Here is a 54,061-nt window from a genome sequence, read left to right as displayed (position 1 = left end):
AAACATAAAGATTTCTTACAAACCAGAAAAGAACCTTATGCTATTTATTTAGCCATAAATACAAACATAAAAAGTTATAATAATATTTGTCCTAGCGAGCAATATTTTTGGAAATTTAATGATATGAATGAGCTTGAATGCTATAATCCAAAATTTGGCATATATCTTGGTAAAATTGTTTTTGATAAAAAAGGCAACAAACTCATCCCAAAATACATAGCCACTAAATTTGAAAATTTAGAAGAAGAAGTTAAAAAGATAAAAAATCCCTTATGGCTTGCTAATAAAAATCCTAATTATATTAAACCTAAATTTTATGATGGTATGGATGGGGGTTATTATTTTGAAAGTCCAAATAATTTAGAGTATCAATGTAAAATAGAAAAAGACACTCAAATTTTAAGCCAAGAACAAATCATTTCCTATGTGAAAGAACTTTATAGTAAAAACACAATGATAATAAAAAATTATATTGATGCAATCAATAAAAACCATGGCATAAAACCTTTCGTATTTAGTGATGAAATTTATGATCAATTAGGAGAAGTTGGCATTCTTACAAAAGAACAAGCTAATAATTTTAAAGATAAAAGTTATATTAAAAAAAATCCAATATTGCTTGCTATGCTTGATTATTTAGCAAAACAAAATAAAAAAGATGAAGATTATTTAATCACTTTTGATGATGAGTATTTTTATGCTGATTTGGTTTGGAGTTTAAAAGATTTCTTATTAGAGCTTTCTTATGGTTTGTTTCAAGATGAAACCAAGCTTCTTTTTAATCCTGCAGCTTATATGGATGACACAAAAATAGATTATAAAAATTTAAACGAAGAAATAAATAAGCGTTATGAAAAAATATTGCTTGATATGGGATTTGAAGGAGAAAATGGTTATTTTAATGATTATTATGATTATGGCTTTGGCAATAATGGTATTTTTAAATTTAGCATATATGATTATTTTGCTTATGATGAAATAGGAGTGCGCCCAATTCAACAAAGCCCATATGTTCCTCCTAGAAGCCCTTTTTATAGCCCTAATTTTGTCTATTCTGATGGAAATTATCACGGAGATGCAAAGCTTATCCCTTCTGCTTTAGGAAAGTATTATTTTGAGCTTTCCTATCAGAAAGGAGTTTATATAGAACTTTTACGCCCTTATTATCCAAGCATAAAAGATTTACCAGAAGGTTGGGACAATAAAATGCTAGAAAAAGCTAATTTAAAATAAATATGAGCATCCATGAAAAAACCTTTTTACAAACTTAAAAGATTTTATATACCTTGTGGTGTGCTTATAGCTTTGATTATTTTTATAAGCTTAACTTATCATTTTTTACAACGCCCTTTAGAGCTTATCTTTTGGGATAGATATGATATATCGAAATTATCTATTAATAACAAAGAGAAAAATTTTAAAACAATGAAAACTGTGAATTACTCCTACTTTCGCTAACGCTTAGAAGTAGGAGGTTCCTAACTAAAGCCAAGTATTCTTAGCTAGCTCGAAAGGCTTTTTGTTTATAGCTTACACCTAAATTTTCATATAAAATATTAAAACTTATACAAAAATCTTTCATAAATTGTTTCAGAAGTTAAAGAGTTTGTTTGGTATAATTGCATTAAGGGTTTTGCCACAAGGCTGCAACCCTGTGGCATAATCACACCCTAGAAAGGGGGTGAACTATTATGACACGACTCATACTTATAATTATACTAATTTGTATAATTACTGTCAAGGCTTATTAGCCTTGCCCCTTTGGGGGTGAATTTCTCCTTGTGGCTTACCCAACAAACTTTTTAACTAAACTTCTCTCCTTTCTATTGAATTTCTATATTTGAAAAATTTTATTATTTAAAAAGTATATGTTAAAGTATATGTTATTTGTATTATTAATTTTTAAAGTATGTTATTTTAGGTATTTTAACTATAAATCACACTACGACCTCGGGCGCCACTTATTTTTTGCGGGAATAGCTCAGGGGAAGAGCACAACCTTGCCAAGGTTGGGGTCGCGAGTTCGAATCTCGTTTCCCGCTCCATAGAGTAAAAAAATATAAAATTTTTTTTAATTATAAATTCTCGCTTTTCTCTAATACTAAAAAATACTCATTTTCTAGAATTTCAAGTTCTTTTTGCATTACTTCAAGTTCTTGATAAAGCTTGTTAATACCTATTTCTTGATATACATTTGGATCGGATAAATCTTGATTTAATTTAGCTATCTTTTGCTCTAAAAAATCTATTTTTTCAGGATGGTTTTTTAATATCTCATTTTCTTTGTAGCTCAATTTTTTAGAGCTTTTTTCTTTTTGGTTATTATTTTGCTCTTGGGTTTGAAGCTCTAAAGCAAAATTATCCAATTCTTCAATTTCTTTTTCATTTTCAAGATATTCAGTATAAAGAGTGTGTAAAATATTTATATATCCATTTCCCTCAAAAGTATAAAGTTTTGTTGCGATTTTATCAACAAAATATCTATCGTGTGATACTAGCAAAATAGCCCCTTCAAAACTGAGTAAATATTCTTCTAATATATTAATCGTAGCTATATCAAGATCATTAGTTGGCTCATCTAAAATCAAAACATCATATTCTTTAGTAAAAAGCAAGGCTAAAGCAACGCGATTTTTCTCTCCGCCACTTAAAAGAGCTACGCTTTTATCTAAAAATTCCTTAGGAAATAAAAAATTTTTCAAATATCCATAAACATGCATATTTTTACCACGAACTTCAACCCTATCTCCTCCATTGGGACAAAAAATTTCAAGCAAGCTTTTATCAGAATTTACCAAGCTTCTAGCCTGATCAAAATATCCTATCTTAAGCTCTCCGCGTTTTATTTCACCGCTATCTTGTTTTATTTGCCCTATAAGAATTTTTAACAATGTCGATTTTCCACAACCATTTCTTCCTACGATAGCTATGCGTTCACCTTGTAAAACACGCGTTGAAAAATCTTTAAAAAGATTTTTATTGTTTATATTTTTGCTTATATTTTTAAGCTCAAAAAGCATTTTTTTACGATTGATCGTTTTTTCTCCATTAAAATTTAAAGCCGCTCTTGAAATTTCAAGTTTTAAGCGTTTGATTGCTCCGGGATTTTTTTTCGCTTCTTCACGCATTTTAAAAATGCGTTCTTTTCGTCCTTCATTTCTTTTAAGTCTTGCTTTAACCCCTCTTCTAAGCCATTCTTCTTCGCTTTTTAATTGCTTTAAAAGAGTTTCATGGCTCTTAGCAAGGCTTTGCAAAATTTGTGTTTTTTTCTCTAAATAGTTTGCATATCCGCCTTTAAAAATACTAAGTTTACCCTGCTCTACTTCTACACACTTGTGCGCTATAGCGTCAATAAAATATCTATCATGGGAAATAAAAATCACACACATCTTTGAATTTTTTAGCAATTCTTCCAAAAAGCTTGTCATATATACATCTAAATGATTAGTTGGTTCATCAAGCAATAAAATATCAGGATTTTTTAGTAAAAGTATGCAAAGTCCAACGCGGCGTATCTCTCCGCCACTTAGAGTAGATATAATGCGATTTTCATACTCAAGCAAACTAAATTCTTTTAAAACGCGTATTATTTTAGATTCTATATTCCAAGCATCTTTACTATCAATCAAAGTCATAAGTGTATCTATTTTTTTAAGATGATCTTTATTATTAGGATCTTCTTCTAATTTTTTATGCAGTATTTCATATTCTTCTAAGGCATTGTAAATTTCTGCAAGCTCTTGCTTGATAGCTTCTTTTACACTTAAATTTGCATTAAAATCAACGGTTTGTGAAAGCATGGCTATGCTTTTTCCATTTTGTCTTATTACTCTACCGCTATCTAAAGGAAGTGTGCCTAAAAGCGTTTTTAAAAAAGTAGATTTTCCTTCTCCATTTTTCCCTATAATAGCAATCTTTTCTCCCTCGTTTGCACTAAAATTTGCTTCATTTAAAACTATTTTGTCTCCAAATTTTTTTGAAGCTTCAATTAAATCTATAAGAGCCATTTTTTATCCTTGACTGAGTTTAAAGCTAAAACTAGAACCATAGCCTAAAGTGCTAGAAATTTCAAGATAGCTTTTATGTATATTTAAAATTTTCTTTACTAAAAAAAGTCCCAAACCAAAAGAATTATCACTTTTTACATCAATTTTATAAAATTTTTTTGTAATCAATTTTATTTTATCTTCTTCTATGCCTTTTCCAAAATCTTGGACTATTATCTTTTGATCTCTTGCTGTTAAAATGACTTCTTTTTGACTATATTTTAAAGCATTGGAAAGCAAATTTATAATCACTTGCTCGATTAAAAATTCATCAGCCTTAACTTTCGTGCTTTTACCTTGCAATACAACTCTTTCAAAGCCTGGGTTTTTAGTAATTTTTTCACACAGAGAAAAAAGATCAAATTCTTGCATTTGCAAGGCTTCACTATTAAGATTAAAAACAAAATTAAGCTTATGGGTCAAAGCATTAAGTTTAATGCTTTGGCGCGAAATTTTTTCTAGCAATTCCTTTTTTAATTTTTTATCTTCCAATTCCTCGTCTTTTAGCATCTCTAAGCTAAGATCAATCACGCTTAATGGATTTTTAAGCTCATGAGAAATAGCAGAAATCACGCTAGCAAGCTGAGTATTTTTTAAAGTAATTTTATCGCTTTGTTTTTTATTTTTTTGGGTATTCTTTAGAATTTTCTCCTTAGTTTTTAAAAGTTTCTCATTTAGCAAATTAAATTCTTTAAACATTCCTTTTTCTAATATAACAACTTTATGATCCCCTATAGAATCCAAAAAATCCAAAATTTTATTAAAATTTTTCTCTATTCTTCTACCTAACAACAACATTAAAATAAAAACAAACAGCAAGCACACTCCAAAACCGATTGCTATTTTTGTCCAAAAAAGTTCTAAATCTAAAAAACGAGGATAAACAATAATAATATATTTATATCCTTTGTAAATAAAGCTTTTAGTAAGAATTTTTTTTGAATTAAAATTTAAAATTTCTCCTTCTTTAAGATTAGAAAAAAAATTAGGATTTTTTACAGAACTTATTTTCATATCATTGTTTAGGATAATAAAATCAGCCCTAGTATCTTTAGCAAAATCCTTGATATTAGCATCATTTAAATGCTCTAAGAGAGAAAATTTTAAAACATCATCAAGGCTTTTGATTTTTTGTTCATATTGTTTTGTAAGCAAGAAATTAAGATAAGAGTTAGTAAAAGTATAAAAAATAAACCCAAAAATCAAAGCCAATACAACAAAAAAAACTATAAAAATATTTTTAGTTTTTAGCATAATTTATAGCCAACACCCCTAACACTTATAATATGATCTTTTAGTTTTGGAAATTTATTTCTAAGTCTTGTTAGAGCTATATTGATTGTTTTATCACTTGTAGTATCATCTTTCCAAACACTTTCGCTTAAAAATTGTCTAGCAAGCAAGGTATTTGGATTTTCAAAAAAACATTTTAAAAGCTCATAGTCAAGATTTGAGATTTCTAATTTTTGATTTTTATAAAAAAATTCATAATTGGGTAAATCCAAAATAAAATCACCAAAAGATAGTTTTTCTTCTTCTTTTTTATGGCGTTTTAAAATTGCTTTAATGCGAAGCAAAAGCTCATTAAAATCAAAAGGTTTGCAAACATAATCATCACAACCACTTTCAAAGCCTTCGAGCAAATCTTGATGCAAAGCCTTGGCTGTAAGAAAAATAACTGCTTCTTTGTATCCTTGCTCTCTTAAATCTTGAATTTTTTCTAAAGAATCTCCACTTGGCAAATTTCTATCGACTATTAAAAGATCGATTTGCTCATTATCAAGCAAATCTTCAACTCCAAAAAAATCTACTAAAGATATAACTTCATAACCACTAGATTTTAACTTTAAAACAAGCAGCTCGTTTAAATCTATATCATCTTCTATAATTAAAATTTTAAATTTCAACATATTGGACAAATACACACGCCTCTAATTGTTTTAGTTCATCTAATACTTCTTTTTGAACTTTTTCATCAATCAAAACAACAGCCAAAGCATACCCAAAACCATCTCTGCCAAGCCTAAAATCAGCTATGTTGATATTTTTAGCTGCCAAGACAGAACTGATTTTAGCTATAACTCCTGGTATGTCTTTGTTTTTAAAAATAATCATTTTCCCTTTTGGCTTAAAATCAGTTTTAAAGCCATTTAATCCAACTATACGTTGTTCATTTTCATTAAACACTGTTCCTGAAACACTGATATTTGAATTTTCGGTGATAATTTTAACGCTAAGTTTATTATTATAACCACTATTTGGAAGAGTTTCGCAAGATAATTCAACTCCTTTTTCCTTGGCTACAAATTCTGCATTAACATAATTAATTTTTTCTCCTAAAATTCCACCCAAAGCACCAACAGCTGCAAAGGTTAGCATAGAATTTGCATACTCGCCAATAATTCCTTCGGCCTCTAATTTAATACTTTTTATCGGATTTTTATCAATTTGAACAGCTAAAAAAGCCATTTTAGAAACAAGTTCTATATAAGGAGCCGCAAAAGGTGGTAAATCTTCAGTTTTAATTGGTAAATTTAAGGCATTAGGATAAGCTACGCCTCGTGCTGCACTTAGCGCTTGCTCACAAGCTTCTCTTGCGATATTGTCTTGACTTTCTAAAGTATTTGCTCCTAGGTGAGAAGTAACTGAAATATTTTCAAAGTCTAAAAGAGGATGATTAGTCGCAGGTTCTTTATCGAATACATCTATACCAAGCCATGCTATTTTACCACTTTTTAAACCTTCATATAAAGCCTCTTCTGTGTACAATCCTCCGCGAGCACAATTTATTAATCTTATTCCATCTTTCATTTTTGCAATTTCTTGCTTTCCTATCATACCATTGGTTTCTTTGGTTTTTGGTGTGTGAATGGTAATAAAATCACTTTTTTCTAAAATTTCATCCAAATTTTTTGCTTGCTCCATATCTAAATCTGTAATCTTAGAAGCAGAAATATACGGATCGTAGGCTAAAATTTTCATACCAAATGCTTTAGCACGGATAGCCACTCTTGAACCTATATTTCCAAAACCTATAACCCCTAGCGTTTTGTTCATCAATTCAATGCCATACCATTTTTCTCTTTCCCATTTTCTTTCAATTTTTAAAAAATTATGAGCATTGACAAAGCTTCTAGCTGATGTTAAAAGATGTGCCATTGTTAGTTCAACTGCGGCAATAGTATTTGCAGTTGGGACATTCATCACAATCACTCCTCTTTTAGAACACTCTGGAATATCAACATTATCTACGCCCACCCCAGCACGCACAAGCGCTTTTAATTTTTTGGCATGATTTAAGAAATTTACATCTATATCCGTAGAACTTCTAGTAATAGCAACTTCAACATCACTTAGCATTTGCATAAGTTCATCTTTTGGAACTTTTGCAGCTTCTATAAGCTCAATATCTTCAGCTTTTCTTAGAATATCGACACCTTTATCCAAAATAGCATCACATACTATAATCTTTTTTTTCATAGCCAAATTTCCTTTACTTCTGTATTTATTTTATATTTTTTTAATTCTTTGATAATATCATCTATAAGTTTTTCATTACCTGTATCCAAAAAGATTTCTGGACTATCGCCTGATTTAAGAAGAAAATACTTCACATTAAAAGAATTTAAAGTCTGTCTTAAGCAAAACATAGAGTAAATATCATATTTTCCAACTATAAGTTGATAATATTTATTTTTCTCCTTAAGCTCGCTAGTATCCACATTAAAATATAAGGTAAATTTTTCTGCTGCTGGGGTAAAATCTCTTGTAGGCCATTTTGCTAATTCTTCTTGCCATGAAAGATCTTGATTTTGAGCTTGAATGCTTGGCTGCGTATTTGTATCTTTAGCAAATTGTGGAATGAAATTTACATTAGCTTTAAATTGCCAAAGTAATGTAAAAACAACAGCAAGCAAAATGAGTAATAAAATACTCAAAATGCTTATTGTAAAGTATTTTTTCATTAAGTTAGTTGATCTTTAATGATATCACCTAAGGTTACTTTATCATCATTATTGATTTCATTAAGAACTTCTCTTTCTTTCATTCTAATAAGATTTTTAACACTTAGGCGAATTCTATTTTTCTTTTCATCAATAAAAACTATAGCAGCTTCAATATCGTTGCCAATTTTTAAATTTTCAAGCATAGAAGTGCTTATATCTTCTTTATGAATTAAAGCATCAACATTTTTACTTAGCTCTACAAAAACGCCAAAATCTTTAATATCACGGATAGCGCCTTTTACAATATCGCCGACTTTATGAATTTTGGCATATTCTTGAACTGGAGAGCTACTTAATTCTTTTGCGCTTAATGATATTTTTTGGTTTTCTTCATCTATTTTGATAATTTTTACTTTGATTTTATCCCCTTGAGAGAATTTGTCTTTGCATTTATCATTTCTATCCCAAGAAGCATCTTCATTATGCAACAAACCTTCAATACCGCCAAGTCTAACAAACGCACCAAAAGAAGTTACTGAGGTAATTTCTCCCTCAACCACATCTGCAATTTTGTAAGATTTCATAAATTCATCAAAAGGTCTAGAAAGTAAATTTCTTAAAGAAACTCTTAAGCGTCTTTCATTTGGATTGATTTCAATTACTTCAACATCAATTTCTTGGCCTTTATTGATATAATCTTTTGGATTTTTAATATTTTTATCCCAAGAAATTTCACTGATATGTAAAAATCCTTCTATATCATTTCCTAAATCCACAAAAGCACCGTAAGGCTCTATATTTGATACTATTACTTTAATGGTATCACCTACATCAAGAGTATCTTTTATCTCACTCCATGGATCAGGTAAAGCCGCTTTTATAGATAAGGATAAATGTTTGCGTTCTTTATCATACTTTATAACTTTAACTGGAACTTTATCGCCCTCTTTATAAAGTGTTCCAGGATTTACAGGTCCTTTGTAAGAAATTTCGCTGTAATGAACAAGGCCATCAACACCTCCTACATCTACAAACATACCATAGGTGGTAATTTTTTTCACAATACCTTCAATTAAATCTTCTTGTTGTGCTACATTATTGATCAATTCTTTGCGTTTTCTTCTCTCCTCATCTAAAGTTTTTTTACGAGAAACAATGATACTTTGCTCATCTTTGTCGATTTTAATAATTTTAACTTTAAACGTTTTGCCTATAATGTTATTTGTTTCTTTGAAGCCATATTGAGATTTTGGCAAGAAAAATTCAACATCATTTTCATCAACAACTATCAATCCGCCTTTATTTTTTCCAACTACTTTTACGGTAAAAATATCATCTTGATTTTCTTGATAGTTTTTAATAAATTCAATAACTTTTTCTTTTCTCAAAGCTTTTTTATGAGAAAGTAAAGATCTGCCACCACGAGAACCCATAACAGCAACTTTAATACTATCGCCTACATTAAATAATAGCTTAGAATTATCATCTTGTATTTCACTAAGAGCTAAAATACCTTCAGATTTTTTGCCTATATCTACATAAACTTCATCATTTTTAATCTCTACAATCACACCCTCTGTTGTAGTCTCTTCTCTTGATTTATCGAAAGCCTCTAAAAGCAGTCCAAAATCTTCTTCCTCAAGATAATCATCTACGCCGCCTTGAACTTTTTTGTTCACCTCGCTCATTATGGTCCTTTAAAATAATTTTTAGAAATTGATTGATTTTACCTTATTTTTCTTTAATTAGTGTTAAGTTTTTTTATTTTTATTAATTTTTTTTAAATTTTTGACTTTTTTATTCTATATTGAAAACATTTTTTAATTAATTTTAAAATTTTCTATTTTGGCGATAACTTTTTGTATGATCCAATCAGGAGTACTAGCGCCTGCGCTAATACCACAATGTTTTTTATCTAAAAACCATTCTTTTTTTAACTCTTCTTCGGTTTCAATTAGATAACTATCTTCACAATTAGTTTTTGCAATCAAAAAAAGTTGTTTTGTATTGGCTGAGTTTTTACCCCCTACAACAACCATAACATCACTTTTAAGCGAGAGTTCTTTAATAGCATCTTGATTTTTAAAAGTTGCATCACATATAGTATTAAAAACTCTTACTTCTTTGGTTTTAAGTATTAAAAAATTTACTATCTCCATAAAATGTTCAGGCTTCTTAGTTGTTTGGCTTACTACAGCTATTTTATTAGGAAGTTTTATATGTTGAAGCTCTTTTTTATCCAAAACTACATAAGCTTTTGTGCTTACATAACTTTTTACTCCTTTAACTTCGGGATGATTTTCATCTCCAAAAATAACAACTTCATAACCCTCCTTGCTCATTTGCTCGCAAATTTGTTGTGGCTTTGTAACAAAAGGACAAGTGGCATCAAAAATTTCTATATCTTTTTTTCTCAATTCTTCTAAATCTTGCTTTGTAATACCATGAGTTCTTATAATAGCCTTTTTTTCATTGCTTAAAGCTTTTATATTTTCCAAAGTTTTGACATTAAAATTTTTTTGTAAACGAGAAATTTCTTCGTTATTATGAATAAGAGGACCTATAGTTGCGGCATCTTTTATTTGTTCTGCTTTTTTAATAGCTCTTTTAACACCAAAACAAAAACCATAGTTTTTTGCTAATTCAATAATCAATCCTAGCTCCTAAATTTGATAAAATCTCTATAAAATTTGGAAAAGAAGTTTTTATACAATCACTATCATCAATCTCAACTCCACAAAGCAAACCTAAAATAGCAAAACTCATAGCAATACGGTGATCTCCATAGCTTTTAATTTTTGAAGATTTTAGTTCGCATCCACCTTCTATTTCAAAACCATCATCAAGTTCTCTAGCTTCAACACCACAAAGCTTTAGATTTTCAACCATCGCAGTAATTCTATCGCTTTCTTTAACGCGTAATTCTTTAGCATTTATTAAACTAGATTTACCCTTAGCCAAAGCAAAAGCTATAGCCAAAGCAGGCGCTTCATCTATCAACCAAGCGATATTATCTTTAACTTCTATGCCATTAAGCTTGCTAGACTCCACCCTGATCTCACCAATAGTTTCAAAATCATTTTGAGTTATTGTCATTTCAAGTTTGGCGCCCATTTTTTGCAAAATTTTATACGCCTCTATACGAGTAGGATTAAGTAAAATATTTTTTAAAATAATTTGAGATTTAGGCAAAATAATAGCTGCTAAAACAAAATAAAAAGCCGAAGAAGGATCATTAGGAATGATTATATTTTGAGCTTTTAAAGGTTTTTTTAAAGGACTTATTTCAAGACTTAAGCCATCATTACTAACCCTTATTGGAGCTTTCATAGCCTTTAGCATGTTTTCACTATGATTTCGACTAAGAGAAATTTCACTAAAAGTGCATATATTATCAGCTCTAAAAGCAGATAAAATCATAGCTGTTTTAACTTGAGCTGAAGAAATTTCGCTTTTATAGTTAAAAGCTTTTAATTTTTGACCTTCTATACAAAGTGGAGCTAAATTTGCCTCATTTCTTCCATAAATTCTAGCGCCTATTTGAGTAAGTGGTTTGCTTATCCTTCTCATAGGACGATTGTTTAAATACTTATCTCCACTCAAAATAAAAAAACCAGAAATTCCTGCTAAAAATCCTATCATCAAACGCATAGCGGTTCCTGAATTTCCACAGTCTAAAATACAATTTGGAGATAAAATTTCTTTAGGGGGTATAATTTTGACGCAAGAATCTTTTTGTTCAATTTTAGCTCCAAGATTTTTTATAATTTCAAGAGTGTTTAAAGTATCTTGAGCTAAGAGATAATTTTGAGCCTTATTTTCTTCTTGTGTTAAAAGCGAAAATATAGCAAAACGATGAGATATGCTTTTATCTGCTGCTATATTTTCAAGTATAGCATTTATAGAGGTTTGCAATTTGTAAATTTTCATCTTAAATCAAGACCTAAATTTTTAAGAGTATTTAAAATTTTACCCATGCATTCATTTACTTGATTATCTTCTAGAGTTTTATTTATATCTCTAAAAGAAAAACTCATAGTAATGCTATAAAATTCTTTAAGGTTTTCATCACTATAAATATCAACTAAACGAAAATTTTCAAGTATTTCTAAATTCAATTCTTCGATACAATTTTTAATCTGATTGTATTCAAAACCTTTAGGTATTAACACGCTAAGATCTCTAGTGATAGCTGGGAATTTGGAGTAAGGCTTAGCTATTTTAAAATCTTGCTTAATTAAATCTAAATCAAGTTCGCAAATATATGTTTTTGGCAAATCCCTCTCATTTTCTATTTTTAAATGCAAACGGCCTATAAAACCTACTTTAATATCCGATAGATAAATATCTGCTTGTTCATAAGGGCTTAAAATATTATATTTTGATGATTTTAGTTTAAAATCGCCTATAATATTTTTAATGTCTAAAAGAAAATCATAAAATTGCACCGATTCAGGTTTTGCCTTATTAGAAATTTTAGCTTCTTCTTTTAAGCCAGAATGGATAAATGCGATACGATTTAATTCTTGATTATTGACATTGAAAACAACCCCTAGTTCAAAAAGTTTAATAATTTTTTTAGAATTTTTTGCATTTAAACTTGCTGCATTCAATAAATGATTTAAAAGGGTTGTTCTTAAAGTATTAAGTTCTGCTGTAATTGGATTGATTAGTTTTAATTTAACAGAATCAAAACCCAATTTTTTAAGTTCTTCTTCATTGTCTAAAACATAATGTAAGCTTTCAAAATAACCACTAGCTACTGCTCTTTTCCTTAAATTTAAAAACTCAATATAATTTTTATATGTAAAATTTAAACGATTTTTTTCTACAAATTCTAAACCCTTGGAAGCAATATTATCAATACCTATAATTCTTACAACTTCCTCGCAAATATCTGATAAATTTTTAATATCAGGACGATGTAAAGGTGCTTTAACATTTATAAGCCCTTCGCCTGAAAGTATGAGTTCAAAACCTAATTTTTTCAATATTTTTAATACTTCATCTTTGTCAACATTTTGCCCTATTATATCGCCAATACTTTCAATACTTATTGGTATGATTGGTAATTCTTTGTCGGTTAAAATTTGTTGAGAAGAACTATAAATAACAAGATTTGGAATCTGCTCAAAAATACTAAGTAAAAAATCCATTCCTAAATTTAATTTAGGCTCACTTCCCCTAAAACTTCTATAAAGCATTTTTTCATCTTGATCTTTATGATATATTTTAGCATCTGCAATTACCAATGGATCGGTATAATTAGCCTCAATAATAATTATTTTAGAATCATCTTTGCATCTACTTTCATTATTTTGGAAAATTCCGCTAAAGCTTAAAAGTTTATCTTTGTAAGATACTTTTGTTTCTCCATGCATTTGCTTGCTTAAATTGATGGTAAATTCTTCATCTTTTTCAGAAAAACCACTTAAATCATAAGCATTAAAAAGAACACCAGTTGAATGCGTTGCATAATTTAATAAATTTTCTATGGAATTTTTTCCCAAACCTTCAATTTGAGCAAGTCTTAAACTAAGCAATAAATTTGTTTGAATTTCTTCTTTTAGCTCTATAGCTCGATAATTATAAAGTCCGTTAAGTTCTTTCTCAGCTGCTAAGCGCAAAATTCTACCGATACCCAAAACATTTTCACTTTCTTTGAATGGTTTTGGTTCTTTTAAATTTAAATTTAAAGCTGTAGCTAAATCACGAGCAATACCATAAATACTTAAACAATCACCCCTATTAGGAGTAAGTTCTACTTCTATTAGCTCATCATTAAAAATTTCATAAGTATTTAAAGCTCTCCCAAGTTCTAATTTCCCTATACTCTCATCTAAAAGCATAATTCCTTCATTGATTTTTTCAAAACCCAATTCTAAACTAGAACAAAGCATACCACAAGAATCCACTCCTCGTAATTTTGCTTCTTTTATTTCCATACCGTTTGGCATGATAGCACCTTTAGTTGCAACAGCTACAAATTGTCCTACATCAACATTCGCAGCACCGCAGACAATTTGCAAGGTTTCACTTCCGATATCAACTTGACAAATGCTTAATTTATCTGAATTTTCATGTTTAATTTTTTCCTTAACATAGCCTACAACAACTTTATCTGGAGCCTTTAAAACGCCAACCCTATCAACTTCTATACCTATAGAATTTAAAGTTTTAGCTATTTTATCTGAACTTATTTCTTCAAGTTCTAACCAATCATTCAACCAACTTTTAGTAATTATCATCTAAACTGCTCCAATAATCTTAAATCACCTTCAAATAAAGATCTTAAATCTGGAATTTGATGCAAAAGCATTGCAAAACGCTCTACTCCTAATCCAAAAGCATAGCCACTTACATTTTCATAACCAACAAAATTATAAACATTAGGATCAACTATTCCACATCCTAAAACTTCGAGCCAACCTGTATGTTTGCAAACTCTACAACCCTTTCCTTTGCAAAATACACAAGAAATATCAACTTCAGCAGAAGGTTCTGTAAATGGGAAAAAACTTGGACGAAAACGAACTTTCACATCTCCAAACATATAACGCAAAAAATCTTCCAATACACTTTTTAAATTTGCAAAGCTAACCTTTTGCCCTTCTTCCACTACAAGGCCTTCAACTTGATGAAACATAGGAGTATGCGTAATATCAAAATCTCTTCTAAATACAGCACCAGGGGCTATCATCCTAATAGGAGGTTTTTGTGCAAGCATTGTCCGTATTTGCACTGGCGAAGTTTGTGTTCTTAAAAGCCTTTTATCATCAAAATAAAAGGTATCTTGCATATCTCTTGCAGGGTGAGATTTAGGTAAATTCAACGCTTCAAAATTATGAAAGTCATCTTCTATTAAAGGCCCTTTTTCTATGCTAAAATTCAAAGCTATAAAATACTCTATGATTTTATCCATGGTGCTCATAACAGGATGCAAGGCACCTGTTGTAATACTTTCATCAAAATAGTTAAAATTTAAAGCATCTTGTTTCATTCTTTCTTCTAAAGCAAGATTTTCCAAATCTTTAAATTTAGCTAAATAAGCCTCATTAAATATTTCTTTTTGTGCATTTAGTTTAGCAGCAAATTCTTTTTTCGCCTCATCTTCTAACTCTTTAAGCTTTGTAAAGCCTTCTGTTAAAATACCTTTTTTTCCAAGAACGGAAATCCTAATGGCTTCCAAATCATTTAAATTCTCACATTTTTGAATCTGTTCTATAAAATTTTGCAATTTTCTTACCTTAAAATAAAATATTTCAAGTTCTAATTCTATTAAAAACTATTTTAAATTCAGCATAAAAACCAAACTTTAAAGATATAATTGTATCAAACCAACAATAAAAAAGGATAAATAATGCAAGAAAAAACAATTTTTGAACTCATAGTTGAAGGTAAACTTCCATGCAATAAAGTGCTTGAAAGTGACGATTTTCTAGCATTTCATGATATTGCACCCAAAGCACCCATACATATACTTATAATCCCTAAAAAACATTTTAAAGACTTTCAAGAATTTGATCCTGAACTTATGGCCAAAATGACAAGTTTCATACAAGAACTAGCTGTTCTTTTAGGCGTAGATAAAAGTGGATATCGCTTGGTAACAAACTGTGGAAAAAATAGCGGACAAGAAGTTTTTCATTTGCATTTTCATATGCTTGGAGGTTTTGAACTGCCTAAGGAAAAAACAAAAAAAGAAAATCCTCAAGCTTTATTTTAATTTAAATGGTAGAAAAACTACCATTTAAATTATTTTGTCAGAGGTAGCAACATTCCCTCGTATAATTTTTGATAAATTTCATCACCGCATAACTTTTTAGCTAGTTCTAAACCAAAAAGAATTGCCGTAGCTGGACCTGCTGAAGTTATAACATTTTTATTTACAACTACAGCCTTATTAACACGATTTCCATTAAGTCCAACTTCACAACTAGGATAGCAAGCAAACTCGCCCTCTAAAACACCTGCTTCATTTAAGACTATAGGAGAAGCACAGATTGCGGCAACAATTTTATTGTTGCTATGAAGTTGTTTAATGATATTTAAAATAATATTTGAATTCTTAAGATTCATCATACCTTCAAAGCCACCCGCCAAAGCAATGGCATCTAAATTTTCTATATCAACATCCTCTATAGAACAATCTGCTTTTATACTAATGCCATTAGCACCCTTTACTAATAACTCACTATTTAGCGAAGCTATAACAACTTCCAAATCCGGATTTAATTCTCTTGCTCGTTTTAAAACATCTGCAATTCCTATAAATTCAGCTTCTTCAAAACCTTGAGCCAATGGAATTAATACTTTTTTACTCATTTTGTTCTCCTTTTTTATATTTTTTAAATCTTTCTTCTCTTTCTTTGTTTTTTTGCATCATTTGATGATTGAATCCTATGACCAAAACAATCATTAAAAACACAAAAATAACTATTAGAATGAAATCTAAAATTTCCATAAATACAACCTTATTTTTGGGAAATTCTAACACATTTTTTTAAATCTTTAGAGAAAATTCAAAGATATTTCTATAAAATCTTTTTTTAAATAATTTCTCTGAAAAGGTTTACAAATTGAATCAGAAAAATATAAGAATTTTTGTTTTTTTTGTTATTATTATTTTATGGGGCTATTTTTCTTTCCCGATAGAAATATTAAAAATTCAAGATCCTAGTGGAGTTGTAAGCTATGGCTATACAGAAAATGCAAAAGCTTATTTAAAAAGTTATCTTATTACGCTTTTATTAACTGCTTGTGCTGTTATTATCGGAGTGATTATTGGTTTTAGCTTAGCTATTTTACGCTTCTCTAAATTTAAAACACTTAATTTTATTATAGATGAATATATAGACATTATACGAGGAACACCAGTAATTTTACAATTGATGATTTTTGCTTTTGTAATTTTTACTTTTATAGATAACCTTTATGCAGCCATTCTTGCACTAGGACTTAATAGCTCGGCTTATATAGCAGAAATTGTAAGAAGTGGCATTAATAGTGTGGATAAAGGACAAATGGAAGCTGCAAGAGCAATGGGACTTGATTACAAAACTTCAATGAAAGAAATTATTCTTCCTCAGGCTACTAAAAACATTCTACCTGCATTAGCTAATGAATTTATTTCTTTATTTAAGGAAACTTCTGTTGTAGGATTTATTAGTGTTGTTGATATTACCATGCAAAGTCAAAGCTTGCAAGCCGTACTTTACAATCCAAAACCTATTATTTTCACTGGACTTGTTTATTACGTAAGTGTAAAAATTTTTAGTTATTTTGCAAAAAAACTTGAACTTAGGATGAATAAAAATGATTGAAGTTAAAAATTTACAAAAAAAATATGGAGAATTAGAAGTTTTAAAAAATATTAACACTACAATCTCAAAATGCGATGTAATAGCTATCATAGGTCCAAGTGGAGGAGGAAAAAGTACATTTTTACGCTGCATCAATCGCTTAGAAGTAGCTGATAGTGGGGAAATTTTAATCAATAAGCAAAACATACTTGATAAAGAAATTGATATTAATAAGATCAGGCAAAAAGTTAGCATGGTATTTCAGCATTTTAATCTTTTTGCTAATAAAAATGTTATGGAAAATTTATGTTTAACGCCCATTAAAACAGGAATTTTAAGTCAAGAAGAAGCCATAAAAAAAGCAAAAATACTTCTTGCTAAGGTGGGTTTAGCAGACAAAGAAAATATAATGCCCCATAAGCTCTCTGGTGGACAAAAACAACGCATAGCTATTGCTAGAAGCTTGATGATGAATCCTGATGTTATTTTATTTGATGAGCCTACTTCAGCTCTAGATCCTGAAATGATAGGCGAGGTTCTAAGCATTATGAAAGATGTTGCAAAAGAAGGTTTAACTATGCTTGTGGTAACCCATGAAATGGGTTTTGCTAGAAATGTTGCCAATCGTATATTTTTTATGGATAAAGGAAAAATTGCTGTTGATGCAAGCCCTAAAGAAGTATTTGAAAATCCTAGCAATGAAAGATTGAGAGAATTTTTAAACAAGGTTTTAAATCATTCATAAGCCATTAAGGCTTATGAATTTTAATCCCAACATTCAGCGTTTTTAATTCCAAGTTTACTAGCGTTAAATTTAGGATCTATACCAGATTTTTGTTGCGTATTAAAATCTTTTAAAACTTTATTTACTATACCACCTAAAAGCAATAAAGATATAATATTTGTCGTTGCCATGAAAGCCATAGTCAAATCAGCCAAATTCCAAGCAAGTTTTAAATTCATTTGCGAGCCTATAAAAATCATAGCTACAGCTGTAATTCTAAACAAATTCATTACAAATTTGGAATTTGTTAAATATTTAACATTAGCTTGAGCATAATAATAATTTCCTATTAAAGAAGTTATTGCAAAAAGAACAATAGCTATAGTAATAAAATGGATTCCAAAGCTACCATAATACTCACGCATAGCTTCTTGAACTAAAGGCATTCCACCATCGATTTTACTTTCTCCAAGTCCTAAATATGCCATAGAAAAAAGAACTAAAAATCCAGAACTTGTACAAACAACAACATCAATTAAAACTGAAAAGGCTTGTATAACACCTTGTTTAGCTGGATGACTTGTCAAAGCTGCTGCAGCTGCATTAGGTGCCGAGCCCATACCTGCTTCATTTGAAAAAAGTCCTCTTTTAATCCCTATAACTAAAGCAGAACCAGCAAAACCACCAAAAATCGCTTTAAAATCAAAAGCACTTTGTAAAATCATATGAACCACAGAAGGAATTTTATCAAAATTCATTAAAACAGCAATCACGGCAAGTAAAACATAAGCTAAAGCCATAAAAGGAACAATTAAAGAACTAATTTTACCTATTTTAGTATGGTGAGAAAAAAACATCCATGCACCAAAAATAGTTAAAACAATACCAATAATCATTGGCCAAGAACTTGATGCAAAATCTACAGCAGCATTTGGATTAAACATATCATAATAAACTTTAAAAGACGAAGTCATTGTTTGACTTTGAAGTCCGTTAAATCCATAAGCATAAGTAATAATAAGAATAAAAGCAAAAAAAGCTCCAAAAAAATGTGAGCCTAAGGCTTTTTTTATATAATAAGCTGGACCACCTTTAAACCCGCCTGTATCATCTTTTGATTTGTAAACTTGAGCTAAGGTACTTTCAGCAAATGCTGAGGCACCACCAAAAAATGCCATAACCCACATCCAAAATAAAGCACCAGCTCCACCTGTAGCCAATGCCAAAGAAATTCCAGCGATATTTCCTATACCAACTCTAGAAGCAGTTGAGATCATCAATGCTTGAAAAGGTGAAATATGTTCTTTAGTGTGTCCTTCGTTTTTTTCTGTAAGAATTTTAAATACAGAACTCAACATACGAAACTGAACAAAGCGAGTTAAAAAACTATAATAAAGCCCACAAACAATAAGTAAAACTACCATAATAATGTCTGTATTTGGGACAATCTTATTAGCTATAATATCAGACGCTTTATTGGCAAAATCTAGTATAATATCTAAATTCATCCAAACTCCTCAAAAAATAATCTAAATTTTACTTTAACATAATTTTTATAAAAAGGACTTTATGATTTTATTTGTTTTAAGTTATTGTGTAAATTTGAAACTTTTAAGAAACAAAATTGCTAAAATTTTGTCTTAAAGCTTCATAAGAGATTATACCAACGCTTGTAGCTAAATTTAAACTTCTTCCATAAGATTTCATAGGTATAGTTATAGCATTTTCCCAATTTAATTGCATTAATTCCATAGGTAAGCCATAACTCTCACTTCCAAAGAATAAGAAATCATTTTTTTGAAATTCTGCATCAAAATAAGCTTTTTGACTCTTAGTTGTTGCGAAAAAAAAGCGATTTTTATAAATCATATTTTCATTTAAAAATTCTTCAAGATTCTCCCAAATAATAGGCTCTAATTTATCCCAGTAATCAAGTCCTGCTCTTCTAACAGCCTTTTGAGAAATATCAAAAACAGTTGGTTTAACAATATGAAGTTTAAAACCAGCATTAAAACACATTCTACCTATACTACCTGTATTTTGCGGTATTCTAGGGTGAACTAAAACTATATTAAACATGTTTATACTAGAACTCTTTGAATGTTAGGGTTTAATTTTACTAAAATTTCATAGTTAATAGTATGAAAAAAATCAGCCCAAATATCAGCATCTTTAAACACGCAAATTTCCTCACCAGAATTTTCACAAGAAAAACTATCCATTGACATCTTTCCAAGTATTACTTTTCCATTTCCAAGCACTAACTCCCCTTTTCCATTGTAACGGAAAAGACCATCAGCATAACCCAAATCATAAGTTGCTACTTCCATATCCTTTGCAGCAGTAAAAATGCCTCCATATCCTATACTCTGTCCTTTTTGTAAAATCCTTTGACTTAATCTATGAGCATACAAACTTAAAACTCTTTTTAAATTTGATTCCCCATATCCAAATTGAACAAGCCCAACTCTACAATATTCATCTTCAGGAATTTTCCCTCTAAATAATGCTGCAGAATTATGCGAATGAAATAATAAATTTGAAAAATATTTTTTTACTATCTTTTTAGCTTTTTGAAAATTTTCTTTTTGAACAAAAAAACTTCCATCCATTTCATCTGCACTAGCAAAATGTGTAAACATTCCAGTAAGTTTTAAATCACTACTTCGAATAAGATTTATAGCATGCTCTAAATTTTCTACACAAATTCCGTTGCGATGCATGCCTGTATCTATTTTTAGATGTATTTTTATATCTTGCTTGTATTTTTTTACTTGGGAAATATCATTTAAAGCATAAATAAATCGAGAATTTTCATTACCATGAGGACGATGTGATAGTATTAATATATTCTCAAAAAATTCTTCGATTTCTTGAGCTTCTTCTTCACTCTTAACAGCAACAAAAGAAACTCCTAAATTTTTAGCTAATGGAGCTAAAAGCTTAGCTCCATGTCCATATGCATTATCTTTAAAAACACAAATTAATCTTTGAAAACTCCCTATTTTTTTAGCAATATGTCTTAAATTATATTCATAAGCTTTTTGATCAATTTTTATTAAAGACATTTATTGCTCTGCTAAAATTTTCATTTTACCTTTACTATCTATCTTAACGTATAAAATTTTATCGCCTCTAAACTGATAGTTTTTAGTGTAATAATCCTCATAAAATGAAATTCTATACATAGTTTCATTTTCTAAATTCGGATAAGGGCTGATATTAATATCTGAAAATTTAATCTTTTTATCTTCTTTACGAGAAAAAATAGATTTTTTCATGGAAGCAAACTGTTCAAATTTCATTTTATCAAAACGTTTAAATTCTTGCTCATCATAAAAACTTAAATAGGTATTAATGTCACTATTTGTCCAAGCTAGCTTCCATGTAAAAAGATCAGCCAATAAACTAGCTATTTGATCCTTTTTAGCTCTAATTTTTTCTTTTTCTTCTGTCATAACAAAAACTTTTTTGTCTTGCACAACTTGTGCAAATTTCTCCAAATTGTTATTAAATAAAGCAATACACCCTCTTGTTTTAAATTCATCAAGTCTAGAACCATCTAAAGGATAGCCATGGATCCAAATACCACCACCTGTTTTTCCTTGTACTTTATCAAGTAAATTTGGATAAGTTGTAGCAAAAGCAAAGGGACCATAATAAGGATCACCTGGGTTAAACTTACGGCCTAACTCATAAAAACCTACTGGCGTTTTCAAATCTCCTTCTATTTTTTTATCACCCATTAATCCAGTTATTATTTCTTTTTGTTCAAAATCTTTTCTTATTTTTCCATCCTCGTAAGAATAAACACGGAGAATTTTATCTGTTTTATTTGCAAGCACGATAGCAACATTATCATCATAATATCCGAGTGAAATATTTTTATCTCCTATTTCACTTAACCAAAAATCCTTTTGAGTTAATTCTTTTTCAATCGCTACGCCAACAGCATCTAATCCTTGATTGAGATAAATTTTAACAAGATCTGAGGCATGCAACATCAATGAAGAAAGTGTAATTAATAAAGTAAGTCGTTTTAACAATGTTTTTCCTTAGGTATTTCAAAATTTTTTAAGTCAAAAATGTTTGTGATTATAATATTTTTTTTCTTAAAAAATATTAATTATATTAATAATGTGACCTTATTTATGATATTATTTTTAATAAATCATAAAGGCTTGTTTTAAAAGGTTGTCTATGGTGGTAAGAAATTTTTTATAGAAATATCTTTTTAGGCATTTTGTTTTTAGCTTTTTATGTATTATATGATAAAAAGAAAGTATATTTAGCTTAAATACATGCCAAGATCTAGCTTGTGACTTAAATTTACAAGATTGTGTTTTTCTTTTAATAAAAAAAATATTGAAGTTTCAGCCTACCCAAAACCTATAAAAATTTTCAATAAAACTACTATAAAAATTAAAAATTCTCCTCATTATTCTAATTTAAAGATTAAAATTTATAGTTTAAATTCCTAAATTTATATAGTTAATGGTGATATTCTTATAAATTTTATAGATGGAAGTATTACCAATGATTCTAGATTTAGGGTTGAATTTTTAGACAATAATACTCCAACTGGTTTTTTCTTTGATTGTGATGTTACTATGCAAAAAATTTTCAAACAGGTAACACACATTGAAAGATTTTAAAAAATTTATATTCAAATAAAAATATTTTTTGATATAATGAACAAATGTTTAATGTTATAAAAATAAGGATGCAATATGAAAAAAATTCTTCTCTTAGGCGCTCTTTTTGCTGTAAATCTTTGGGCTGTTAATGATATAGAGGTAAAAAATGCCTTTGTAAAACAAACTCCACCTCATGCGCAAAATAGTGCTATTTTTCTTACCATTTTTAATAATACTGATAAAGATATTGCTTTAATAGGTGTCAAAAGCGATATCAGTGAAGCAAGTGAACTGCATACACATATACATAAAGATGGAAAAATGATGATGCAAAAAATTCCTGAAATTATTATAAAAGCTCATTCAAGCACAGAACTTAAATCAGGAAGTTACCATATAATGCTTTTAAAACTAAAAAAACCTATTATTAAAGATACGAAGGTAAAGTTAGATTTAAAATTTAATAATCACAAAACCATAGAGTTAAAAAATATTGATTCTAAAGAATTTTAATTAATGAGAAAAATTATTTTTATCCTAGCTTTTGCTTTTGTTATTGCTACTTTATATATTATTTTTGATTTTTATATAATAAAAGATTCTCAAAAAATAACAAAAGCTGATTTTTCCACCCCATTGACTTGCGATCTTAATGTTAAAGACTGCACATATAGTTTTAATAATAAAGAAGTCTTAATTTCCCTAAATCCCAAACCCTTACAATCTTTAGATGTTACAAATCTAAAGATTGTAAATCTAGGAAATTATAACAACTTAGGAATTAAAATTTATGGATTAAATATGTATATGGGTGAAATTAAGCCTAAAATACATCGATTAAATTTAACAGACTATGAAAGCAAAATAGTTCTTGCTACTTGTGTTTTAGATACTATGCGTTTTAGGGTAGAATTTATGGATAATAATAAACCCATAGGGTTTTATTTTGATTTTGAGCTAAAAAAATGAAAAAAAATATTATTTTGTTTATAGTTATAGTTGCCATTATTTTAGGTGTAATATTTTTTATTAAAAATCATCAAAATTCTTATGATTTTATCTTGAAATCAGATTTAAAAGAGGAAACCACCCTAAAAGATTTTAAAGGAGATAAGCTTATTATCTATTTTGGATACACTTATTGCCCTGATGTTTGTCCGGCAACTCTTAGTTTAGTAGGCAAAGCCTTAAAGCAAATCAATAATCCTAAGACTCACCTTCTTTTTATTTCTTTAGATCTAAATAGAGATAATAACTTAAGTAATACAAACGAATGGTTACGATACTTTTACCCAAAAGCAGATGCTTTAATTGCAAAAGATGAAAAAACTCTTCAAAAAATAACAAAACAATATAATGTTCAATATCAAAAAATAGATCTAAATGATTCTTTTATGGGTTATTCTATAGCACATAGCAATATGCTTTATCTTATTGATGAAAAAGGTCATTTTTATAAAGAAATTAGTGATTTAAATCCACAAGAAATTTTAAGAGAACTTAGAATTTTTCTAAATTCTCAATAATTATACTTAAGCAAAAAGATCAGTTGAGAGGTATCTTTCAGCCGTATCGTTTAGCATAGTTAAAATTCTTTTATCTGGAAATTTCTTTGCTAGCATACTTGCGGCAAATACATTTGCTCCACTTGATATACCCACCATTAAACCACTTTTGGCAAGTTCTTTGGCTGTATTTATAGCATCTTCATTACTTACCGTGATCACTTCATCTATAATTTCTTTATTTAAAATAGCAGGTATAAAATTCGCCCCTATTCCTTGTATTTTATGGCTTCCCGCTTCACCTTTGCTAAGCAATGGAGAATTTAGAGGCTCGACTCCAACAATATGCACTTTTTCTAATTTTTCTTTTAGTATTTCCCCAACTCCACTAATAGTACCGCCAGTTCCAAAACCAGCTACAAAAATATCAAGTTCATTATCCAAATCTCTTAAAATTTCTAAAGCCGTATTCTTACGATGCGCATTTTTATTTGAAATATTTTCAAATTGAGAAACCATAAAAGAATTTGGAGTATTTAACAATATTTCATTTGCTTTATCAACCGCTCCTTTCATTCCTAAATTTGCAGGAGTTAATTCTAACCTAGCGCCAAAGAGTGTTATCATTTTTCTTCTTTCTAAACTCATAGATTCAGGCATTACAGCAATAAATTTAAGTCCCAAATCTGCACAAATCATAGCCAAAGAAATTCCAGTATTCCCACTAGTTGCTTCAACTATTGTAGTATCTTGATTAATTTTTTTACTATCTAAAGCATCTTTAATCATTTCAAAAGCTGCTCTATCTTTTATAGAATGACTAGGATTTAAAAATTCGCATTTAGCAAAAACATTGATACCAAATTTTTTCAAATGTATAATGGGAGTATTTCCTATAAGCTCACTTACTTTTTCATGTACTTTCATAATTTTAATATCCTTTTTTATTTAATAATGATAGTTTTATAAAAGTTTAAAAAAATAAAGTAAATAAAAGATGCAAAATATCCGAATCAATCAAGAAAGAAGGCTAGAATTTATCTAGCCGAAGTTTTATTTTTTCTTTTTGTTGCTTGCTTTTGCAACAGCTTCTTTAAGGTTTTTACCTACCTTAAATTTTGCAACTCTTGTAGCAGGAACTTTAATTGTTTTTCCTGTGCTTGGTACTCTAGCTTCTCTAGCAGCTCTTTCTTGAGTTGAAAAAGTACCAAAACCAATAAAACTGATGCTATCACCTTTAGCTAAAACATCAGTAATAGTAGAAATAACTGCATCAGTAGCAGTAGTAGCGTCTTTTTTTGTTAGCCCAGCTGTTTGAGCAACTAATGAAATGAAATCTGCTTTAGTCATAAAAGCTCCTTTGTTTTAATTGAAACGCCTAATTTTAGCATATTTAAAAAACAATATCAAGTAAAAAACAGCTTTTTTTAAGTTTTTTTCAAAAAACTTTATTATTTTTTCTTATATCTTTCAAATTCTCCGCTATTATCAATTTCATTACCAATTTTCTCGTATAAATCATAATAAAATTTAACAAATTCTTTACACTTAGGCATAATAGGAAGAAAAATATCATCTTCAATTTCACAAAATCTACTTAAAAACTCTTTTGCATCAAGTCTTAAAGCATAGTGTTTTGCCAATTCATGATAATTTTTTAAAGTTAGTTCTTTAAATTTTTCATAATGCCCTAAATCAAAATTTATCTTCAAATTATTATTTTCAAAAATCAATGCTTCACTTTCAAAAAGCAAACTAAGATGAATAAGTCCTTCTGTATAATAAGGTCTAACTTCATCAACCCTTTGCCAAGAAATAAGTCCAATAGCCCTTTTTATAAGTTCATGAAAAACAGGCATTATCAAGTCATCTTGTTCATGATAAAAGAAATTTATAAGTCCACCTGTAGTAGCTTTATATTCTTCTATATTTTTAAAAAAACCACTCTGATTCATTGTTTTTTCAGTATCATTAGCAATAAAAAATATATGACCAAATTCATGGCCTATGGTCGATACTTCATAAACCCTTTTCCAAATTTTTTCCTGATAAAATAAAATATTCCTTCCAAAATCCAAAAATTCTTTATCAAAAACCTCGCTAGAAATTTTCATAAAAGGCTTTGTTTTGGCATTTTCATATACAAAATTTATAAAGGCAAATATTTTTTTACCCGCCTTAGAACTTACAAACTCATCATTTGGAACGACTTGAGCTGAAAATAAACCTTTAAGTTCAGCACCATAAAATATCATTGGAGTGCAAATATAAAGTTGAGTTTTTTCTATATTAGATAAAACTTCTTTTTCCAAGTCACAATCTTCAAGTCCTATATTTTTATAAACATATTCAAAACTTTCCTTAATCTCACTACCAAATTTCAAAACATCAAAATCATTCTCATCTTCTATTCTTATATCCCATTCTAATGCCACCGCATGAGTATAATTATCTTCATAATATTCTAAAGGATGTCCCACTTGTAAAGGTGATTTTACTTTCATCCAAGCAAATTCAGCCTCTTGCCAAGCTTTTATAACTCTATCTTCATCTTTTTCGCAAAACGCTAATTTTAACTTTTCAAAATATTCTATATAAGCTTTTTCCTCTTCGTTGCTAGCAAATATTTTAAGCTGATCAATCATATTTTCAAAAGCAAATTCTAATTTTAAAATTTCATTCTCGAAAAATCTCGCATAAGGAACAAATTTCCATAAATTTCCTATTCTAACTAAAACACCATAACTTCGCTCACAAATTTCTCCTTCTGAAGTTTTTTGATATAAATGATTTTTACGCAAAAATTCCATTGCATCATCTAAATTTGGAAATTGAGTAGATAAAATTTTATTATTTTTTTCTATAATTTCTTTAGTCCAAGAAATTTCAAAAATATTCATAATTAAACCTATATTATGCACTCCTTGTATTATGGACTGATAAAAATTATTTAAAAGCTTTTTCTCTTTTATTTCATTAATTAAATTTTGATGTTCTTTTTCATAAAACTTTCTAATCTCTTCATAGAACTTATGTTTTAACTCTATAATCTTATCTTCCTTAAAGTTGTTTTTTTTCCACTCTTGAACTAAATTTTCTTCCTTTAAATCAACCAAACGCCTAAGTATGGCTAGCATAGTTGTTTTATCTTGTTTTAATTCGCTTAAAGAAATCAAAGATCTAAAATACTCGCCCACATCTTCTTTGTCTAAAAACTCATATAACGCATTATTTCTTTCTTTGTATTTTCTAACCAATTTAGCTATTTCTTTAAAATTATTCATACTTTTATTCTCCTTTTTAACTTTTTTAATTATAATTCATTTTTTAAAATAAGGAGTAAAAATGAGAGATATGGGAGAACCAAAATTAAAAATTGTAGCCATGCCAAGCGATACAAATCCGGCAGGAAATATTTTTGGCGGATGGATACTTTCACAAATCGATTTAGCAGGAGCTATCGCAGCAAGAGAACTTTCTCCTGAACGCGTTGTAACCATCTCTATGGATAAAGTAGTTTTTAAAGAACCTGTTTTTATAGGTGATATAATTTCTTGTTACTCTAAAGTTGTAAATGTGGGCAACACTTCAATCAGCGTTGAAGTAGAAGTCACAGCTCAAAGAGTGGATTCTCAAGGTTGTACTTCTTGCATTAATGTAACTTCGGCTTTAGTAACTTACGTAAGTGTTACAAGAGATGGAAAGAAAAAGCCTATTACTGAAGAACTTAAAAGAATTCATGGCTTTTTAAATGCTTAAAGCTTATTTTGTATGATAAAACTTTATCCTTTAAGCTTATCAGCATTTATTTAAACCGCCACTATTATATTTTTTATCTAGACATTCTTTGAAAAATTCCCCTCTGGTTTTTGGAATTTTTCCTGGATGTTTTTGTTTCATGTGTTCTAAATACTTATCATAACTAGAAAGTCCCACCAAGGGATGAAAAAACCTTTCGGCTTTTTCATAATAATACTTAAATTTTTTGAAATTCATCAATCTTAATATACTTAGTTTCTTTAAGAGGAATTTTAATTTTACCTAAGCAAATTCCTATACAAGAAATTATAACAAGCAAGGTAGCTATCATAAAGAACACACAAAGAATTGCATTAAGTAAATTTCCAACTTTACTTTGAGTGGCTATTGAAATTTCTTTTTTAATTGTAGAAATTTCTTTTTCATCTTTAGTATTATTTAATTTAAATTCTAAATCTTTAATTTTTTGACTTTGTATGCTAACGGCGGCTACATGACTTACCGCATTTGCTACTTTATTGCCTTCTTCATAAGGCATAATTTTTTGAATTCCTCCATACAGAGTTGCCACTAAGACAAATACCGCAGGTACTAAAGTAACCCAAGTATATCTTGCCTTGCCCATTTTTACAAGTATAGTTGTAGCAAGAAGCAAAGCCATACCCGCAAGCATTTGATTACTCACGCCAAAAAGAGGCCAAAGCGTATAAATTCCTCCCTTAGGATCAATGGCACCTTGATAAAGAAAATATCCCCAACCTGCAACACTTAAAGCCGTAGCCAAAAGTCCAGCTGGATAATTATGAATATCTCCTAAAGGTTTATAAACATTACCCAATATATCTTGCACCATAAAACGACAAGCCCTTGTCCCAGCATCCACCGCTGTTAAAATAAATAAAGCTTCAAACAATATAGCAAAATGATACCAAAAAGCCATCAAATCCACGCCGCCAAAAAGTTCATGCAAGATCAAAGCTACACCTATAGCAAAAGTTGGAGCTCCACCTGTTCTTGAAAGTATAGTATGCTCTCCTATATTTGTAGTCAAAGTAGTAATTTCTTCAGGAGTAATGCTAAATCCCCAATTTGAAATGGTTTGCGCTACACTTACAACATCTGTTCCTATCAAAGCAGAGCTTGAATTTATAGCAAAATAAAGACCTGGATGTAAAATACAAGCACAAATTAAAGCCATAATCGCCACAGCACTTTCAGCAAGCATAGAGCCATATCCAACAGCTAAGGCATGAGTTTCGTTTTCAAGCATTTTAGGAGTAGTTCCACTAGAAATCAAAGCATGAAAACCACTGATCGCACCACAAGCAATGGTAATAAATAAAAATGGAAATACTCCACCTGCAAATACTGGACCTGTTCCATCAAAATACTGAGTATTTGCTTTTGGCATTTGCAAATCAGGAGCAACCAAAACAATAGCTACAGCCATTACCACAATAACACCGATTTTCAAAAAAGTTGAAAGATAATCTCTTGGAGCAAGTAAAAACCACACAGGTAAAACAGAAGCAATAAAACCATAAGCCATCATAACAATTGCCAAAGTTGGAGCTTCTAAAGTAAATATTTTAGCCCAATAAGGATCAGCAGCTATAACGCTACCATAATGAATAGCCAAAATTAAAAGCACAAAACCTATTATAGAAGCCTCCCCTACTCTACCTGGACGGATAAAACGCATATAAATTCCCATAAATATTGCTATAGGAATAGTCATTGCGATAGTAAATAAACCCCATGGAGATTCTGCTAAAGCTTTTACAACCACCATAGCTAAAATGGCAATAATAATAAGCATAATGCCAAAAATCGCCACCATAGCAACTCCACCTGTAAATTTACCCATCTCATCCTTAATCATCTCGCCAAGACTTCTACCTTTTCTACGAGTAGATATAAAAAGAACAACAAAATCATGCACAGCACCCGCTAAAACTCCTCCTACTAAAATCCAAAGCATAGAAGGCAAATATCCCATTTGAGCAGCCAAGATAGGTCCTACTAATGGACCTGCTCCTGCAATAGCAGCAAAATGATGTCCAAATAATACAGCCTTATTTGTAGGCACAAAATCACGCCCATCATTTTCTACAAGTGCTGGTGTTGCGCGATTTTTATCAAGTTCTAAAACCTTATAAGCTACAAAATGCCCATAAAATCTATATCCTATCATATAAATACATATAGCAGCAACCACCAAATAAATCGCTGATACACTTTCTCCATTTTGTAAAGCTAAATAACCAAAACAAATAGCGCCTAAAGTTGCAACAAGCAACCATAAAATTTTAGTACTTAACTGAGTCATAATTTCTCCTAAGAAAATAAAATATTTTCAAAGAATAACAGATTTATAGATTAAATTGTATAGAAAGATGTTTAGTTTTTTCACATTTTTAAAAAAATATATGTTTTTTGTTTCTTTAAGTAGCATAAAAATGAAAAGCTTAAAAACAATCTTTAAGCTTTTTTAATCTAAATAAAGAGAGAATTTACACTTTCGTTATGATAAACACGACGTATTACTTCAGCAAAAACAGATGTAACACTTAATACTTTAATATTTGGTAATTGCTCTTTTAAAGGTATAGTATCTGTTACTACAAGCTCATCTAAAGCTCCACTTGCTATTCTCTCATAGGCTTTTCCACTTAAAACTGCATGAGTACAGCAAGCCATAACAGATTTTGCACCTTTTTCTTTTAAAGCTTCTGCAGCTTTAACTATAGTGCCAGCAGTATCAATAATATCATCTACTAGGATAACTTCTTTATCTTTTACATCTCCAATGATGTTCATTACTTCACTTTCATTGGCTTTTTCGCGACGCTTATCAACTATAACTATATCAAGTCCTAAATGCTTTGCAACACTCCTAGCTCTTGCAACACCGCCTATATCTGGACTTCCTATAATAGCATTTTTAAAATGTTTGGCTTTAATATAATCATTAAAAACTATACTTCCATAAAGATTATCTACTGGAATATCAAAAAAACCCTGAATTTGCCCTGCATGCAAATCTATCGTAGCTACGCGATCAATCCCAGCTGCCTGAATCAAATTAGCCACAAGTTTAGCAGTAATTGGCACCCTAGGATTTGCTTTTCTATCTTGTCTCGCATAGCCAAAATATGGGATAATAGCCGTAATCGAATTTGCACTTGAGCGACGCAAAGCATCTGTAAGAATTAAAAGTTCCATTAAATTATCGTTTGTAGGAGCGCAAGTACTTTGAATAATAAAAACATCCTTTCCGCGTACGCTCTCATCAATTTGAACACTAATCTCTCCATCACTAAATCGTTTTACTCCAGCATCACTTAAAGGCAGGGAAAGATATTTAGAAACTTGTCTTGCAAATTCCACATTAGCTGAGCCTGAAAAAATTTTATAACCTCGCATAAAAAACCTTAATCAATAAAATTATGAATTAATACAAAAGATTTTAATAAAAAAAATGTTAAAAACTGCTGTAAATTTAAAAAGCTTATATAAAAATATAAGCTTTTTTAAGAAATGTAAGCTGTCTTTTTAGCATAATATCTTACTAACATAGAAAGTGAAAAACATATTATAAAATAAATTCCCGCAACAACACCTATCATCGCTAAAATTTCTTCAAAACTTCTTAGTTTTGCCAATATAGTTTTTGAATTATAAGTAAGTTCAGCTATACCTAAACCCGCTAAATAAGCTGTATCCTTTACAGTGGTTACAATTTGAGATAATAAAGCAGGTATTATTTTTCTAAAAGTTTGTGGTAAAATAATATAAAAAAGAGTAAAAAATTTACCAAAACCTTGAGAATAAGCTGCTTCAAACTGACCTTTTGGTATAGAATTTAATCCACCTCTAATAATTTCAGCCATAACCGAACTCGTATAAAGTGAAAATCCTATAGTACCCCAAAAAGCTTGAGGAAATTGTCCAAAAAATACAGGTAGAACAAAACAAGCTGCAAGCATCCATAATAATAAAGGAGTATTTCTAAAAATATCTATATAGCAAGCTGCTAAAAATTTACTTAATCTATCCCCATAATTTTTAGTTATAGCTAAAAAAGTTCCAAAAATAATCGAAATAATACAAGTTGCTAAGGCTATTTTTAATGTCAGAAATAAACCTTGCATTAAAAATTCAATATTTTGTGCATTAAAAACATTTTCCATTAACAACCCTTTATCTCGTTAAATGTGCTTTTTTTAATTTATTTTCATAAGCCTTTGCAAAATAAGCCAAAGGATAACAAATTATAAAATATAAAACCGCTGCAAATATATAAGCTGGCGCATAATTTCCATAATCAGCTGCGTAACTATCAGCAGAATGCATTAACTCAGCTCCACCTACAATAAGCAATACAGAGGTATTTTTGATTAAATTTACCATTTGATTTGTCATCGGTGGTAAAATAATTCTAATGGTTTGAGGTACTATGATATAACGCATTTGCTGAATATAAGTAAACCCTTGAGAAGCAGAAGCTTCAAACTGACCTCTTGGCACAGCCAAAATTCCACTTCTAACCACCTCGCTTACATAAGCTCCGTGATAAGCCCCAACACCCAATACACCAATAGTAAATATATCAAGTCTTATACCTAAAACAGGCAAGGCATAAAACAAAAAGAAAATTTGTATTACCAAAGGAACATTTTGAAAAAGCTCTACGTAAATTCTAGTGTAGGCTCTGATAATTTTAAATCTACTTGTAGCCATAACTCCGCCTATAGTTCCAAAAATTGTAGCTATAAGCAAAGCAAGAATGCTTACTTCTAAAGTATAAATAAAACCATTAATAAAAGCATCTTTATTATCCAAAGCATCTAAAAATTTCCATACCGCAAAAGGGCTTATACTATTTTCATCATATAAACCCCAAGAAGTAAGAATTTGTCTTAAATGTTCAACAAAACCTACACTTTCATTCATATTATAAACCCCATTTTTTCGCTAAAGCATCAATTTCACTTTTATGTTCTTTTACAAAATCATCAACATATTTTGCAAAAGCTGGATCATCTTTTTTGGTTACAATACCATAACTTTGTGGTTCAAAACTATCTGGTAAAATTTCACTTTTATCATCCACATAACCTAACAATATTGATTTGTCTACAGAAAACGCATCAACTCTTTTAGCATCTAAAGCAGCTTTTATACTTGGATAATCAGGAAATTCACTAAATTTAACATCGACACCAATTTTTTTAGCAGCTTCACCTATAGCTTTTTTTGTAGTTGCAGCTTGAGCTACTCCAATATTTGCACCTTTCATATCAGCTAAAGATTTATAATTTTTTTCTTTTAAAACTAAAAGCCCTATAGCATCTTGATAATAAGGCTCTGAGAAATTATAAATTCTTTTTCTCTCTGGAGTAATAGTAAAAGTTGCTATCACTGCATCTACACTACCATTATCAAGCAAAGGGCCTCTTGTTTTAGCATTAACTGCGACTAGTTTTATTTTTTTATCATCACCTAATATACTTTTAGCTAGCAATTTGGCAACATCTACTTCAAAACCTTTAATTTCACCTGTTGCTTGATCAAGTAAAGCATAATGTGGAACATCATTTTTAACACCAACTATTAATTGTCCTTTAGATTTAATAGACTCAAGTTTACCTTCTGCTGCATTAGCATTGCTAAATGCAACACAAGCACCTAGAGCAAAAACTGCCAACTTTAATAAAGATTTTCTAAAAACCATTTTTTCTCCTTTCAATTTTGGTTAATTTTTAAGAATTTTCCCTAAAAAGAGTCGCGCTCTTTCGGTTTTTGGATTTGAGAAAAATTCACTAGGAATATTTTCTTCCACAATAGCGCCATCTTCCATAAAAATAATCCTATCTGCTACTTCTTTTGCAAAACCCATTTCGTGTGTAACAACCACCATGGTAGTATTGCTTTGGCGTGAAATTTCTTTCATTACATCTAAAACCTCTTGTATGGTTTCTGGATCAAGGGCTGAAGTAGGTTCATCAAATAAAATATAGGGTTTTTTAGTACAAAGTGATCTTGCTATAGCAACGCGTTGTTGTTGTCCGCCTGAAAGGGTTGCTGGATAAACATTTGCTTTATCCACTAAACCTACGACTTTTAAATACTTAAAAGCTGTTTCTTCAGCTTCTTTTTTAGATTTTTTTTGAAGTTTCATTGGAGCTAAGGTTAAATTTTGCAAAACCGTCATATGTGGATATAAATTAAAATGCTGAAAAACCATTGCACAATATTTTCGACAAATTTCAATTTTATTTTTATGATTTAAAACAAGATTGTTAACTACTACCTCGCCTGAACTAACTTCTTCAAGCCCATTCATGCAACGGATAGTTGTACTTTTTCCACTTCCACTTGGACCTATAATAACAAGCTTCTCACCTTCTTTAACAGAAAGATTGATATTCTTTAGAACATGATGAGTTCCGTAGTATTTATTTACATTTTTTAATTCAATCAAGTTTTTTCCTTTATTTCTAACTAAATATAAAATTAATTAAAATTATTTTATCATTAAATAAAGAAAACTACTTCAAAATGTAACTTATTTTTACCAATAAATTTCCAAAGTGTAACTTTTAGTAATTTTTAGAATTTATACTTTTTCATAGTAAACACCTCTTGGAGAGAAAATCTTTTTAAAATAAATAGTCTCTGGAATCAAATCAGCATTGCCAATATAAAGCCTTCCTTTGTCATTTAAAATTCTATGAAATCTCTCCATAAGTTTTAGTTTTGATTCATGATCAAAATAAATAATCATATTTCTAGAAGCTATAATATCAAATTTTCCCAATCTTGAAAATTTTTCTTCAAAAACATTGCAAAGTTCAAATTTACAGGTACAAAGCTCATTTTTATTAATAGTATAAAATTTATCTTCGCTTTCTAAAAAAAACCTTCTTTTTTCACTCTCACTCAATCGCTGTAAAGTTCTTCCTTGATATTTTCCAAGTTTTGCTTTTTCAATCACGCTTGAATTAATATCAATGCCTAAAATATACATATCTTTAATAAAATTCTGTGCAGCCAGTAACGCTAAAGAATATACTTCTTCTCCACTTGAACAAGGGGCACTTAGGATATTTACTCTCTTTTCTAAGCTTTTGGCATAATAAATTATTTCTTTCAATTGAGCCAATTCTCTTAAAAAATAAGTTTCACCTATGGTTACAAAATCTAAAGTTTCTTGTTTAAGTTGTCTATTACTTTTTAATTTTCCCAAAAATTCGGAAAAATTTTTAGTATTAGTTCCTTCAAGAAATTTATTCAACTTTAAAGCTAATATATTTTTTTTATCGGTTAAATCAATACCGCTCATTTCGTTGATAATTTTTATAAATTCATTAAGTTCTAATTCGCTAGGAGTTATTTTTTTTTCCATGTAATTTTCCTTTTATTAATCCTGATCAATAAAATTTATAATTTCTTTTTTAATTTCTTTTAAGCTCATAGGTTTTAAATGTGGATTCATATCTTTTGCTTTTTTTGGCATACCATAAACGACGCTATCTGCCTCATTCTCACATAAACATCTAACCCCTGTTTTATAAAGCTCAAATAAACCTTTTGCGCCATCATCTCCCATACCCGTTAAAATAATAGCAAGTATTTTATTTGTTTTTGCCAAAGAAACAGCGGAATGAAAAAGCATATCTACACTTGGCTTAAAACTTGATACCACATCTTGCCAAGAGGCTACAATATTTAAATTTCCAGATAAAATAGTATTTTTAGGGCAAATATAAATTTTATTGCTTAATATCTCTTTATCGTTCAATAAGCACACTTCACTAAAAGCCTCCTTATTAAATTGCCCCACAAAAGATGGAATAAAACTAACACTCATGTGTTGAGCTATAACTACACAAGTATTTTTTATATCAATATCCTTTAAAAGAAATTTAAGCTGATTAGGACCACCTGTTGAAGATCCTATGAGTATGAGCTTCATTTTCTTCTCCCCTTAATTTATTGAAATTTTATTTTTCTTGTCGCAAATTCTAACATATATAAAGAAAAATAAAGCTTATTTTTAAAAAAAGAAAAGCTGTTTTTATGATTTAATATGATAAGATTAGATTTTTATCTTATTTTATATAGTAATTAGGAAACCAATGCTTAGGGAAAAAATTTATATTGCTAGTGATCATGCTGGTTTTGAATTAAAAGAAAAAATTTGCGTATTTTTAAAAGAAAAAAATATAATTTTTAACGATTTAGGAACAAACACTTGCGCAAGCTGTGATTATCCTGATTATGCACATTTACTTGCCGAAAAAATAGACAAACGAAGCTTTGGCATTCTTATTTGTGGAAGTGGAATTGGAATTTCTATTGCAGCAAATCGTCATAAAAACATTCGCTGCGCATTATGCCATGAAAGCTTAAGTGCGGAACTTGCAAGAAGACATAATGATGCCAATGTTTTGGCATTAGGTGGAAGATTAATCGGGATTGAATTAGCTACAGATATTATAGAAAAATTCATTCAAACTCCTTTTGAAGAAGGGAGACATATGCAAAGAATTCAAAAAATTGAGGTAAAAATATAATGTTTACAAACTGGCTTGTTTTAACTATATTAATTTGTGCAACTATCTATCTGATTGTAATGTTGTTTTACTATAAAACTCTACTTAATAAAGAAAAAACATCAAAAGATTTTATCAAAAACAATCTTGATGATACTGAGATTGTTATTAGAAAACTACAAATCCAACTTCAAAGAAGTCTTGGAAATATAGATATACTCACAGAAGAGCTTAATAAAATCAAAGCAGACCTTACATCTTTAAGAACTAGAAATTCTCAATATCGTTTAGAAAATGACAAACTAAGACAAAGAATTAAAGAATTAGAAGCAAAAATCGAGGCATTATTATGATAAAACTAACACAAGAAGAACAAAAATACCTGCTTGATAGCATTAGAATTATTGCTGATTTTCCAAAAAAAGGAATTATTTTTAGAGATATTACCACTCTACTAAATAACAAAGAGGCTTTAAATTTTCTACTTAAACATTTAAAAGAACGCTACAAAGATTACAATCTAGACTTCATAGCAGGAACAGAAAGCAGAGGATTTATCTTTGCATCTATGATTTGTGCAAAACTTAATCTTCCTTTTGTGCCTATTAGAAAACCTGGAAAACTCCCTTTTGAAACCTTTAGCTGCGAATATGATCTTGAATATGGCAGCGATAAAGTAGAACTTCATAAAGATGCATTTAAAAATATTCAAAATGCAAAGGTTTTACTTGTAGATGATTTAATAGCAACTGGCGGAACAGCTATAGCTTCGTATGAACTCATTCAAAAAGCTGGAGCAAAATGCGTTGAAGCTTGTTTTTTAATGAATCTTAAAGATTTAAATGGAGCAAATAAACTTGAAAAACTTACTTCAGTTTATAGTGTTTTAGAAATTTAAAACTATAGAAAGGCACAAATGGAAGAATTTTTAAAAAATTTACTTTATCAATACAAAGATCTAGCATATATTATTATTTTTTTATGGTGTATTTTAGAAGGGGAGTTGGCTTTAATTTTGGCAGGTATTTTTGCCCATCAAGGACATGTAAATTTAGGCTTTGTTATATTTATAGCAGGACTTGGTGGTTTTGTAGGCGATCAAATTTATTTCTATATAGGAAGATATAATAAACGCTACATACAAAAAAAATTAAAAACCCAAAGGCGTAAATTTGCAGTAGCACACTTACTTTTACAACGTTTTGGTTGGCCTATTATTTTTATACAACGCTATATGTATGGCTTTAGAACCATTATACCTATGAGTATAGGAGTCACGCGTTATAGTGCAAAAAAATTTGCTATTATCAATCTTTTTAGTGCTTGGGTTTGGGCATCAATCACTATACTTTTAGCTTGGTATTTTGGAGAACAAATTTGGAAGATGGTGACTTGGGCTGAAGAACATTGGTATTATGCAGCCATTATTATTATAGCTTTTTTATCCCTTTTATTATTTGGTTTTAAACAAATGGAAAAAGCTATACTTAAAGATAAAAGGAAAAAATCATGAAATTTGAATTAAACGATAAAAAACTAGATGCTATAAAAGCAGACTTTGAACTTATTTTTATACAGGATAAAAATTTAAAAAATTTTAACAAAGAAAAAGATTTTTTTAAACTTAATAATTACAAAGGCGAAGGTGTATTACTAGACTTAAACAATAAAAAGCTTTATTTAGAGCTTAAAAGCCTTGCTTATGAGGATATAAGATTAAGTCTTTGCACAGCATATAAAACTCTTGAAAAGCTTAATATAAAAAGCGTAAAACTTCCTAGCATAATAGGAGATTGTGTAGTTAGAAGTTTTACATCTTTAGTTGAAGGCGTACTTTTTGGAGCTTATAAATTTGATAAATATAAAAGCGAGAAAAAAACAAGCACTTTGGAAAAATTTATTATTTCAAGCGAAGAATTAAATAGTAAGAAATTTAATAAAGATGAAGCTAAGATAGGCTTGGAGCGTGGAGAAATTTTAGCTAATGCCACAAATTTTACTAAAAATATAGTCAATGAAATTCCTGAAATTTACACCCCTTTAAAAATGGCAGAAGATGCGCAAAATTTAGCTAAAGAAAATAAAAACATTATTTGTAAAATTTATGATGAAAAATTTTTGGCCAAAGAAAAAATGAATGCTTTTTTGGCAGTCAATCGTGCCTCGGTACATCCACCACGCCTCATTCATCTAAGCTATAAAGCCAAAAATGCAAAAAAACGTGTTGTATTTGTTGGAAAAGGCTTAACTTACGATAGCGGTGGATTAAGCTTAAAACCAGCTGATTTTATGCTTACAATGAAAGCTGATAAAAGCGGTGCAGCAGCAGCAATGGGGATCATAAAAGCCGTAGCCGAGCTTGCTTTAGATTTAGAAGTGCATTGTATTTTAGGTGCAACTGAAAATATGATAGGCGGCAATGCTTATAAGCCTGATGATGTGTTAATCAGTCGCGAAGGCGTAAGTATAGAAGTAAGAAATACAGATGCAGAAGGACGCTTGGTTTTAGCTGATTGTCTTTCTTTTGCACAAGATTTAAAACCTGATTTACTTATCGATATGGCAACACTTACTGGAGCTTGTGTTGTAGGACTTGGAGAATTTACAAGTGCTATTATGGGAAACAATGAAGAATTGCAAAATGATTTTTATCTAAGCTCTAAAAAAAGTGGAGAATATACTACAATCTTACACTTTAACCCCCACTTAAGAGAACTTATAAAATCAAATATTGCCGATATTAGCAACACTGCCTCTAGTCGCTATGGAGGCGCAATTACCGCGGGGTTATTTTTAGATAAATTTATTCGTAAAGAATATAAAGACAAATGGTTACATCTTGACATAGCAGGACCTGCTTATACGGAAAAATCTTGGGGATATTCTAGTTTTGGTGCAGGTGGAGCTGGAGTTAGAATGTGTGTTAATTATCTAATTCAAATTTTAAGGAAAGCTAAATGAGTTTAAGCGTAGGTATAGTAGGACTTCCAAATGTTGGCAAATCAACGACTTTTAATGCTTTAACTAAAGCACAAAATGCCCAAAGTGCAAACTATCCTTTTTGTACCATAGAGCCTAACAAAGCCATGGTTGAAGTTCCTGACTTAAGACTTAATGAACTTGCTAAAATCGTAAAACCTGAAAGAATTATGCATTCTTTAATAGAATTTGTAGATATCGCTGGACTTGTTAAAGGTGCAAGTAAGGGTGAAGGCTTAGGAAATAAATTTCTTTCAAATATACGCGAAACTGAGGTTATTTTACACATAGTGCGTTGTTTTGATGAAGAAAATATCACCCATGTTGAAGGTGGAGTTAATCCTTTGCGTGATGTAGAAATTATCAATACAGAGCTTATTTTAGCAGATATTGAACAACTTAGTAAAAAAATAGAAAAACTCACCAAAGAAACCAAAGCCAACCAAAAGGGTGCTAAAGAAAGCCTCGAACTTGCAAATTCTTTACTTGATCATTTAAACAAAGGCTTAGCTGCAAGTTCTTATCCTGAAAAAGAAAACGAAATTTATCAAGCCTTAATCAAAGAATTAAGACTGCTTTCTGCTAAAGAAGTGATTTATGGTGCAAATGTTGATGAAAATGGTATTAGTGAAGATAATGATTATGTAAAAGCTTTAAAAGAATATGCTAAAAAAAATGATCATGAAGTTATCAAGCTTTGTGCAAAAATCGAAGAAGAATTAGTAGGATTAAGCGATGAAGAAAGCCATGAATTTTTAAGTTCTCTAGGAGTTAACGAAAGCGGTCTTGATCAAATCATACGCACTGCTTTTACTAAGCTTGGACTGATCAGTTATTTTACCGCTGGTGTAGTTGAAGTGCGTTCTTGGACAATCAAAAAAGGCTGGAAAGCACCAAAAGCAGCGAGCGTGATTCATAATGACTTTGAAAAAGGCTTTATAAAAGCTGAAGTTATTTCCTATGAAGACTATATCCAATACAAAGGCGAAAATGGCGCCAAAGAAGTAGGAAAGCTACGCCTTGAAGGAAAAGACTATATCGTTTTAGACGGCGATGTAATGCATTTTAGATTCAATGTTTAGGCAAAATAGCCTAAACAATATTTATAAATTTTGAATAAAACCTTCCAAAATTTGAATTTGCTTTTCTACGCTTGCAATAGAACTTGAGCCTTCACTTTGCTTAGAATTTAAAGAAAATTCAAAATTTAAAAGTTCCATAGCTTTTTCATCAAATACAGGATCTATTTTTGAAAGATCTTTAATTTCACTTATATCAATACCTTGTGCTTCAGCTTGTGCAACAACATTTCCCACTATAAAATGTGCTTTTCTAAAAGGAATATTTTTTTCACGCACCAAATAATCCGCCAAATCGGTAGCCAACAAATGACCTTTTTTACAAGCATTAAGCATATTTTCTTTATCAATTCGTATTTCTTTTAACATTGCATTTAAGATGATTAAACTATCTTTAGCGGTTTTTACACTATCAAAAAGCCCTTCTTTATCTTCTTGCATATCTTTATTGTAAGCTAAAGGTAGAGCTTTCATTATAGTTAAAAGAGAAATCAGATTTCCATAGACACGCCCTGTTTTTCCGCGTATAAGTTCACAAACATCGGGATTTTTTTTCTGAGGCATGATAGAACTTCCTGTTGAAAAACTATCACTTATGGATATAAAAGAAAATTCCGAACTTGAAAATAAAATCATTTCCTCGCAAAGTCTTGAAGTGTGTGTAAAAATAACTGCTATATCATAAAGTAAATCAAGAGCAAAATCTCTATCACTCACTCCATCCATAGCATTTGGCATAATCTCCTTAAATCCTAAAATTTCAGCACTCAACTCACGATTGGTAACATAGCTTGTTCCTGCACACGCACAAGACCCAAGTGGCGAAAAATCAGCGAGTTCTAGACTATTTTGCAAACGCTTAATATCTCGCATTAGCATAAAAGCATAAGCTAAAATATAAAAAGAAAAACTCACAGGCTGAGCGTGTTGTAAATGTGTAAAACTTGGCATAATAGTTTTTTTATGCACTTTGGCATGTTCGAGCATGGTTTGAATCAATTCTTTTAAAAGCTTTATAAGTTCAATATGAGATTTTTTGACAAAAAGTTTAAAATCAGTAGCCACTTGATCATTTCTACTTCTTGCAGTATGAAGTCTTCCACCAATTTCACTACCTATAAGCTCGCTTAAACGCTTTTCTACAGCCATATGAATATCTTCATCTTTAATATCAAAAATAAATTTGCCTTGCTCTATTTCACTTCTAACCTGCTCTAAACCTTTTATAATAGCATCTAATTCTTCTTTTTTTAAAATACCACAACTTTCAAGCATTGTAGCGTGTGCTATAGAACCTTGTATATCTTCATTGAACAAAGTTTTATCTACATTTAAACTTGCATTAAATTCTTTTAAAAGCTCATCACTTGCACCACTAAAACGTCCTGACCACATTTCATTTTTCATTTAAATGCCTTAAATTTTTGGTCCAAATTTGCTAAATTCAATGCCTTCTTTGACATCTTCATAACGTTTAAAATTTTGTATAAACATATGTGCTAATTTATCTCTTGTTGCAATATAATCATTTTTATCTGACCAAGTATTTATAGGATTTAAAAGCGTGCTTTCTACACCTTCTAAAGCTTTTGGAATAGCTAAATCAAACACTTCAAAATTTTCAAATTCGCATTTTGCAATACTTCCATCTAGAATAGCATTAATGCAAGCCCTAGTAGCCTTAATGCTCATTCTTTTACCCACACCGTAGCTTCCACCGCTCCAGCCTGTATTAACAAGATAAACATTAGCTTCATGCTTTTCAATCTTTTCACCAAGTAATCTCGCATAAACCGTTGGATGCAAAGGCATAAAAGGTTCTCCAAAACAAGCTGAAAAAGTTGCTTGAGGTTCTAAAATACCACGCTCAGTTCCAGCTACTTTTGCTGTATAACCACTTAAAAAATAATACATAGCCTGCTCTTTGCTTAGTTTACTTACTGGAGGTAAAATTCCAAAAGCATCTGCACTTAAAAATATAATATTTTTTGGATGCCCTGCTTTTAGACTAGGCTCATGATTTTCAATATGCTCTATAGGATAAGAAACTCTTGTATTTTCTGTTTTTGAAGCATCAGCATAATCAACACTCTTATCGGCTCTTAAAACTACATTTTCTAAAAGTGCATTTCTTTTAATGGCACTATAAATTTCAGGCTCATGTTCAGGATCGAGATTGATTGTTTTTGCGTAACAACCACCCTCAAAATTAAATACACCTTCATCATCCCAACCATGTTCGTCATCACCTATAAGTTTTCTTTTTGGATCGGTTGAGAGTGTAGTTTTTCCAGTACCACTAAGTCCAAAGAAAAGTGCTACATCACCTTTTTCTCCGACATTTGCACTACAATGCATAGAAAGTTTATTTTCTAGTGGCAACCAATAATTCATCATAGAAAAAATACCTTTTTTCATTTCTCCGCCATACCAAGTTCCACCAATAACCGCTATATTTTCTTCAACATTAAAGATTACAAAAACCTCTGAATTTAAACCATCTTGTTTGTAATCTTCATTGATACATTTGCAAGCATTATAAACAATAAAATCTGCTTTAAAATTCTCAAGTTCTTCTTGACTTGGGCGAATAAACATATTTTTAACAAAATGTGCTTGCCATGCAATTTCAGTAACAAATCTTACTGCTTTGCGACTTTGCAAAGAAGCGCCACAAAAAGCATCTTGAACATAAATTTTCTTTCCACTTAATTCTTGTTTTGCTTTAGTCAAAAGCTTATCAAATAATTCTTTTGTAATGGGCTGATTTACCTTTCCCCAAGCAATATACTTACTAGATGGATCTTGTTTTACAAAATATTTATCTTTAGGACTTCTACCTGTAAAAATTCCTGTATCCACACAAAAAGTATCATTATCCGTACTTAAACCTTCATTATTTGCTTTTTCATGAGCATTTAATTCATCATAACTTAAATTATGAAAAATTTCTTTTATATTGTCCAAGCCTAAATTATCAAATTTTTTCATCTTTCCCTCACTTTAATTCTTATAGATAGCTAATACTTCACCTTCGTTAACAGTATCGCCTATTTTAATACAAAGCTCTGAAATAATTCCATCTTTTGGGGCATTAACTTCAATCTCCATTTTCATTGCTTCTAAAACCATGATGGCTTGACCTGATTTTACTTCTTCACCTTCGTTAACATAAATTTTAAAGACATTACCTGAAATACCTGCTAAAACTTCATTTTCAGCATCTACAGAACTTGTTGAATTTGAAGAAACAATATTTTTATTTTCTTCTACTTTTTTTACACTTTTAACATTAACATCTTTATCAAAACCATAGCTTACCTCTACATGATATTTATTACCATTTACAGCTACGGTAAATTTGTTTTCATCTACACTCATAGGCTTTGGCATACTAGCTAATTTGCGTACATTTACCTTTGCCTCTCCTTTTAAAAATGCTATACCTTTTTCTTTACAAGCTGCTGCAATAAATATATTTTCTTCACTCGTTTCTATACTCTCTTTTTCAAGCAAGGTTTTAGTATAAACTATACTTTTACTCTCATCTTTATCAGCTATATTAATAGCAAGCTCTGTAGTAGGTTCTAAATTAAGTTGTTTTGAAGCAAGTTCAACAATATTTGCATCGGGTGTAACAGGAGTTTTTCCAAAATAACCAAGCACCATTTTTCCATAACCTTCTGCTATTTTTTTCCAAGGTCCAAACATCACATTATTAAAAGCTTGTTGAAAATAAAATTGAGAAACTGGAGTAACCGAAGTACCAAATCCACCTTTTTCTACAACTTCTCTCATAGCATGAATGACTTGTGGAAATTTATCTAAGATATTATTATCTCTCATCATTTGTGTATTTGCTGTTAAAGCTCCTCCTGGCATAGGAGAAAAAGGAATAAGTGGATTTACCATAGTAGCTTCAGGTGGTAAAAAATATTCTTTTAAACAATCTTTTAAAACTTCTTCGTATTTTAGAATTTTTTCTTCCTCAAGTCCGCCTAAATCATAATCTTTGCCTTTTAAAGCATGCATCATGGTTAAAATATCAGGTTGAGAGGTTCCGCCACTTACTGGAGCCGCAGCCAAATCGATACCATCAACCCCTGCTTCAAGTGCTGCAAGATAGCAGGCTATACTCACCCCTGCAGTTTCATGCGTATGAAGTCTAATATGCATATCTTGAGGTAAAATTTTTCTTGCCATTTTAATGGTTTCATAAATTTTATTTGGATTTGAAGTTCCACTTGCATCTTTGAAACAAATACTATGAAAAGGAATTTCTGCTGCTAAAATTTCTTTTAAAATTTTTTCATAAAAAGGCACATCATGAGCACCTTTACAATTTGGCGGTAAATCCATTAAAGTAATAGTAATTTCATGCTTTAACCCATGTTTTACTATACATTCACCACTAAATTTTAAATTATTTACATCATTAAGGGCATCAAAATTTCTTATCGTTGTAGTACCGTGTTTTGCAAAAAGTTTTGCATGCAAATCAATAAGTTCACTACTTCCAGTATCTAAAGTAACAGTATTAACCCCTCTTGCTAAAGTTTGAAGATTGGTATCTTTTCCTACAATAGCCCTAAATCTATCCATCATGGTAAAAGCATCTTCATTAAGATAAAAATACAAGCTTTGAAATCTAGCACCACCGCCAAATTCAAAATGTGTAATTCCTGCTTCTTTTGCTGCTTCTACTGCAGGAAAAAAATCATCCATTAAAACCCTAGCTCCATAAACAGACTGAAAACCATCTCTAAAGCTTGTATCCATTACATCGATGAATTTTTTAGCCATTATTTTTCCTTAAAAAAATATTTTTTCATTATTATACAAAAATTTGATAACACATTACCAAAATTATTGCTATAGGCGATATAAAACGAATAAAAAACAACCAAATTAAGAAAATTTTTCGACTTATAAATTTAGAAAAAATTTTATAAATTTGTTTTTTATTCATAAAAAAACCTACAAATATAGAGCATACTATAGCACCAAGTGGAAGTAAAAAATTTGAAGTTAATTTATCCAATAAAGTAAAAAAATCTTTACCAAAAAAACTAAACATAGAAAAAAAATTTAAATTTAACGACAAGATACAACAAATTCCAAAAACAAAAACAAATAAACCTATTAAAAATAGAGCTTTAACACGAGAAATTTGATAGTTATTAATCATATAAAAAGTTAAAGGCTCTATCATTGAAACAGCTGAAGTAATACCAGCAAAAAAAAGCGCTAAGAAAAAACAAAATGCAAAAATATAGCCTAAAGCTCCAAGTTGATTAAACAAACTCATCAAGGATACAAAAACAATTCCTGCTCCTTGAGTATGCGGATCGGCTCCAAATTCAAAGATAAAAGTAAAAACAATAAGTCCCATGATAAAAGAAATCAATAAGTTAATCAAAACAATATACACTGAACTTTTTATAAAATTTGTTTTTTTATCCAAGGCTGATGAATATGTAACTATACAACCTATTCCCAAGCATAAGGTAAAAAATGCAAGCCCTAAAGCTTCGGCAATAGAGCTAAATTTAAAATGTGAAAAATCAGGATAAAATAAATAAGAAAAAGCATTTGCAAAACCTTGCTTAAATCCCATACAATAAAACAACATAAAAACAAGCATTAAAAATAAGCTAGGCATTATAACAACGTTTAATTTTTCAATCCCTTTGATTAAACCTTTAGATACTATTAATAAAGTAAGAAAAAAAGATAAAATGAAGAAAAAAACAGAACTTGTCAAATTTGCAGTAATTAAATTCTGAAAATTACTTGCTGCTTCATCTAAAGTTTTAGGAAGATAATAAAGACTAACTACAGTATATTTTAAAACCCATCCCATGATAACTAGATAAAAAGAGAGAACAAAAATACCACCTAACATAAAAACGCCGCCATATCGCCATCTATTGCCATATTTTATGGCAAGATTTGAATAAGCATTTGCAAGATCACTTTTACTTAAACGTCCCATAGCCACTTCAGCCAAAAAAATACTAAATCCTATGGTTAAAGTAAAAAACAAATATAAAAGCACAAAAACAAAACCACCATTTTCTGCACTTAAAGTTGGAAATTTCCAAGCATTACCTAAACCAACGGCTCCACCAGCAACAGCCAATACAAAACCGATTTTTGAAAAATATGTTCTCATTATTTTTCAAACTCACTTTAAAAAAGCGGCTATCATAACTATAACAACAGCCAAAGGGGAAATAAATCTCAAAAACACATACCAAAGTTCAAAAAATATACCCCTCATATAAGGTTCAAATAAAATTTTTAAAGCTTCTTTTTTCATCACAAATCCCACAAAAATAGCTGCCAAAATTCCACCTAAAGGCATAATAACCTTACTTGAAATACTATCAAGCAAATCAAAAAAACTCATTCCAAAAAATCCAAACTGAGTACTTTTTAAAGAAGATAAAATACACAACATTCCTAAAATATAAACAACAATTCCTATTAAAATCAAAGCTTTTTTACGGCTCATACCAAAAGTATTAATAAGGTAAAAAGCAAAAGGCTCTATCATTGAAACAGCTGAAGTAATACCAGCAAAGATTAAAGAAATAAAAAATGCTGCTCCAAAAATACAACCAATCACCCCAATTTTTTCAAATAAAGTAGCCAAGGAAATAAAAACAAGTCCTGGTCCTTGCTGATTAGGATTGTAACCAAATTCAAAGATAAAAGTAAAAACAACCAAACCCATTAATAAACCAACTAAAAGATTGATAAAAATAATATTTAAAGTACTGGTAATAAAATTAGTTTTATCAGGCAGACTAGCAGAATAAGTAATAATCGTTCCAACGCCCAAAGAAAGACTAAAAAAGGCAAGCCCTAAGGCTTCAAGAACATTTGAAGTGTTGATTTTGGAAAAATCAGGCACAAAAAGAAATTTAACCGCCATCATAAAACCATCTTTACTAATAGCATAAACAAGCATCAAAATAAGTAAAATAAACAATGAAGGCATCATCCAAACATTTAACTTTTCAATCCCATTCTTAACACCTTTAGAAACAATATAAAAAACACATAAAAAAACTAAAGTAAAACAAATAAACTGACTTAAAAAATCCTCACTTGTAAAAAATCCAAACTGCGCTTTACTTACTTCTAGATCCATAGGCAAATTTCCAGTGATACTTAAAAACACATATTTAACTATCCAGCCAATCACCAAGGTATAAAAAGAAACTATTAAAATCGCTCCCACCATAGTAAAACCAACATAAGACCAAGTTTTTTTATTTGAAGGTGCTAACTTTTCATAGGCATTAACCGGATCTTTTTCACTAATTTTTCCTATGCTAAGCTCAGCTAAAAATATCACAAAACCTACACCTAAAGTAAGAATTATATAAAGCAAGATAAAAGCAGATCCACCACTTTGACCTACTAGTGTTGGAAATTTCCAAGCATTACCCAAGCCCACTGCTGAACCTGCTACCGCTAAAATGAAACCTATTTTTGAAAATTTAGAACTCAATGTTACAACCTTAATTTAAAAATTATTTTAAAATATTATTAAAGCAAAAAAACTTTTAAGCTTTATTAAAAACAATCAAATTTAAATCAAAAATGTGAATTTTTGTAAATTTCAATAAAAATAAAGATACTTTTGGTTATAATTCGGCTTTATTTTTAAGTCTTAAGTAGGGATACGCAAGCCGAACTGATTTAAAAATTGAAAAATATTTTTTATAGAAAGGTTAAGATAATGAAAAAAGTTCTTTTTTTATTATTAGCATGCGCAGCAGTAGCTTTTGCAGCTGAAACTAACGCTCCAGTAGAGCAAGAAGCTATCAATATATGGATTAAAGCATTTTCAGTTCTTGCAGCAGGTTTAGGTCTTGGTGTTGCAGCACTTGGTGGTGCTATCGGTATGGGTAATACCGCAGCGGCAACAATTGCAGGAACAGCTAGAAACCCTGGTCTTGGGCCAAAATTAATGACAACTATGTTTATCGCTTTAGCGATGATTGAAGCACAAGTTATCTATGCTCTTGTTATCGCGCTAATAGCACTTTATGCAAATCCTTTTATAGTTTTACAATAAAACTGATTAAAGCCCTTTTTTGGGCTTTTTTTATGCGGTTATGGTGGAATTGGTAGACACGCCATCTTGAGGGGGTGGTGCGCTCCGCGTGTGCGAGTTCAAATCTCGCTAACCGCACCATTATTTAAAATTATAATCATTCAACTTAAAATACCAACTATTCAAAATCAAATTTCAACTTACAATTTCTTAAAGTTACAAAAAATAAAAAATATTGGTTTTTTTAAAAAACTTAAAAAATATTAAGATTTTTTTTAAGTATAAAGAATATAATTCTATCCGTTTTCAAAAACCATCCCTTAAAAAGGATTATTCAATGTTTGTTTTTATACCATTATTTACAATTTTTATTTTACTTGCAGGCGGATATTTTGCCAAAAGAATTGGCGTTTTAAAGCAAAAACAAGCTAGGACTTTTTTAGATTTTGCTATTATTTTTGCTTTACCTTGTTTGATTTTCGATAAAGCATATCATTTAAATTTTGATTTTTCATTGATTATTTTTATTTTTATTGGATTGTTTAGCTGTATACTAGCAGCTTTTTTTGCTATTCTTATTGGAAAAGTTTTTCATTTTTCTAAAGTAACTTTAGTCAGTATGTTTTTGCTTTCTTGTTTTGGAAATACTATATTTGTGGGTATGCCTATTGTTGCTGGTATATTTAATGACCCACAATTTAGCGCTGAAGTTATATTTTACGATGCTTTAGCCACAACTTTACCTATATCACTTTTTGGACCTTTTATACTTTCTTTGGGAAATGGAGAAAAAGTCAGTTTACTTGCTAATGTTAAAAAAATTCTTAGTTTTCCACCTTTTTTAGCTTTGCTTTTTGGTTTTTTGTGCAAATTAATTACTTTACCTGAATTTATTTTCTCTCCTATTCGTTTATTTGGCGCTTCTGCAACCCCTGTTGCACTTTTTGCCATAGGTTTAGGACTTGGCTTTATGGCGATTAAAACCTCTTACAAACCTACAGTAATTGTCATCTTTGCTAAAATGATTTTAGCTCCTTTATTTTTTGTATTTTGTTTAAAAATATTTAATTTAGAATTAAAAAATTCTACCATTGTTGCTATTATAGAAAGCGCAGCTCCTACTATGACCTTAGCAGGAGCTATGGTAATGAAAGCTAAACTAGATAGCAATTTAGCCGTAAGTGCTGTAGCCTTTGGAGTTCTTTTTGCTTTTGTTTCTATGCCAATTTTAATTTGGGCTTTGTTATAAGCTCAAATTATATGGCTAAATTTTTAGCTAATTCTTTAACTTTTTTAAGATCAACTTTTCCTGAACCTAGGAGGGGAATTTTTTCTATTTGAAAATAATATCTAGGTTTAAAAAGTGTAGGTATATTAGAATTTTTTATAGCCTCACATACTCTTTCAAAAATTTCATTATTACATTCTATGAGTAAAGCAATTTGTTCCCCTTTTTTCTCATCTTCTAAAGATGTAGCACAAAATTTAACCACTTCAGTGTCTATAAATTTGGCAATTTCTTCTTCTATTGCACCCAAAGAAATCATCTCTCCGCCAATTTTTGCAAAGCGAGAATAACGATCGACAATATATAAAAAACCATCTTCATCCAAATGTCCCTTATCTCCCGTGTTGTACCATCTTATGCCATCAATTTCTTTAATAACTTCATCGGTTTTTTCTTTGTTATTAAGATAGCCTACCATAACTTGATGACCGCCTATAAGTATGAGTCCATCTTCATTTGTTTTTAAATTTTCATAATTATTTGGATCAACAATACGTACCGCAGTTCCAGGTAGAGGCATTCCTACACTTCCTTCTTTATTGGCACGATGTATAAGCCAATAATCCGCATCAAAACGATTTGGTAAATTTACACTCGCTACAGGTGTAGTTTCCGTAGCTCCATAACCTTCAAAAATGCTTTTTTTAAACTTCATTTCAAAAGCAATTCTTACTTCATTTTTTAGTTTTTCAGCACCTGATACAACTATTCTTAAGCTTTCAAACATTAAAGCATCAAGTTTTTTATTTCTTGCATAAATTCCTAAAAAGGTTGAAGTTCCACACATAATAGTGACATTATTTTTAGCAACAGCTTTGGCAACCCCTAAGGCATCAGTTGGATCTGCAAAAGTGATACTTTTAATACCTTCAAGCAAAGGCAAAAATGTAGTTACGGTAAGTCCAAAAGCATGAAAAGGTGGTAAAGATGAGAGAATGACATCATTGTTTCTTGTGCAAAGCACATCAGAAATTTGTGCTATATTGCTTAAAATATTACGGTTGTTGAGCATAACACCTTTTGGAGAACCTTCACTTCCGCTACTAAATAAAATAGCTGCGATGGCAAGATTGTTTTTTGAAGGAGTGAAGATGCTTTTGAGTATAAAACTAGGCATGATACTAACTACTAACATCATGCTAAAAATTTTAGTTTTTTGCATTTTAAAATCTTCTACAATATCTTCAAAATAAATTAAATGTATATTTGTATCGAAATTTAGGTTTATACCTTTATTTGCTAATTTTTCTAAAAAAGTTTTAGAAGTATAAATTTGTGAAATTTGCGCATTTTTTATAGCTGCTTTTAGAGCTTTTTCTCCAGCCGTAAAATTAAGATTTACTGCAATTTTTTCTGCGATTAAAACAGATAGATTGGTTAAAGAGCTTGCAAAAGAAGCAGGTAGTAAAATTCCTATAGCTTCCTCTTTAGGAGCGTAACTTCCACGCTGAGGGTTAATGTTTAATTCTTTGGATTTTCTTTTAATAAAAAAATTAAGAATTAAACTAAGACTCAACATTTTTCTATAAGAAATATCTCCAGCTAGTGTATCGATAATAGCTATTTGATTTAGATTTTTTTTAGCTGTATCTATCCAAGCTCTTGCTATAGTATGCATAGCTTCGCATTGTGATTTCCAAGCCATAAAAGAAAGTTCAAAAACTTTAGCTTTAACTTCATCTTTTTTAGAATGCAAAGGCATAGCTTTACCAAAAGCTATAGCAATTTTTCTTTTATTTAAAGTGCGGTTTCTTGCTGAAAATTCTTCATCGCTTCTTGAAAAAGCACTACCCCAAAGTCCTCTTATATAAAAAGGAATAATTTTTCCATCATCTTCGCTTAAATATTCACAAGCTAATTCAAATCCTGCTTTAAATTCATTTAATTGTCCATGTCTTGAAAGCGTACCTTCAGGAAACAAGCAAACTAAATTACCTTCTTTGATATGCTTTGCTATCAGTTCTAAACTCGTCTTACTTCCTGTACTTGATACAGGAATAATACCAAATTTATCAAGAAAAATTTTAATATACCATTTAGAATAAATACTTCTTTCCATAACAAAATAAATTTTTCTTGGAATTGCCATTTGTACAACAGCCCAATCAATAAAAGAAATATGATTACCTAAAAGCAAAGCTCCACCTTTTTCTGGTATATTTTCAAAACCTTCTACAAGTAAGCGGTATCGTTGCAAAAAAGCTATGCTTAAAAGTATACGCACTAAAGAAAAGGGAAGTTTTAAAAGTATATAAAAACTTCCTATAAAGGTTACTAAAGTAATAAAATAAAACAAATAAACTACATTGATTTCAAATTTTGCAAATAAAGTTGCTAAGAGTAAAAATCCTAACATGGCAATATTTTGAAAAAAATTATTTCCTGCAAGAATTTGTCCCAATTCATTTTCTTTGGCATGAAATTGGATTAAAGTATTTAAAGGAATGATAAAAAGAGCTCCGCAAAATCCAAAAAAGAAAAATAAAAAACTATAACTTAATAAACTTACAAAATAAGGCATTAAAAAAGCCATTAAAAACATACCCAATGCACCAAGTGGAATAAGTCCAAGTTCTATATAATTTTTTGAAAATTTACCAGCTACTAAAGAGCCTAAAATCACTCCTATACCAGAAAAAGCGAGTGAAATTTGCACATAAAAAGTATTTTCTATGAAAAGTTCATTTTTGACAAAGACAGGAAAGCTAACAAGATAAAGTTGAGATATAGCCCAAAAAAATGAAATTCCTATTATGCAAAGCCAAATAGTTTTATTTTTAAAAACAAGCTTAAGATTATTTATTAGAAGTTTTCCATGAATATAGTCTTTTTTGTTAAAAACTAAATCTTTATTTGTTTGTTTGAGCTTAGGTAAACGCCACGCAAAAAATACTTCGATACAAGAAAATAAAATTAGCACAATTCCTAAAGGCGCTACTTCTTTTAAAATTTCATCTGTTTGATTATATGCAGAACTATAAAGACTTTCAAAACTTAAAGAAAACAAAGCCATTCCTGCTAAGATTGCCATAATGCTTACTGCATTAATTACACCATTGCCCATAGCAAGAAAGTCTTTTCCTACAAGTTCTTTGATAAAACCGTATTTGCTTGGTGAATAAATCGCTGCTTGTACTCCCATTATAAAAGTAAAAATAAAAGCCATCCAAAAAGCACCGCTATAGTAACAAATGCAAATTATTAAAGTGAGTATAACATTGAAAATTGCTGAAATTTTCATTACAATATTTTTTGGATATTTATCCGCTAAAAAACCCGAAGGAGAAAGCATAAGAATAAAAGGAAGTAAAATCAAAGCATTAACTATAGCATTTAAAAATAACTGCTCGCTTCCTTCATAGGCCTTATAAATAGTATTTTGAATAATAATTTTATGTCCCAAATCCACAAAAGCATTGATGAATGCTATAAGTAAAAAAGGAATTAATCCGTAAATTTTCAAAAAAGATTTTTTTTGCATTATTTAAACCTCGTCAATTAGCACTTATTTTACAAATTTAGGAAAATTATCTATATTATCTTTTAAAATAATTCCATCGATTTTTAATTTATAAAATTTTTTAAAATTCTCTAATTTATCAACAATCATTAAAACCCTACTATCAAAAACATAAAATTCTGCAACCTTGCTAGCAAATTTTGCAAGTTTTTTATCATTGCATAGCAAAAATTTAGCTCCTAAAGCATTGGCTAAAAATATCTCGTCTTTATTTTGCGCTAAAATAGCAAATTCAAAATCATTTTGACTTAAATAAGAAATCAATTTTTCATCATAAACAATACAATAAACTTTATTATCTTTAACTTCTTCAATACTTTCAATAAAAGAAAAATCTAAATTTTTTAATAATTTATGTCCAATAATAAGCATTTTTTTCCTTAGCTCTATTTTTTATTATTTTGCAAATTATACTTATAAAATTGTTACCAAGCAAGATGGCGCAGCGGACGGGGCTCGAACCCGCGACCTCCGCCGTGACAGGGCGGCATTCTAACCAGCTGAACTACCGCTGCATCCAAAGTAAAGAAGTAGAGATTATAAAACCTATTTATGATTTTATAAAATGGTGGTCACTATAAGACTCGAACTTATGACATCCACCTTGTAAGGGTGGCGCTCTACCAACTGAGCTAAGCGACCT

52 protein-coding genes, 4 tRNA genes and 1 pseudogene are annotated in these 54,061 nt (G+C 29.9%); 20 read left to right on the top strand and 37 right to left on the bottom strand.

Features of this window, described 5'->3' with window-relative positions; translation table 11 throughout:
• From AJN60_RS09630 to AJN60_RS00320, 3 genes are all read left to right on the top strand, one after another.
• On the top strand, positions 1 to 1,233 hold a 1,233-nt coding region (locus AJN60_RS09630; protein WP_002871606.1), incomplete at its 5' end, for a hypothetical protein.
• 12 nt (positions 1,234 to 1,245) lie between these two features.
• Positions 1,246 to 1,458, top strand: coding sequence for a hypothetical protein (locus tag AJN60_RS00325; RefSeq protein ID WP_002861585.1), 213 nt, complete (start codon positions 1,246 to 1,248; stop codon positions 1,456 to 1,458).
• A 512-nt stretch (positions 1,459 to 1,970) separates the two neighbouring features.
• Positions 1,971 to 2,045, top strand: a tRNA-Gly gene (locus AJN60_RS00320).
• A 30-nt stretch (positions 2,046 to 2,075) separates the two neighbouring features.
• Here AJN60_RS00320 and abc-f read toward each other — a convergent pair.
• The 10 genes from abc-f to pheS all read right to left on the bottom strand — a co-directional run bounded on the left by abc-f (position 2,076) and on the right by pheS (position 15,230).
• Entirely contained in the window at positions 2,076 to 4,007 is a 1,932-nt protein-coding gene (gene abc-f, locus AJN60_RS00315) for a ribosomal protection-like ABC-F family protein (RefSeq protein WP_070243232.1), read from the bottom strand.
• A 3-nt stretch (positions 4,008 to 4,010) separates the two neighbouring features.
• Positions 4,011 to 5,300 (bottom strand): sensor histidine kinase, encoded by a 1,290-nt coding sequence (locus AJN60_RS00310; protein ID WP_052949407.1) that lies wholly within the window; start codon positions 5,298 to 5,300, stop codon positions 4,011 to 4,013.
• On the bottom strand, positions 5,294 to 5,956 hold the full coding sequence (locus AJN60_RS00305; protein ID WP_070243233.1) for a response regulator transcription factor: 663 nt from the start codon (positions 5,954 to 5,956) through the stop codon (positions 5,294 to 5,296). Before AJN60_RS00305 ends, AJN60_RS00310 begins: the two co-directional genes overlap by 7 nt.
• Positions 5,943 to 7,526 (bottom strand): phosphoglycerate dehydrogenase, encoded by a 1,584-nt coding sequence (gene serA / locus AJN60_RS00300; RefSeq protein ID WP_070285653.1) that lies wholly within the window; start codon positions 7,524 to 7,526, stop codon positions 5,943 to 5,945. Before serA ends, AJN60_RS00305 begins: the two co-directional genes overlap by 14 nt.
• Positions 7,523 to 8,011, bottom strand: coding sequence for a hypothetical protein (locus AJN60_RS00295; protein WP_044779236.1), 489 nt, complete (start codon positions 8,009 to 8,011; stop codon positions 7,523 to 7,525). Before AJN60_RS00295 ends, serA begins: the two co-directional genes overlap by 4 nt.
• A complete protein-coding gene (locus AJN60_RS00290; protein ID WP_070243234.1) occupies positions 8,011 to 9,681 on the bottom strand; it encodes a 30S ribosomal protein S1 in 1,671 nt (556 codons plus the stop codon). Before AJN60_RS00290 ends, AJN60_RS00295 begins: the two co-directional genes overlap by 1 nt.
• 132 nt (positions 9,682 to 9,813) lie before the next feature.
• Positions 9,814 to 10,647: a 4-hydroxy-3-methylbut-2-enyl diphosphate reductase gene (locus tag AJN60_RS00285; RefSeq protein WP_002861592.1), complete on the bottom strand. Its 834-nt coding sequence runs from the start codon at positions 10,645 to 10,647 to the stop codon at positions 9,814 to 9,816.
• Positions 10,637 to 11,923 carry a 3-phosphoshikimate 1-carboxyvinyltransferase gene (gene aroA / locus AJN60_RS00280; RefSeq protein WP_070239657.1) on the bottom strand — a complete coding sequence of 429 codons (1,287 nt, stop codon included), beginning with the start codon at positions 11,921 to 11,923 and terminating at the stop codon, positions 10,637 to 10,639. The genes AJN60_RS00285 and aroA overlap by 11 nt, the downstream gene beginning before the upstream one ends.
• Positions 11,920 to 14,241, bottom strand: coding sequence for a phenylalanine--tRNA ligase subunit beta (gene pheT, locus AJN60_RS00275; protein WP_070243236.1), 2,322 nt, complete (start codon positions 14,239 to 14,241; stop codon positions 11,920 to 11,922). The genes aroA and pheT overlap by 4 nt, the downstream gene beginning before the upstream one ends.
• Positions 14,238 to 15,230 (bottom strand): phenylalanine--tRNA ligase subunit alpha, encoded by a 993-nt coding sequence (pheS, locus tag AJN60_RS00270; protein WP_002852567.1) that lies wholly within the window; start codon positions 15,228 to 15,230, stop codon positions 14,238 to 14,240. Before pheS ends, pheT begins: the two co-directional genes overlap by 4 nt.
• A gap of 123 nt (positions 15,231 to 15,353) precedes the next feature.
• On the opposite strand from pheS, the gene AJN60_RS00265 reads away from it, so the two are divergent.
• Positions 15,354 to 15,719, top strand: coding sequence for a histidine triad nucleotide-binding protein (locus AJN60_RS00265; RefSeq protein WP_002857192.1), 366 nt, complete (start codon positions 15,354 to 15,356; stop codon positions 15,717 to 15,719).
• A gap of 29 nt (positions 15,720 to 15,748) precedes the next feature.
• Here the strand turns inward: AJN60_RS00265 and AJN60_RS00260 are convergent, their stop codons facing one another.
• Positions 15,749 to 16,318, bottom strand: a complete 570-nt coding sequence (locus tag AJN60_RS00260) for a DJ-1 family glyoxalase III (protein ID WP_004305949.1) — start codon at positions 16,316 to 16,318, stop codon at positions 15,749 to 15,751.
• Entirely contained in the window at positions 16,311 to 16,490 is a 180-nt protein-coding gene (locus AJN60_RS00255; protein WP_010891894.1) for a hypothetical protein, read from the bottom strand. Before AJN60_RS00255 ends, AJN60_RS00260 begins: the two co-directional genes overlap by 8 nt.
• A gap of 82 nt (positions 16,491 to 16,572) precedes the next feature.
• On the opposite strand from AJN60_RS00255, the gene AJN60_RS00250 reads away from it, so the two are divergent.
• Together AJN60_RS00250 and AJN60_RS00245 are read left to right on the top strand one after the other, a co-directional pair.
• Positions 16,573 to 17,316, top strand: coding sequence for an amino acid ABC transporter permease (locus AJN60_RS00250; RefSeq protein ID WP_002861598.1), 744 nt, complete (start codon positions 16,573 to 16,575; stop codon positions 17,314 to 17,316).
• Positions 17,309 to 18,040, top strand: coding sequence for an amino acid ABC transporter ATP-binding protein (locus tag AJN60_RS00245; RefSeq protein WP_044780506.1), 732 nt, complete (start codon positions 17,309 to 17,311; stop codon positions 18,038 to 18,040). Before AJN60_RS00250 ends, AJN60_RS00245 begins: the two co-directional genes overlap by 8 nt.
• A gap of 20 nt (positions 18,041 to 18,060) precedes the next feature.
• On the opposite strand, the gene AJN60_RS00240 is transcribed toward AJN60_RS00245, so the two are convergent.
• The 4 genes from AJN60_RS00240 to AJN60_RS00225 form a co-directional block, all read right to left on the bottom strand.
• Positions 18,061 to 19,527 (bottom strand): alanine/glycine:cation symporter family protein, encoded by a 1,467-nt coding sequence (locus tag AJN60_RS00240; protein WP_002861600.1) that lies wholly within the window; start codon positions 19,525 to 19,527, stop codon positions 18,061 to 18,063.
• 103 nt (positions 19,528 to 19,630) lie between these two features.
• Complete coding sequence (locus AJN60_RS00235) at positions 19,631 to 20,098, bottom strand: tRNA (cytidine(34)-2'-O)-methyltransferase (RefSeq protein ID WP_002921721.1); 468 nt, start codon at positions 20,096 to 20,098, stop codon at positions 19,631 to 19,633.
• Positions 20,099 to 20,100: 2 nt separating this feature from the next.
• Positions 20,101 to 21,087: an alanine racemase gene (locus AJN60_RS00230; RefSeq protein ID WP_002861602.1), complete on the bottom strand. Its 987-nt coding sequence runs from the start codon at positions 21,085 to 21,087 to the stop codon at positions 20,101 to 20,103.
• Positions 21,088 to 22,065: a L,D-transpeptidase family protein gene (locus AJN60_RS00225; RefSeq protein ID WP_044780507.1), complete on the bottom strand. Its 978-nt coding sequence runs from the start codon at positions 22,063 to 22,065 to the stop codon at positions 21,088 to 21,090.
• 167 nt (positions 22,066 to 22,232) lie between these two features.
• On the opposite strand from AJN60_RS00225, the pseudogene AJN60_RS09860 reads away from it, so the two are divergent.
• The 4 genes and pseudogenes from AJN60_RS09860 (at position 22,233) to AJN60_RS00205 (ending at position 24,182) form a co-directional block, all read left to right on the top strand.
• A pseudogene (locus AJN60_RS09860) lies at positions 22,233 to 22,664 on the top strand (hypothetical protein).
• Between the two features lie 85 nt (positions 22,665 to 22,749).
• On the top strand, positions 22,750 to 23,169 hold the full coding sequence (locus AJN60_RS00215; RefSeq protein WP_002861604.1) for a copper chaperone PCu(A)C: 420 nt from the start codon (positions 22,750 to 22,752) through the stop codon (positions 23,167 to 23,169).
• 3 nt (positions 23,170 to 23,172) lie between these two features.
• Positions 23,173 to 23,625 carry a hypothetical protein gene (locus AJN60_RS00210; RefSeq protein ID WP_002861605.1) on the top strand — a complete coding sequence of 151 codons (453 nt, stop codon included), beginning with the start codon at positions 23,173 to 23,175 and terminating at the stop codon, positions 23,623 to 23,625.
• The gene (locus tag AJN60_RS00205; RefSeq protein WP_070285652.1) at positions 23,622 to 24,182 is read left to right on the top strand and encodes an SCO family protein; all 561 of its coding nucleotides are present in this window, start codon (positions 23,622 to 23,624) and stop codon (positions 24,180 to 24,182) included. Before AJN60_RS00210 ends, AJN60_RS00205 begins: the two co-directional genes overlap by 4 nt.
• Positions 24,183 to 24,188: 6 nt before the next feature.
• Here the strand turns inward: AJN60_RS00205 and cysM are convergent, their stop codons facing one another.
• The 3 genes from cysM to ciaB all read right to left on the bottom strand — a co-directional run bounded on the left by cysM (position 24,189) and on the right by ciaB (position 27,445).
• Positions 24,189 to 25,088, bottom strand: coding sequence for a cysteine synthase B (gene cysM, locus AJN60_RS00200; RefSeq protein ID WP_052804676.1), 900 nt, complete (start codon positions 25,086 to 25,088; stop codon positions 24,189 to 24,191).
• Between the two features lie 126 nt (positions 25,089 to 25,214).
• Complete coding sequence (locus AJN60_RS00195; protein WP_002861608.1) at positions 25,215 to 25,511, bottom strand: HU family DNA-binding protein; 297 nt, start codon at positions 25,509 to 25,511, stop codon at positions 25,215 to 25,217.
• A 101-nt stretch (positions 25,512 to 25,612) separates the two neighbouring features.
• Complete coding sequence (gene ciaB, locus AJN60_RS00190; protein ID WP_070285651.1) at positions 25,613 to 27,445, bottom strand: invasion protein CiaB; 1,833 nt, start codon at positions 27,443 to 27,445, stop codon at positions 25,613 to 25,615.
• A gap of 61 nt (positions 27,446 to 27,506) precedes the next feature.
• On the opposite strand from ciaB, the gene AJN60_RS00185 reads away from it, so the two are divergent.
• On the top strand, positions 27,507 to 27,920 hold the full coding sequence (locus tag AJN60_RS00185) for an acyl-CoA thioesterase (RefSeq protein WP_052949397.1): 414 nt from the start codon (positions 27,507 to 27,509) through the stop codon (positions 27,918 to 27,920).
• Positions 27,921 to 27,959: 39 nt separating this feature from the next.
• Here AJN60_RS00185 and kcuS read toward each other — a convergent pair whose 3' ends face one another.
• The 9 genes from kcuS to AJN60_RS00140 all read right to left on the bottom strand — a co-directional run bounded on the left by kcuS (position 27,960) and on the right by AJN60_RS00140 (position 35,901).
• A complete protein-coding gene (gene kcuS, locus AJN60_RS00180; protein WP_002867452.1) occupies positions 27,960 to 28,157 on the bottom strand; it encodes a KCU-star family selenoprotein in 198 nt (65 codons plus the stop codon).
• Positions 28,138 to 30,249, bottom strand: a complete 2,112-nt coding sequence (locus tag AJN60_RS00175; RefSeq protein WP_070261279.1) for a carbon starvation CstA family protein — start codon at positions 30,247 to 30,249, stop codon at positions 28,138 to 28,140. The genes kcuS and AJN60_RS00175 overlap by 20 nt, the downstream gene beginning before the upstream one ends.
• 167 nt (positions 30,250 to 30,416) lie before the next feature.
• Complete coding sequence (locus AJN60_RS00170) at positions 30,417 to 31,346, bottom strand: ribose-phosphate pyrophosphokinase (protein WP_002861611.1); 930 nt, start codon at positions 31,344 to 31,346, stop codon at positions 30,417 to 30,419.
• A gap of 107 nt (positions 31,347 to 31,453) precedes the next feature.
• Complete coding sequence (locus AJN60_RS00165; protein WP_053872756.1) at positions 31,454 to 32,113, bottom strand: amino acid ABC transporter permease; 660 nt, start codon at positions 32,111 to 32,113, stop codon at positions 31,454 to 31,456.
• A gap of 10 nt (positions 32,114 to 32,123) precedes the next feature.
• On the bottom strand, positions 32,124 to 32,876 hold the full coding sequence (locus tag AJN60_RS00160) for an amino acid ABC transporter permease (protein ID WP_002853332.1): 753 nt from the start codon (positions 32,874 to 32,876) through the stop codon (positions 32,124 to 32,126).
• 1 nt (position 32,877) lies between these two features.
• The gene (peb1A, locus tag AJN60_RS00155; protein WP_044780510.1) at positions 32,878 to 33,657 is read right to left on the bottom strand and encodes a bifunctional adhesin/ABC transporter aspartate/glutamate-binding protein PEB1a; all 780 of its coding nucleotides are present in this window, start codon (positions 33,655 to 33,657) and stop codon (positions 32,878 to 32,880) included.
• 21 nt (positions 33,658 to 33,678) lie between these two features.
• Positions 33,679 to 34,407 carry an amino acid ABC transporter ATP-binding protein gene (locus AJN60_RS00150; protein WP_052858624.1) on the bottom strand — a complete coding sequence of 243 codons (729 nt, stop codon included), beginning with the start codon at positions 34,405 to 34,407 and terminating at the stop codon, positions 33,679 to 33,681.
• 135 nt (positions 34,408 to 34,542) lie between these two features.
• A complete protein-coding gene (locus AJN60_RS00145) occupies positions 34,543 to 35,331 on the bottom strand; it encodes a CheR family methyltransferase (protein ID WP_052858622.1) in 789 nt (262 codons plus the stop codon).
• A gap of 15 nt (positions 35,332 to 35,346) precedes the next feature.
• Positions 35,347 to 35,901, bottom strand: a complete 555-nt coding sequence (locus AJN60_RS00140; protein WP_052949392.1) for a CheB methylesterase domain-containing protein — start codon at positions 35,899 to 35,901, stop codon at positions 35,347 to 35,349.
• A 163-nt stretch (positions 35,902 to 36,064) separates the two neighbouring features.
• Here AJN60_RS00140 and rpiB point away from each other — a divergent pair, with 163 nt between their 5' ends.
• From rpiB to ychF, 6 genes are read left to right on the top strand one after another with little or no spacing between them, the layout of a single operon-like run.
• Complete coding sequence (rpiB, locus tag AJN60_RS00135; protein WP_002861617.1) at positions 36,065 to 36,502, top strand: ribose 5-phosphate isomerase B; 438 nt, start codon at positions 36,065 to 36,067, stop codon at positions 36,500 to 36,502.
• The gene (locus tag AJN60_RS00130) at positions 36,502 to 36,834 is read left to right on the top strand and encodes a membrane protein (protein WP_002853247.1); all 333 of its coding nucleotides are present in this window, start codon (positions 36,502 to 36,504) and stop codon (positions 36,832 to 36,834) included. Before rpiB ends, AJN60_RS00130 begins: the two co-directional genes overlap by 1 nt.
• The gene (gene apt, locus AJN60_RS00125; RefSeq protein WP_044779227.1) at positions 36,831 to 37,379 is read left to right on the top strand and encodes an adenine phosphoribosyltransferase; all 549 of its coding nucleotides are present in this window, start codon (positions 36,831 to 36,833) and stop codon (positions 37,377 to 37,379) included. Before AJN60_RS00130 ends, apt begins: the two co-directional genes overlap by 4 nt.
• A gap of 18 nt (positions 37,380 to 37,397) precedes the next feature.
• Complete coding sequence (locus AJN60_RS00120; RefSeq protein WP_002861619.1) at positions 37,398 to 37,994, top strand: DedA family protein; 597 nt, start codon at positions 37,398 to 37,400, stop codon at positions 37,992 to 37,994.
• Positions 37,991 to 39,442: a leucyl aminopeptidase gene (locus AJN60_RS00115; RefSeq protein ID WP_052858619.1), complete on the top strand. Its 1,452-nt coding sequence runs from the start codon at positions 37,991 to 37,993 to the stop codon at positions 39,440 to 39,442. The genes AJN60_RS00120 and AJN60_RS00115 overlap by 4 nt, the downstream gene beginning before the upstream one ends.
• Positions 39,439 to 40,542 (top strand): redox-regulated ATPase YchF, encoded by a 1,104-nt coding sequence (gene ychF, locus AJN60_RS00110; protein WP_052949390.1) that lies wholly within the window; start codon positions 39,439 to 39,441, stop codon positions 40,540 to 40,542. The genes AJN60_RS00115 and ychF overlap by 4 nt, the downstream gene beginning before the upstream one ends.
• 21 nt (positions 40,543 to 40,563) lie before the next feature.
• Here ychF and argH read toward each other — a convergent pair whose 3' ends face one another.
• The 5 genes from argH to AJN60_RS00085 are packed head-to-tail and all read right to left on the bottom strand — an operon-like array spanning position 40,564 to position 48,061.
• Complete coding sequence (gene argH, locus AJN60_RS00105; RefSeq protein ID WP_070285650.1) at positions 40,564 to 41,946, bottom strand: argininosuccinate lyase; 1,383 nt, start codon at positions 41,944 to 41,946, stop codon at positions 40,564 to 40,566.
• Positions 41,947 to 41,955: 9 nt separating this feature from the next.
• A complete protein-coding gene (pckA, locus tag AJN60_RS00100; protein ID WP_070285649.1) occupies positions 41,956 to 43,530 on the bottom strand; it encodes a phosphoenolpyruvate carboxykinase (ATP) in 1,575 nt (524 codons plus the stop codon).
• Between the two features lie 12 nt (positions 43,531 to 43,542).
• The gene (locus tag AJN60_RS00095; RefSeq protein WP_052949387.1) at positions 43,543 to 45,342 is read right to left on the bottom strand and encodes a biotin/lipoyl-containing protein; all 1,800 of its coding nucleotides are present in this window, start codon (positions 45,340 to 45,342) and stop codon (positions 43,543 to 43,545) included.
• Between the two features lie 31 nt (positions 45,343 to 45,373).
• Positions 45,374 to 46,714, bottom strand: a complete 1,341-nt coding sequence (locus AJN60_RS00090) for a sodium-dependent transporter (protein ID WP_052949386.1) — start codon at positions 46,712 to 46,714, stop codon at positions 45,374 to 45,376.
• A gap of 12 nt (positions 46,715 to 46,726) precedes the next feature.
• Positions 46,727 to 48,061, bottom strand: coding sequence for a sodium-dependent transporter (locus AJN60_RS00085; RefSeq protein ID WP_052949385.1), 1,335 nt, complete (start codon positions 48,059 to 48,061; stop codon positions 46,727 to 46,729).
• A 231-nt stretch (positions 48,062 to 48,292) separates the two neighbouring features.
• On the opposite strand from AJN60_RS00085, the gene AJN60_RS00080 reads away from it, so the two are divergent.
• From AJN60_RS00080 to AJN60_RS00070, 3 genes are all read left to right on the top strand, one after another.
• Positions 48,293 to 48,631: a F0F1 ATP synthase subunit C gene (locus AJN60_RS00080; protein WP_052949384.1), complete on the top strand. Its 339-nt coding sequence runs from the start codon at positions 48,293 to 48,295 to the stop codon at positions 48,629 to 48,631.
• Between the two features lie 34 nt (positions 48,632 to 48,665).
• Positions 48,666 to 48,751: transfer RNA gene (locus tag AJN60_RS00075), tRNA-Leu, on the top strand.
• A 196-nt stretch (positions 48,752 to 48,947) separates the two neighbouring features.
• Entirely contained in the window at positions 48,948 to 49,859 is a 912-nt protein-coding gene (locus AJN60_RS00070; RefSeq protein WP_002861688.1) for an AEC family transporter, read from the top strand.
• A gap of 7 nt (positions 49,860 to 49,866) precedes the next feature.
• On the opposite strand, the gene AJN60_RS00065 is transcribed toward AJN60_RS00070, so the two are convergent.
• The 4 genes from AJN60_RS00065 to AJN60_RS00050 all read right to left on the bottom strand — a co-directional run bounded on the left by AJN60_RS00065 (position 49,867) and on the right by AJN60_RS00050 (position 54,060).
• Complete coding sequence (locus AJN60_RS00065; RefSeq protein ID WP_070285648.1) at positions 49,867 to 53,379, bottom strand: acyl-[ACP]--phospholipid O-acyltransferase; 3,513 nt, start codon at positions 53,377 to 53,379, stop codon at positions 49,867 to 49,869.
• 24 nt (positions 53,380 to 53,403) lie between these two features.
• Positions 53,404 to 53,790, bottom strand: a complete 387-nt coding sequence (locus AJN60_RS00060; RefSeq protein ID WP_070285647.1) for a hypothetical protein — start codon at positions 53,788 to 53,790, stop codon at positions 53,404 to 53,406.
• A 66-nt stretch (positions 53,791 to 53,856) separates the two neighbouring features.
• Positions 53,857 to 53,933 (bottom strand) — tRNA-Asp (locus tag AJN60_RS00055).
• Positions 53,934 to 53,984: 51 nt separating this feature from the next.
• Positions 53,985 to 54,060 (bottom strand) — tRNA-Val (locus AJN60_RS00050).
• Position 54,061: the final 1 nt, after the last annotated feature.

The sequence above is a fragment of the Campylobacter sp. BCW_4323 genome, from assembly GCF_001763115.1.
Classification (GTDB): domain Bacteria; phylum Campylobacterota; class Campylobacteria; order Campylobacterales; family Campylobacteraceae; genus Campylobacter_D; species Campylobacter_D jejuni.
The sequence above is the reverse complement of the archived record's forward strand: the minus strand, read 5'-3'. Positions and strand labels throughout refer to the sequence as shown.

Excerpts from the sequence above, each read along its gene's own strand:
- AJN60_RS00170 (WP_002861611.1), bottom strand. The coding sequence starts at position 31,346 with ATGCGAGGTTATAAAATTTTTTCAGGCTCAGCTAATGTGGAATTTGCA.
- argH (WP_070285650.1), bottom strand. The coding sequence starts at position 41,946 with ATGAAAAATGAAATGTGGTCAGGACGTTTTAGTGGTGCAAGTGATGAG.
- AJN60_RS00295 (WP_044779236.1), bottom strand. The coding sequence starts at position 8,011 with ATGAAAAAATACTTTACAATAAGCATTTTGAGTATTTTATTACTCATT.
- AJN60_RS00290 (WP_070243234.1), bottom strand. The coding sequence starts at position 9,681 with ATGAGCGAGGTGAACAAAAAAGTTCAAGGCGGCGTAGATGATTATCTT.
- AJN60_RS00210 (WP_002861605.1), top strand. The coding sequence starts at position 23,173 with ATGAGAAAAATTATTTTTATCCTAGCTTTTGCTTTTGTTATTGCTACT.
- AJN60_RS00240 (WP_002861600.1), bottom strand. The coding sequence starts at position 19,527 with ATGAATTTAGATATTATACTAGATTTTGCCAATAAAGCGTCTGATATT.
- apt (WP_044779227.1), top strand. The coding sequence starts at position 36,831 with ATGATAAAACTAACACAAGAAGAACAAAAATACCTGCTTGATAGCATT.
- AJN60_RS00130 (WP_002853247.1), top strand. The coding sequence starts at position 36,502 with ATGTTTACAAACTGGCTTGTTTTAACTATATTAATTTGTGCAACTATC.
- AJN60_RS00245 (WP_044780506.1), top strand. The coding sequence starts at position 17,309 with ATGATTGAAGTTAAAAATTTACAAAAAAAATATGGAGAATTAGAAGTT.
- AJN60_RS00115 (WP_052858619.1), top strand. The coding sequence starts at position 37,991 with ATGAAATTTGAATTAAACGATAAAAAACTAGATGCTATAAAAGCAGAC.
- AJN60_RS00140 (WP_052949392.1), bottom strand. The coding sequence starts at position 35,901 with ATGAAGCTCATACTCATAGGATCTTCAACAGGTGGTCCTAATCAGCTT.
- aroA (WP_070239657.1), bottom strand. The coding sequence starts at position 11,923 with ATGAAAATTTACAAATTGCAAACCTCTATAAATGCTATACTTGAAAAT.
- AJN60_RS00145 (WP_052858622.1), bottom strand. The coding sequence starts at position 35,331 with ATGGAAAAAAAAATAACTCCTAGCGAATTAGAACTTAATGAATTTATA.
- pckA (WP_070285649.1), bottom strand. The coding sequence starts at position 43,530 with ATGAAAAAATTTGATAATTTAGGCTTGGACAATATAAAAGAAATTTTT.
- AJN60_RS00325 (WP_002861585.1), top strand. The coding sequence starts at position 1,246 with ATGAAAAAACCTTTTTACAAACTTAAAAGATTTTATATACCTTGTGGT.
- AJN60_RS00070 (WP_002861688.1), top strand. The coding sequence starts at position 48,948 with ATGTTTGTTTTTATACCATTATTTACAATTTTTATTTTACTTGCAGGC.
- ychF (WP_052949390.1), top strand. The coding sequence starts at position 39,439 with ATGAGTTTAAGCGTAGGTATAGTAGGACTTCCAAATGTTGGCAAATCA.
- AJN60_RS00165 (WP_053872756.1), bottom strand. The coding sequence starts at position 32,113 with ATGGAAAATGTTTTTAATGCACAAAATATTGAATTTTTAATGCAAGGT.
- AJN60_RS00195 (WP_002861608.1), bottom strand. The coding sequence starts at position 25,511 with ATGACTAAAGCAGATTTCATTTCATTAGTTGCTCAAACAGCTGGGCTA.
- AJN60_RS00160 (WP_002853332.1), bottom strand. The coding sequence starts at position 32,876 with ATGAATGAAAGTGTAGGTTTTGTTGAACATTTAAGACAAATTCTTACT.
- cysM (WP_052804676.1), bottom strand. The coding sequence starts at position 25,088 with ATGAAAGTACATGAAAAAGTAAGTGAGCTTATAGGAAATACTCCCATT.
- AJN60_RS00205 (WP_070285652.1), top strand. The coding sequence starts at position 23,622 with ATGAAAAAAAATATTATTTTGTTTATAGTTATAGTTGCCATTATTTTA.
- AJN60_RS00065 (WP_070285648.1), bottom strand. The coding sequence starts at position 53,379 with ATGCAAAAAAAATCTTTTTTGAAAATTTACGGATTAATTCCTTTTTTA.
- AJN60_RS00175 (WP_070261279.1), bottom strand. The coding sequence starts at position 30,249 with ATGACTCAGTTAAGTACTAAAATTTTATGGTTGCTTGTTGCAACTTTA.
- AJN60_RS00235 (WP_002921721.1), bottom strand. The coding sequence starts at position 20,098 with ATGTTTAATATAGTTTTAGTTCACCCTAGAATACCGCAAAATACAGGT.
- AJN60_RS00095 (WP_052949387.1), bottom strand. The coding sequence starts at position 45,342 with ATGGCTAAAAAATTCATCGATGTAATGGATACAAGCTTTAGAGATGGT.
- AJN60_RS00090 (WP_052949386.1), bottom strand. The coding sequence starts at position 46,714 with ATGAGAACATATTTTTCAAAAATCGGTTTTGTATTGGCTGTTGCTGGT.
- AJN60_RS00185 (WP_052949397.1), top strand. The coding sequence starts at position 27,507 with ATGAGAGATATGGGAGAACCAAAATTAAAAATTGTAGCCATGCCAAGC.
- AJN60_RS00060 (WP_070285647.1), bottom strand. The coding sequence starts at position 53,790 with ATGCTTATTATTGGACATAAATTATTAAAAAATTTAGATTTTTCTTTT.
- AJN60_RS00230 (WP_002861602.1), bottom strand. The coding sequence starts at position 21,087 with ATGTCTTTAATAAAAATTGATCAAAAAGCTTATGAATATAATTTAAGA.
- AJN60_RS00120 (WP_002861619.1), top strand. The coding sequence starts at position 37,398 with ATGGAAGAATTTTTAAAAAATTTACTTTATCAATACAAAGATCTAGCA.
- serA (WP_070285653.1), bottom strand. The coding sequence starts at position 7,526 with ATGAAAAAAAAGATTATAGTATGTGATGCTATTTTGGATAAAGGTGTC.
- AJN60_RS00215 (WP_002861604.1), top strand. The coding sequence starts at position 22,750 with ATGAAAAAAATTCTTCTCTTAGGCGCTCTTTTTGCTGTAAATCTTTGG.
- pheT (WP_070243236.1), bottom strand. The coding sequence starts at position 14,241 with ATGATAATTACTAAAAGTTGGTTGAATGATTGGTTAGAACTTGAAGAA.
- AJN60_RS00080 (WP_052949384.1), top strand. The coding sequence starts at position 48,293 with ATGAAAAAAGTTCTTTTTTTATTATTAGCATGCGCAGCAGTAGCTTTT.
- peb1A (WP_044780510.1), bottom strand. The coding sequence starts at position 33,657 with ATGGTTTTTAGAAAATCTTTATTAAAGTTGGCAGTTTTTGCTCTAGGT.
- rpiB (WP_002861617.1), top strand. The coding sequence starts at position 36,065 with ATGCTTAGGGAAAAAATTTATATTGCTAGTGATCATGCTGGTTTTGAA.
- AJN60_RS00305 (WP_070243233.1), bottom strand. The coding sequence starts at position 5,956 with ATGTTGAAATTTAAAATTTTAATTATAGAAGATGATATAGATTTAAAC.
- ciaB (WP_070285651.1), bottom strand. The coding sequence starts at position 27,445 with ATGAATAATTTTAAAGAAATAGCTAAATTGGTTAGAAAATACAAAGAA.
- AJN60_RS00260 (WP_004305949.1), bottom strand. The coding sequence starts at position 16,318 with ATGAGTAAAAAAGTATTAATTCCATTGGCTCAAGGTTTTGAAGAAGCT.
- kcuS (WP_002867452.1), bottom strand. The coding sequence starts at position 28,157 with ATGAATTTCAAAAAATTTAAGTATTATTATGAAAAAGCCGAAAGGTTT.
- AJN60_RS00310 (WP_052949407.1), bottom strand. The coding sequence starts at position 5,300 with ATGCTAAAAACTAAAAATATTTTTATAGTTTTTTTTGTTGTATTGGCT.
- AJN60_RS00265 (WP_002857192.1), top strand. The coding sequence starts at position 15,354 with ATGCAAGAAAAAACAATTTTTGAACTCATAGTTGAAGGTAAACTTCCA.
- abc-f (WP_070243232.1), bottom strand. The coding sequence starts at position 4,007 with ATGGCTCTTATAGATTTAATTGAAGCTTCAAAAAAATTTGGAGACAAA.